The 57671-nt window shown below is 66.5% G+C and carries 19 protein-coding genes (1 of these 19 running past the window's edge); all 19 read left to right on the top strand.

Annotated features, from left to right (window positions below; genetic code table 11):
- Positions 1-3, top strand: the final stretch of a protein-coding gene (locus tag ACFWB0_RS15670; protein WP_378491381.1) for a CocE/NonD family hydrolase. 2046 nt of this gene lie to the left of the window's left edge; the window shows 3 of its 2049 coding nt (coding positions 2047-2049); its start codon lies off the left edge, out of view; the stop codon is at positions 1-3.
- 98 nt (positions 4-101) lie between these two features.
- Complete coding sequence (gene mftE / locus ACFWB0_RS15665; RefSeq protein ID WP_378491380.1) at positions 102-788, top strand: mycofactocin biosynthesis peptidyl-dipeptidase MftE; 687 nt, start codon at positions 102-104, stop codon at positions 786-788.
- Positions 785-2203: a mycofactocin biosynthesis glycosyltransferase MftF gene (mftF, locus tag ACFWB0_RS15660; protein ID WP_378491379.1), complete on the top strand. Its 1419-nt coding sequence runs from the start codon at positions 785-787 to the stop codon at positions 2201-2203. Before mftE ends, mftF begins: the two co-directional genes overlap by 4 nt.
- Before the next feature lies 1 nt (position 2204).
- Positions 2205-3704, top strand: coding sequence for a mycofactocin system GMC family oxidoreductase MftG (gene mftG / locus ACFWB0_RS15655; RefSeq protein WP_378491378.1), 1500 nt, complete (start codon positions 2205-2207; stop codon positions 3702-3704).
- Between the two features lie 36 nt (positions 3705-3740).
- Positions 3741-5039 carry a transcriptional regulator gene (locus ACFWB0_RS15650; protein ID WP_378491377.1) on the top strand — a complete coding sequence of 433 codons (1299 nt, stop codon included), beginning with the start codon at positions 3741-3743 and terminating at the stop codon, positions 5037-5039.
- A gap of 71 nt (positions 5040-5110) precedes the next feature.
- Complete coding sequence (adh, locus tag ACFWB0_RS15645) at positions 5111-6634, top strand: aldehyde dehydrogenase (RefSeq protein WP_378491376.1); 1524 nt, start codon at positions 5111-5113, stop codon at positions 6632-6634.
- Between the two features lie 104 nt (positions 6635-6738).
- A complete protein-coding gene (locus ACFWB0_RS15640; protein ID WP_378491375.1) occupies positions 6739-7272 on the top strand; it encodes a DUF779 domain-containing protein in 534 nt (177 codons plus the stop codon).
- 94 nt (positions 7273-7366) lie between these two features.
- Positions 7367-8782: an ethanolamine ammonia-lyase subunit EutB gene (locus ACFWB0_RS15635; RefSeq protein ID WP_378491374.1), complete on the top strand. Its 1416-nt coding sequence runs from the start codon at positions 7367-7369 to the stop codon at positions 8780-8782.
- Positions 8779-9564 carry an ethanolamine ammonia-lyase subunit EutC gene (gene eutC / locus ACFWB0_RS15630; protein ID WP_378491373.1) on the top strand — a complete coding sequence of 262 codons (786 nt, stop codon included), beginning with the start codon at positions 8779-8781 and terminating at the stop codon, positions 9562-9564. The genes ACFWB0_RS15635 and eutC overlap by 4 nt, the downstream gene beginning before the upstream one ends.
- An 88-nt stretch (positions 9565-9652) precedes the next feature.
- Positions 9653-10201 (top strand): hypothetical protein, encoded by a 549-nt coding sequence (locus ACFWB0_RS15625; protein WP_378491372.1) that lies wholly within the window; start codon positions 9653-9655, stop codon positions 10199-10201.
- A gap of 153 nt (positions 10202-10354) precedes the next feature.
- A complete protein-coding gene (locus tag ACFWB0_RS15620) occupies positions 10355-11737 on the top strand; it encodes an MFS transporter (RefSeq protein WP_378491371.1) in 1383 nt (460 codons plus the stop codon).
- A gap of 141 nt (positions 11738-11878) precedes the next feature.
- Positions 11879-13537, top strand: coding sequence for an AMP-binding protein (locus ACFWB0_RS15615; RefSeq protein ID WP_378491370.1), 1659 nt, complete (start codon positions 11879-11881; stop codon positions 13535-13537).
- Between the two features lie 51 nt (positions 13538-13588).
- A complete protein-coding gene (locus tag ACFWB0_RS15610; RefSeq protein ID WP_378491369.1) occupies positions 13589-14701 on the top strand; it encodes an NDMA-dependent alcohol dehydrogenase in 1113 nt (370 codons plus the stop codon).
- Positions 14702-14823: 122 nt separating this feature from the next.
- Positions 14824-15096 (top strand): GlsB/YeaQ/YmgE family stress response membrane protein, encoded by a 273-nt coding sequence (locus tag ACFWB0_RS15605; RefSeq protein ID WP_378491368.1) that lies wholly within the window; start codon positions 14824-14826, stop codon positions 15094-15096.
- A 174-nt stretch (positions 15097-15270) separates the two neighbouring features.
- The gene (locus ACFWB0_RS15600; RefSeq protein ID WP_378491367.1) at positions 15271-16131 is read left to right on the top strand and encodes an HpcH/HpaI aldolase/citrate lyase family protein; all 861 of its coding nucleotides are present in this window, start codon (positions 15271-15273) and stop codon (positions 16129-16131) included.
- A gap of 5 nt (positions 16132-16136) precedes the next feature.
- Positions 16137-18083 (top strand): acetoacetate--CoA ligase, encoded by a 1947-nt coding sequence (locus tag ACFWB0_RS15595; RefSeq protein ID WP_378491366.1) that lies wholly within the window; start codon positions 16137-16139, stop codon positions 18081-18083.
- A gap of 65 nt (positions 18084-18148) precedes the next feature.
- Positions 18149-18496 carry a hypothetical protein gene (locus ACFWB0_RS15590; RefSeq protein ID WP_378491365.1) on the top strand — a complete coding sequence of 116 codons (348 nt, stop codon included), beginning with the start codon at positions 18149-18151 and terminating at the stop codon, positions 18494-18496.
- Positions 18497-18805: 309 nt separating this feature from the next.
- Positions 18806-39691 carry a non-ribosomal peptide synthase/polyketide synthase gene (locus ACFWB0_RS15585; protein ID WP_378491364.1) on the top strand — a complete coding sequence of 6962 codons (20886 nt, stop codon included), beginning with the start codon at positions 18806-18808 and terminating at the stop codon, positions 39689-39691.
- Between the two features lie 137 nt (positions 39692-39828).
- Positions 39829-57671: non-ribosomal peptide synthase/polyketide synthase (locus ACFWB0_RS15580; RefSeq protein WP_378491363.1), on the top strand; the 17843-nt coding region annotated here is incomplete at its 3' end.

Raw genomic sequence — 57671 nt, 5'->3', positions numbered from 1 at the left:
TGACGACCGCCGCGCCGACCCGGCGACTGCCGCACGGTCTCATCGCTGCGGTAGTCGACCGGGTGACGGCGGCGCTCCCGCCACCCCCTAGCATCGGAGCGGTGACACGGGAGCTTGCCAACGACTACTGGCCGGACGTCGAATCCGGAGTAGTGACGGTCGCCGTTCCCGTAGGTGCGTTCGAGCAGCACGGCCCCCACCTGCCTCTCGACACGGACACACGAATCGCCACGGCCGTCGCCGAGGCGCTGCCCGACGTCGCGATCATGCCTGCCGTCGCCTACGGGGCGAGCGGGGAACACGAAGCGTTCGCGGGCACCGTGTCCATCGGCGCCGAGGCGCTGAAGACACTCATCGTCGAATACGGCCGATCGGTGTGCCGATGGGCGCATCGGGTGGTGTTCGTCAACGGGCACGGTGGCAACGCATATCCGCTGGCGGAGGCGGTGACCCTGCTGCGATACGAAGGTCGCGACGCCGCGTGGCTCGCCTGCGCGATCCCGGGTGCCGACGCACACGCCGGTGAAACCGAGACCAGCCTCATGCTGCATCTCGCTCCGCACACGGTGGACATGAACCGTGCAGCTGCCGGCGCGACTGATCCGATCAGCACTTTGATGCCACGACTGCGTGAAGCCGGTATCGTTTCGGTGTCCGCGAACGGGGTCCTCGGAGACCCGACATCCGCTTCCGCGGACCGGGGCGCGGTCCTGTTCGCGGCGCTCATGGACAGGGCGACTGCACAGGTCGCCGAGTGGCAGCCAGGTAAGGAGGGGAGACTGCGGTGAGTCGGTCGACGTCACCACGCGTAGCGCAGACCCGACTGGCCAGGCTTCCCGACGGCTTCGGGGTGCGTATCGATCCGCGCGTGCGCAAGTTCGCTGCGGGCCGTGTCCTGATCGGTGGTTCACCCACCCGCATGCTCAAGCTGGCTCCCGTTGCCGCAGCCATGATCGACGGAGATTTCCTCGAAGTCGTCGATTCGCAAACCGCGGTCGTCGCGAGGCGACTGCTCGACTCCGGGGTCGGAAACCCTCGTCCCACCGTGTTGCCGTCGACGTCCACCGTCACCGTGGTGATCCCCACCAAGAACAACGACGCGGGCCTGCGACGGCTGTTGCAGGCGTTGCAGGGGCACGAGGTCATCGTCGTCGACGACGGCTCCGACATTCCCATCAAGACGCCCGAGAAGGGCAAGGTTCGTGTGCTTCGGCACGATGTGTCGCGGGGGCCTGCCGCTGCACGGAACACCGGATTACGCGACGCATCAACGGAGTTCGTGGCGTTCCTCGACTCCGACGTCGTACCCCGGCTCGGGTGGCTCGAAGCGAGCCTCGGGCACTTCAGCGACCCGGCCGTCGCTCTCGTGGCCCCGCGCATCGTCGCGCTCGATCCGGACAACAGTGTGCTCGCCCGGTACGAGCACTCGAGGTCGTCGCTGGACCTGGGGCGGCGCGAGTCCGCGGTGGTAGCGGGCGGCCCCGTCTCCTATGTGCCGAGTGCGGCTCTGCTCGTGCGCCGTCATGCACTGGAGGCGTGCGGGGGATTCGACGAGTCGATGCAGGTGGCGGAGGATGTCGACCTGTGCTGGCGACTGCAGACCGAGGGTTGGCGGCTACGGTACGAACCCATCGCCCGTGTCGCACACGATCATCGGACCAAGTTCCGGAACTGGATCACCCGCAAAGCATTTTACGGAACGGGCGCTGCCCCGCTGGCCGCTCGCCACCCGGGATCGGTGCCGCCGATGGTGATGTCGATCTGGACTCTCCTCGCGTGTCTCGCGCTTGCGACCTTCACCCGGGTCGGTGCGGTGGGCGCACTGCTCACCCAAGTGGTGACGCTCGTGCGGCTGCGTCGGATGTTCGCCGAACTCGACCAGCCGACCCGGATCGCAGCCGTACTCACCGCCCAAGGGTTCGCCGGAGGTCTGTGGCAGGTCGCGTCGGCGGTGTGCCGACATTATTGGCCGGTGACCGTGGTCGCGTCGCTGTTCTCCTCGAAGGTTCGGCGCGCTGTTCTGGCTTTCGCTGTGGCCGAGGGGATCTGGGATTGGGCCGGCCACCGCGAGGAGGGCGGTGTCGATCCGATCAGGTACGTGCTCTACAAACGACTCGACGACCTCGCGTACGGCGCAGGCCTGTGGAAAGGCGCGATCGACGCCCGCGATCCGTCGGCACTGATCCCTGACATCCGGAACTGACATGCTCCCGCAGCATGCCGACATTGTGGTGATCGGCGGGGGCAGTTGTGGCAGCGTGGTCGCCGCGAGACTCAGCGACGATCCGGACCGTTCGGTGTTGCTGCTCGAAGCGGGCCGAGGATACGACGCGGGACCCACCCTTCCGCCGGAGCTGCGTGACGCTGCGCTACTCCCGGTCGGGCCCGAGAGTGGTTGGATCGCAGCCTATTCCGCTCACCTGGCGGAAGGACGCGACGCGACCGTCGTGCGCGGCCGCGGACTCGGTGGTTCCGGCGCGGTCAACGGTGCGTACTTCATCCGTGCGCGCCCGGATGATCTCGGGCATTGGCCACGATCCTGGTCGTACGACGAGGTGCTTCCGTACTTCCGGGCCATCGAATCGGATGCCGACTTCGCCGATTCGGTGCACGGCGGCGACGGCCCGATTCCGGTGATGCGTACACCGCCCGACCGTCTCCATCCCGTCTCCGCCGCGTTCCATTCCGCTGCGGTGGCGGCAGGGCACCGCTCGGTCGATGATCTCAACGCGCCAGGGCCGGTGGGAGTCGGCCGTGTGCCTATGAACGTCCGCGACGGCGTGCGACACGGTCCCGGCCTCGCCTATCTCCTGCCCGCGATGGGCCGACCCAATCTGTCGGTGCATGCCGACACCCAGGTCGTCCGGATCGTCGTGTCGGAGGGGCGCGCGACCGGGGTCGAGATCGCCGACGGGACGAACATCCGCCGGATCGAGGCCGGGCACGTCGTCGTGTGTGCCGGTGCGGTGTGCTCACCGCAGTTGCTGATGCTGTCCGGAATCGGGCCGGCGTCGCAACTGCGCGGTCTGGGACTCGGGGTCGTCCACCACCTCGCCGCGGTAGGCGACGGCTTCAGTGATCATCCGGAAATTGCTGTGCCGTACCGATATCGAGACAATGTTCCCCTGCGCGCGCCGCTCCTCGAATCCGTGCTGCACACCGATGCCCTCGAATTCCGTCCGTACACGGTGCCGTTCGGTGCGGCGATACCCGGGAGCGGTGTCGCCGACCCGATCCTCGGTGTCGTGCTCACGCGCCCCCGCAGTCGCGGAAGCGTGATGTTGAATCCGAACGATCCGTCGGCGCCGCCCGTCCTCGACTACCGCTATCTCCTCCATCACGACGACCGCGACACGTTGCGTGAGGGTGTCCGCGCGGCAGCCGATCTTCTCGCAGACATGCGCGATGTCGTCGCGCCCGGCAGTGCGGACGTCGGATCCGGGCGGCGCGGACCGAGCGACGCGTGGCTCACATCCCACCTCGGGACGTCGCTGCACTTGTCCGGTACGTGTCGCATGGGGGACGGCGAGAACTCCGTGGTCGACGAGAACTGCCGAGTCCACGGCATCGACGGGCTGAGCGTCGTCGACACCTCCGTCTTTCCCGAGGTGCCGAGCCGAGGCCCCCATGCGACCGCGGTGATGCTCGCTCACCGCTTCGCCGCCGGATCGAGCCGAGTCACCGGCAGCACACACCTGTTGTGATCCGGACTACAGTGTCGGCAAGGAGGGCGCCGGCAGATGACTGATCGTGGGACCGCGACGACCAACCCTTGGGTGGCGCTGCGCCCGGGTGAAGACGCAGTTGCGCATGCGCGAGCGGTGCTCCGTGCGCACGGCACGGTCGTCGGCGCATCGGGGCGAGAGCGACCCGACGGTGTGCGTTCGATCGTGCACGACTCCTGGCTCCGGAGCCTGCAGCGGGGCATCGACTCCGACCTGGTCGAGCAACCCGCACTCCTCGCAGGCCACGATCTCGAGCAGCACCGAGCCGATCATCCGATGGCCCTGATCCGGCCGGTCGTGCGCAAGCTCCTCGTCGAGGATGCTGCCGACAGCGGTCTCCTCGTCGCCATCAGTGACGAACAGGGCCGGCTGTTGTGGGTGGAGGGTGATCACAGCGCGCGCGACCGCGCGCAAACCATGAGCTTCGTCGAAGGAGCAGACTGGAGCGAAGACCGCGTGGGCACCAATGCCCCGGGAACCGCTCTGGCACTCGATCATTCGGTGCAGATCTTCGCGGCCGAGCACTTCAACCGGACGGTACACGACTGGAGTTGTTCGGCAGCGCCCGTGCACGACCCGACCAGCGGGCGGATTCTCGGGGCCATCGACATCACCGGCGGGTCGCGGGTGGCGGTGCCGGAGGTCCTGCAGCTCGTCCGCGCGACCGTGGCCGCAGCCGAAGCCGAGCTTCGGCTCCACATGTTGACCTCGCCGCACCTGTTCGGTTCGCCCCTGCCTCGTCTCGGGACGTTCGGATCGGGTCGGCCTACGCTCCACCGCGGGGGTACCCGGGTGTCGCTGTCGCAGCGGCACGCCGAGATCCTGCTGATTCTCGCCGATCATCCCGAGGGACTGAGCTCCGACCGGCTGGCCGTGCTGCTCGACGAGAGTGAACTCGATTCCGTCACCATCAGGGCCGAGATGTCGCGTCTGCGGAAAGTGCTCGGACCGGAGCATCTCGGATCGCGTCCGTATCGGCTGCTCACCGAGCTCGATACGGACGTTGCGGATGTACGCCGCGCGCTCGATCGCGGTGACGCCGCATCGGCCGTCCGCCTCTACAGTGGCCCGGTGCTGCCGGGCTCCGATGCGCCCGGGGTCGAGGAGATCAGGGACGACCTGCGCATCCGGGTGCAGGCGGCATTGCTGCGCGGCGGTGACGGAGATCTGCTCGCGCGGTGGACGGCCTCGGTCCACGGGCGCGACGATCTGGCCGCGTGGTCGGCGTATCTGACCACCCTCGCCCCGACCTCGCCGCAGTACGTGCAGGTGAAGGCGAAGATCGACCGGTTGGACAGGCAGCTCGCAACGTAGTTGCAACCTTCGCGTTCGTAGTGTTCCGAATCACACAAGCTTCGAACCTTCGATGCAACAGGAGACGCACCATGACCGTGTACGCCCGTCCCGGTTCACCCGACGCCCTCATGTCCTTCCAGTCCCGGTACGACAACTGGATCGGTGGCCAGTGGGTCGCGCCGGTGAAGGGGGAGTACTTCGAGAACGTCACCCCCGTGACCGGCCAGGCGTTCACCGAGGTCGCCCGCGGCACCGAAGAGGACATCGAACTCGCACTCGACGCCGCCCATGACGCCGCACCGGCGTGGGGCAAGACCTCACCCGCCGAACGTGCCGTGATCCTCAACAAGATCGCCGACCGCATCGAGCAGAATCTCGAATCCATCGCGCTCGCCGAGTCGTGGGACAACGGCAAGCCGATCCGCGAAACGCTCAACGCCGACATTCCGCTTGCGATCGACCACTTCCGCTACTTCGCGGGTGCCATTCGCGCGCAGGAAGGTTCGATCTCGGAAATCAACTCCGACACGGTCGCCTACCACTTCCATGAACCGCTCGGCGTCGTCGGCCAGATCATTCCCTGGAACTTCCCGATCCTCATGGCCGTATGGAAGCTCGCTCCGGCGCTGGCCGCGGGTAACGCGATCGTCCTCAAGCCTGCCGAGCAGACCCCTGCGTCGATCCTCCACCTGATCTCGATCATCGGCGATCTGCTGCCTCCGGGCGTGCTCAACATCGTCAACGGGTTCGGTGTCGAGGCAGGCAAGCCGCTCGCGTCGAGCCCCCGGATCCGCAAGATCGCGTTCACCGGCGAAACCACCACCGGACGCCTCATCATGCAGTACGCGTCGCAGAACCTGATCCCCGTCACCCTCGAACTCGGTGGCAAGAGCCCCAACATCTTCTTCTCCGACGTCCTGTCCGCGAACGACGACTACCAGGACAAGGCGCTCGAAGGCTTCACAATGTTCGCGCTCAATCAGGGTGAGGTGTGCACGTGCCCGTCGCGTGCCCTCATTCAGCAGGACATCTTCGACGACTTCCTGTCTCTCGCCGCGGTCCGCACGAAGGCAGTCAAGCAGGGCAATCCGCTCGACACCGACACGATGATCGGTGCGCAGGCGTCCAACGATCAGCTCGAGAAGATCCTGTCGTACATCGAGATCGGCAAGAGTGAGGGCGCCAAGGTGATCACCGGTGGTGAGCGCGCCGACCTCGGTGGCGATCTGTCGGGCGGATACTACGTGCAGCCCACGATCTTCCAGGGCGACAACTCGATGCGCATCTTCCAGGAGGAGATCTTCGGACCGGTCGTGTCGGTCACGTCGTTCGGTGACTTCGACGACGCGATCAAGATTGCCAACGACACGCTCTACGGCCTCGGCGCCGGTGTGTGGTCGCGTGACGGCGGCGTCGCCTACCGTGCCGGTCGCGAGATCCAGGCCGGACGGGTGTGGACGAACACCTATCACCAGTATCCGGCGCACGCCGCGTTCGGTGGCTACAAGCAGTCGGGCATCGGCCGCGAGAACCACCACATGATGCTCGACCACTACCAGCAGACGAAGAACCTCTTGGTGTCCTACGCCCCCAAGGCCCAGGGATTCTTCTGATCTCGTTCGAATAACCGCCGGCCGAGTCCGAGCGAATGTATCCTTCGTCTCGATCAATCGAGCCAGGGGTACATTCGCTCGGTGACGGGAAGGTCCACCACCTCATGTCCTCACCGCTTCGTGTCGTTGCGACCGAAGGTGCCGTCGACCTGCTCCGGCGCCTGTCGGACCGGCACGGCCCGCTCATGATGCATCAGTCCGGTGGCTGCTGCGACGGCTCTGCTCCGATGTGTTATCCCGACGGGGATTTCATCGTCGGCGACCGCGATGTGCTGCTCGGGCTTCTCGACCTGCGCCTCGCGGTGGGGGAGACCGCACCGGATCTTCCGTCGGGGAAAAGTTCAGTGCCCGTGTGGATCTCGGGATCGCAGTTCGAGGTGTGGAAGCACACGCAGCTGGTCCTCGATGTGGTTCCGGGCCGCGGTTCCGGATTCAGCCTCGAAACACCGGAAGGGTTGCGGTTCCTGAGCCGAGGTCGCGCCTTCACACCCGAGGAACACGCGTCGTTCGACGACGAGCAACCCCTGCTCGGCAAGAATTGGGATGCAGGCTCGCGTCCCGGACCGGCAGTCGAACCACTCGTCGTGGCGACCGCTTCGGATGCGTGTCCGGTGCCGGGGGTAGTGCCGCCCGCGTAGCGCGTACGTATCGGACACCACACCGTTGCTCCTGCCGCCGACGAAGAAATGCGCGACGATGTGGGTCCGTAGTGCAGACGAGCGGGAGGTGTCGATGACGACGTACCGGCAACAGCTCACCGGGACCACGTACGAGTTCCACGGCATCGTCGACCTGCTGGCGAAGGCAACCCCGCGCAGATCCGGGGACGAACTCGCCGGGTGCGCCGCCGGGACGGAAGCCGAACGGGTCGCCGCGCAATGGGCGCTCGCCGAGGTTCCCCTCGATACGTTCCTCACCGAGACCGTCGTGCCGTACGACAGCGACGAGGTCACCCGGTTGATCCTCGACCGGCACGACGCCGACGCGTACCGACCGGTTGCGCACCTCACCGTCGGCGGCCTCCGCGACTGGCTGCTCGACACCGTCTCCCGCCCCAGCGCCGCCGCCACTCTCGCGTCGCTGTCGTCAGGGCTGACTCCCGAAATGGTCGCGGCCGTAAGTAAACTCATGTCGATTCAGGATCTCGTCGCCATCTCCCGCGCGGTCGAGGTCACGTCGTCGTTCCGCACCACTGTCGGGTTGCCCGGTCGTCTCGCGACCCGCCTGCAACCCAACCATCCCACCGACGACCCCCGGGGAATCGCCGCGGCAGTTCTCGACGGACTGCTCCTGGGATGTGGCGACGCGGTCATCGGCATAAACCCCGCCACCGACTCACCCCACGCGACGTCGGAGCTGCTGCACCTGCTCGACGACATCCGGACGCGGTTCGACATCCCGGTGCAGTCGTGTGTGCTCTCGCACGTCACCACCACGCTCGGCCTGATCGAGGCGGGTGCCCCCGTCGACCTGGTGTTCCAGTCGATCGCTGGCACCCAGGGCGCAAACGAGGGCTTCGGGGTGAACTTGGGGCTGCTGGGGGAAGCGAACGACGCGGGTAGGTCGCTTTCGCGCGGGACCGTCGGCGACAACGTCATGTATTTCGAAACCGGACAGGGCTCGGCGCTGTCGGCGGGTGCGCACCTCGGCACCGACGGCCGTCCCGTCGACCAGCAAACCCTCGAAGCCCGCGCGTATGCGGTGGCACGCGAGTTCGATCCGCTGCTCGTCAACACCGTGGTCGGCTTCATCGGCCCGGAGTATCTCTACGACGGCAAACAGATCATCCGAGCCGGATTGGAAGATCACTTCTGCGGGAAGCTGCTGGGCCTGCCCATGGGTGTCGACGTCTGTTACACGAACCACGCCGAGGCAGATCAGGACGACATGGATACTCTCCTCACGCTGCTCGGCGTCGCCGGAGTGTCGTTCGTGATCACGGTGCCCGGTGCGGACGACGTGATGCTCGGATACCAGTCCCTGTCGTTCCACGACGCGCTGTATGCGCGGCGCGCCCTCGGGCTCCGCGCGGCGCCGGAGTTCGAATCGTGGCTGCAGAGCCTCGGCATGGCCGACGATGTCGGTCGCATCCTTCCCGTCGACGTCGAGTCGTCACCGCTGCGTGCACTTACCGGGGAGGGGGCGTGAACGCGCTCGATCACGGCAGTAGCGAAGGTGACCTCTGGACGACCCTGCGCACCTCGACGCGGGCACGCATCGGACTCGGACGTGCAGGCGACGCGCTCCCCACCTCAAGGCTCCTCGAATTCCGTGCCGCGCACGCCGCGGCTCGCGACGCGGTGCACCGCGAACTCGACGTCGCCGCGCTCACACAGCAGATGGAGCACGCGAACCTGGGCTCCCCCCTGATCGTGCAGAGTCGAGCGTGCGACCGCGGCGAGTATCTTCGCCGACCCGATCTCGGGCGGTTCCCCACCGGTCTCGCGCATCTGCTCGCCTCCGCATCGGACATCGGAATCGTTCTCGCCGATGGTCTTTCGGCGCATGCGCTCGAAGAGCACGGTGTACCCGCCGCGAGGGCGATCGTGGATGCGCTGCCGCGTCACCTGTCGGTCGCACAGCCGGTCATCGCGACCTCGGCGCGCGTCGCGCTCGGCGACCACATCGGTGCGGCGCTCGACGTGCAGACCGTGGTCGTGCTCATCGGAGAGCGGCCGGGACTGTCGTTCGCCGACAGCCTCGGGCTCTACGTGACGCACCATCCGAGGCCCGGCCGCTCCGATTCCGAGCGCAACTGCGTCTCGAACGTGCACCCACCGGACGGCCTCGGGTACGCGCAGGCGGCGCGGGTGGTGACGAGTCTGGTCGACGGCGCGCGACGGTTGGGGCGCTCGGGAGTCGAGCTCAAGGACACCAGCGAGAGGGTCGCAGTGGAGGGCGCCGACACCGGCCGTGGGTCCGGTGGGTGAGAATCGAGGCCGAACCGATCCCGGTTCGTACGTGATGCGGGCTCGACCCGCCCGGCCAGAGCCCCGATGGGGTGACGAGGAGTGAGAAATGGCCTTCGCGGGCAACGTGGACGAGTTGGCACTGCTGCAGACGGTGCGGTTGAAGAAGCAGGTCACGGCGGAGGTGCTGGCGGCTCACCTGGGGGTGTCGGTCTCGTCCGGGCAGGCCGCGCTCGCGGTGCTCGTCGAACAGGGTAAGGCTGCGTCGTCGGACGGCGGTGTCGCGCTGACCGACAAGGGGTTTGCGGAACTGTCCGACCAGCTCGACGCAGAGCGTGTATCCATCGACGAGGACTCCATTGCGGATCTGTTCGAGCAGTTCGGCCCGCTCGACGAGTCGCTCTCGACGCTCCTCGAAGACCCGGATGCGGACGGGTTTCTCGACGCACTGATCGATGTCGATCGGAAGGCTCAGAACCTGTTCGACGACGTGTCCGCGTTCGTTCCGCGACTGTCGCGGTACCAGGATCTGTTCGCGGAGGCACTCGAGAAGATCAAGGGCGGCTCGCTCGCATGGGCGACGGCCGGGAGCATCGACTCGTACGCGACGGTGTGGCGGGAGATGCGCGCGGAGCTCGCAGGCGCGTCCGGAAACTGACACCGTCAAAGTAGTTCGTTCGGCGCACTATGTGACCCCCCTCACTGACACCCCCTTTCGGGGGTGGTGAGGGGGTGAGTCGGATCACTAGTTTTCATCCAACCCGCGGCGACGTTTCCCGGCCGCGGTACGGACGGACAACGGAGGACCGACGTGACCACTGTGTCGACACCCGGGGCGGGTAAGCCGCCGACAGGGCAGGCGGCGGCCGGGGATTCCGGCCCCGCCGCCGGGACAGGACCCGGACAGACCGGAGGCCCCGGTATACGACGTGTCGCGATTGCGAGCTGCATCGGCACGACGATCGAGTTCTACGACTTCTTCATCTACGGCACGGCTGCGGCACTCGTGTTTCCCACGGTGTTCTTCCCGGCGCTCGGTGCTACCGCGGGCACGGTCGCGTCGTTTGCTACGTTCGCTGTCGCGTTCATCGCCCGCCCCGTCGGGGCCATGCTCTTCGGCCACTTCGGCGACCGCATCGGCCGCAAGAAGACCCTCGTCTCGACCCTTCTCCTCATGGGCATCTCGACCCTGCTCATCGGTCTGTTACCCGGGGCAGGCACTATCGGAATCGCAGCCCCGATCATCCTGGTGTTACTACGGTTCGCGCAGGGCTTCGCGGTCGGCGGTGAATGGGCCGGTGCCACACTGCTCACGGCCGAATACGCCCCGCCGGGCAAACGGGGGCTCTATGCGATGTTCCCGCAGCTCGGCCCGGCCATCGCATTCGCGCTCTCGAGCGCAACGTTCCTGTTCACAGGGCTCGCGCTCGGCGATACCAACGAGGCATTCCTCACCTACGGCTGGCGAATCCCGTTCCTGTTCAGCATCGTTCTCGTCGGCATCGGCCTCTACATGCGCCTGGCGATCGAGGAGACACCGGTCTTCCGTGCCGAATCTGCATCCCGCGCAGCAGAACCCGAGGAGAAGCGTTCCCTGCCGTTCCTCGACGCTCTGCGGTATCAGTCCAAGGAGATCTTCCTCGCGGCCGGCGCGCTGTCGATCATGTTCGCGTTCTTCTACCTGGGTACTGCATATCTCACGAGCTATGCGACGACGACCCTCGGCTTCGACCGGCCGTTCGTGCTGATGGTGGGTATCGCGTCGTCGCTGGTCTTCGGCGCGGCGATCGTGCTGTCCGCCCTCTACTCCGACCGGTTCGGCCGTCGACGCGTGATCATGGTGTCGTGCGTGTTCTCCGTCGTCTGGGCGCTGGCACTGTTCCCCTTGCTCGACACGGGTTCCCCCGCCGCGTTCATCGTCGGCATGATGGTCACCCTCGCGATCTTCGGTATCGCGTACGGACCGTGCGGGGCGCTGCTGCCCGAGATGTTCCACACCCGGTACCGCTACACCGGCGCCGGACTCGGCTACAACCTTGCCGGTGTGCTCGGCGGGGCCATCCCGCCGATGCTCGCCGCGCCTCTCGCTGCGGCGTACGGCGGTATCGCGATCGGCATCATGCTCGTCGTGATCGGCCTCGTGAGCCTCGTCTGCACCGCGGCCCTCGTCGAAACCCGCGATCGCGCACTGTAGGAACGGGCGCCTTCCCCGACATCCGGGGGAGGCGCCTTTCTACCGTCGGCAGCTGTCCAGAATCCGCACACCTGCGGCCTCGAAAAGACGAGGATGGTGGGAGAGCCCCCGTCCTGTCCGGCCGCCACCTCAGGAGTCGAGATGACCGGTATCACCGCCCCCGCACTTCCCAGTTACGACTCGGGCGCGTGGAATGTTCCGCTGTTGGGCGACACCATCGGCGACAACCTCGACCGCACCGTCGCACGCCACGGCGCTCGCGACGCACTCGTCGAGCGCGCCACCGGACGACGCTGGACGTACACCGAACTCGCCGCCGAGATCGACGCACTCGCACTGGGCCTGCTGAACGCGGGTATCCGCAAGGGCGACCGCGTGGGAATCTGGGCACCCAACTGCGCGGAATGGACGTTCGTGCAGTACGCCACCGCCAAGATCGGCGCGATTCTCGTCAACATCAACCCCGCGTACCGCTCCCACGAACTGCAGTACGTGCTCGCGCAGGCGGGCATCCGGATGCTGATCTCCGCACCGGAATTCAAGACCTCCGACTACGCCGCAATGATCGGTGAGGTCCGCGGCGAGTGCCCCGAGCTCGAACAGGTGGTCCTGATCGGCCGCCCCGAGTGGGACGAGCTCGTGGCCTCGGGACGCTCGGCGCTCGGCACCGGGCGGGGCGCACTCGATGCTGCCGCGCGCGACCTGTCGCCGGACGACGCCATCAACATCCAGTACACCTCGGGAACCACCGGATTCCCCAAGGGCGCCACCCTGAGTCACCACAACATCCTCAACAACGGGTTCTTCGTCGGCGAACTGTGCCATTACACCGAGCAGGACAAGGTGTGCATCCCGGTTCCCTTCTATCACTGCTTCGGCATGGTCATGGGCAATCTCGCATGCACGAGTCACGGTGCCACCATGGTCATCCCCGCGCCGGCCTTCGAAGCTGCCGCCACCCTCGCAGCTGTCGCCGAGGAGCGCTGCACCTCCCTGTACGGAGTCCCGACGATGTTCATCGCCGAGCTCGCCGACCCGTCCTTCGACACCGTCGATCTGTCCTCCCTGCGCACCGGCATCATGGCGGGCTCCCCGTGTCCGGTGGAGGTGATGAAGCAGGTCATCGAGCGTATGGGCATGAGCGAGGTGTCCATCTGCTACGGGATGACCGAGACCTCCCCGGTGTCGCTGCAGACCCGCAGCGACGACACCATCGAGCAGCGGGTGTCGACCGTCGGGAGGGTCGGGCCTCACATCGAGGTCAAGATCGTCGATCCGAGCACCGGACTCACCGTGCCGCGAGGTGAGACGGGGGAGCTGTGCACTCGTGGCTATTCGGTGATGCTCGGCTACTGGAACGACCACGAAAAGACGGCCGACGCGATCGATGCGGCCCGGTGGATGCACACCGGCGATATCGGCGTGATGGACGCCGAGGGATACGTCTCGGTCACGGGCCGGATCAAGGACATGGTCATCCGCGGCGGTGAGAACATCTATCCGCGTGAGATCGAGGAATTCCTCTACACCCACCCCGACATCGTCGACGCCCAGGTCGTAGGTGTTCCGGATGCGAAATACGGCGAGGAGTTGATGGTGTGGGTGCGCCTGCGTGCGGACGCCGACGAACTCGACGCACAGTCACTGCGCGCATTCTGCACCGGCAAGCTCGCGCACTACAAGATCCCGCGCTATGTCCATGTCGTCGACGAGTTCCCCATGACGGTCACCGGCAAGATCCGCAAGGTCGAGATGCGTGAAGCGTCGGTGCTTCTTCTCCAGGAGGTCGATCAGTCCTGATCCACACGTAGCGGTACCCGTACGAAACGACAGTCGGACACGGAGGACGAGATGAAAACCAAAGCCGCAGTTCTGCTCGAAGCCGGCAAACCGTTCGAACTCATGGAACTCGAACTCGACGGACCCGGCCCGGGAGAGGTGCTGATCAAGTACACCGCTGCCGGTCTGTGTCATTCGGATCTGCACCTGACCGACGGCGATCTGCCGCCCCGCTATCCGATCGTCGGCGGCCACGAAGGCTCCGGGATCATCGAGGAGATCGGGCCCGGCGTCACCAAGGTCAAGCCCGGAGATCACGTCGTGTGCAGCTTCATCCCCAACTGCGGGACGTGCCGGTACTGCTCGACCGGCCGGCAGAACCTGTGCGACATGGGGGCAACGATCCTCGAAGGGTCGATGCCCGACGGTTCCTTCCGCTTCCATTCGGGCAGCACTGATTTCGGTGCCATGTGCATGTTGGGAACCTTCTCCGAGCGAGCCACGATCTCTCAGCATTCGGTGGTCAAGGTCGACGACTGGCTGCCCCTCGAGACGGCGGTGCTCGTCGGTTGCGGTGTGCCGTCCGGGTGGGGAACGGCGGTGTACTCCGGTGATGTGCGCGCGGGCGACATCGTGGTGATCTACGGCATCGGCGGTCTCGGCATCAATGCCGTTCAAGGTGCCGTCCATGCCGGCGCGAAGTACGTGGTGACGGTCGATCCGGTCGAGATGAAGCGCGATGCTGCCCTGAAGTTCGGGGCCACCCACGCCTTCGCGACCGCAGCCGAGGCCGCGGAGAAGGTCAACGAACTGAGCTGGGGCCAGGGCGCCGATGCTGCGTTGATTCTGGTGGGCACGGTCGACGAGGAGGTCGTCTCTGCGGCAACCGCGGTCATCGGAAAGGGTGGCACCGTGGTGATCACCGGACTGGCCAACCCCGAAAAACTGACGGTTCACGTGTCGGGCACCGACCTGACGCTGTTCCAGAAGACCATCAAGGGCTCGCTGTTCGGATCGGCCAACCCGCAGTACGACATCGTGCGTCTCCTGCGCCTCTACGACGCCGGGCAGCTGAAGCTCGACGAGTTGGTCACCACCCGCTACACCTTGGACGAGGTCAACCAGGGTTATCAGGATCTCCGGGACGGTAAGAATCTCCGCGGAGTGATCGTTCACACATCGTGAACGGGTTGCCACAACGCAACGTTCGGTGATCGATCTTCGGAATTTGCCCCGCAGACAGCACAGGGACGTACACACTGGAGTGCAGTTCGTCGCGGCAAGATCGTCTACGAGAGGAGCTCGGGATGTTCTGGGAAATCGTCGGCACAATCATCTTCGGTGCGGTCATCGGTGTCTTGGCCCGGCTCGTGATCCCGGGGAAGCAGTCGATGGGCATGCTCATCACGGTGATCATCGGCATCGTCGGTGCTCTCATCGGTTACTGGGTCTGGGGCGCGATCTCGTCGGAAGGAAACGCGGATACCGGTGGCATCGACTGGATCCGGTGGATCATCAGTATCGCGGCCGCAGTGATCCTGACGTTGCTCTACACATCGATGACCAGAGAGAAGCGTTGATGTACGACGCTCCCTGAAGACAACGAGCAGCCGATGGCCTCGCCCGGATCAACCGGGCGAGGCCATCGTCGTCTGCGATCACAGGTGTGTCGCAGGTTGTGACCGGACGTGTGCGGAACGGCATCATCGACATGTGCGCTACCGGCACAATGGACGGACAGGAAGGTCGACGACATGAGTGTGATCCCGGGGCCGGCATGGCTGTTCTGCCCGGCCGATCGACCCGAGCGCTACGGCAAGGCCGCCGCTACCGCCGATGTCGTCGTGCTCGATCTCGACGATAGTGTCGCGCCGGCCGACAAGGAGTACGCCCGCCGCTCTCTTCTGGACCGGTCTCTCGACCCGGCGCGCACGGTGGTCCGGATCAATCCGGCAGGCACCGAAGACCACTACCTGGACCTGCGGGCTCTGGCGAACTCGCCGTACACCCGGCTGATGCTCGCACGATGCGAATCTCCGGAGCAGGTGACGGCTCTCGCCCCACGCGAGGTCATTGCGCTCGTCGAGTCACCGCGTGGAGCGCTCGCGGTCGCCGACATCGCGCTGGCCATGGGCACGATCGGTGTCATGTGGGGCGCGGAGGGCCTCGCCGTGGGGCTCGGCGGACAGAGCATCCGGCACGCGGACGGCACCTACCGCGACGTCGCGAAACACGTCAGGTCGTCGGTGCTGCTCGCCGCGAAGGCGTACGGCCGCTGGGCTCTCGACGCCGCCTGTCTCGACATCGGCGACCACGCCGGATTGCGCAGCGAGGCACTCGACGCGGTCGCGGTCGGGTTCGATGTGAAGGTGGCGATCCACCCCGATCAAGTGGGGGTCATCCGTGAGGCCTACACGCCGAGCGAGGAATCGGTCGAATGGGCTCGCAGGGTCCTTGCGGCAGTGCCCGAGTCACGGGGCGCGTTCCGGTTCGAGGGACAGATGGTGGATGCGCCGGTGCTGCGACACGCCGAACAGATCCTGCACCGATCGGTGGAAGCGCGCGCCAACGGGTTCCGATCGGGGCGCGTGGAGGTCGAGCCGGAACGGAGGTGACGATAATGGTGCGTCCACAGTGGGTTCCCAGCGAAGTGGACCTCGCCGAAGCGAGGGTGACGGCGTTCGGCCGTTTCGTCGAGCAACGCCACGCCGTGGAACTACCGCAGTACGAGGCACTCTGGCAGTGGTCGATCGAGCATCCCTCGGAATTCTGGCAGGCAGTGTGGGATTGGTTCGAAATCCGCGGCGGCACCGATCCCGGGCCCGCACTCGCCCACTCCGCCATGCCCGGGGCCGTGTGGTTCCCCGGTGCCCGGCTGAACTACGCGTCGCACGTCTTCCGGAACGCTCGTGCCGATCGCCCGGCGATCATCCACGTCGACGAGGACGGACAGCGCCGAGAGACATCGTGGACGCAACTGCACGGCCGGGCCGCGGCCCTCGCGGCCACGCTCCGCGAGTACGGGGTGAAACCGGGCGACCGGGTCGTCGGGTATCTGCCCAACATTCCCGAAGCGATCGTCGCGCTGCTCGCCACCGCCGGCGTCGGAGCGGTGTGGTCGGCGTGCGGGCAGGATTACGCAGCCCCCGCCGCGCTCGACCGCCTCGGACAGCTGGATCCCAAAATTCTCGTCACCGCGGACGGCTACCGGTACAACGGGTGCCGGCACGACAGACTTGCCGAGGTCGCCTGGTTGCGCGAGCGGATGCCGGGGCTCGAAGCCACGGTGCTCGTGACCGGCGGTGCTGCCTCCGGCGACACCCTGCTCGACCCCGGCCTGCTCACATGGGAGGAGGCCACTGCCGGTGAGCACGAGTTCGAGCCCGTCCCGGTGCCGTTCGACCACCCGCTGTGGACGGTGTTCTCATCCGGCACCACCGGCCTACCCAAGGGCATCGTGCACGGACATGGTGGAGTGCTGCTCGAGCATCTCAAGGCGCTGTCGCTGCACCTCGACATCGGCCCCCGCGACACATACTTCTGGTATACGAGCCCGAGCTGGATGATGTGGAATTTTCTCGCTGCCGGGCTGCTCGTCGGCGCCACGATCGTCAGTTACGACGGTGCTCCCTCGTACCCGGACGTCGACCGGCTGTGGCGGATCGCGGCCGACGAACACGTCACTGTGTTCGGGACGAGTCCCGGATATGTCCTCGCGTGTATCAAAGCCGAGGTCGTTCCGCGCCGCGACCACGACCTGTCCGCTCTCCGTGGTGTCGGGGTCACCGGCTCGGCGCTGCCGCCCACGTCGTCGTTGTGGCTCGGAGAGAATGTGGGCGAGCGGGTCCAGGTCATGTCGATCACCGGCGGCACCGACGTGGTGTCGGCGTTCATCGGGTCGGTCAGGACCATGCCGGTGTGGCCGGGGGAGTTGTCGGTGCCGTGTCTCGGCGTCGCAGTCGATGCATTCGATGCCGCGGGCCGTCCGGTGCGCGGCGAGGTGGGCGAGCTCGTGGTTACCGCGCCGATGCCGTCGATGCCGGTGCGCTTCTGGAACGACCCCGACGGCACCCGCCTCCACGACGCCTACTTCTCCGCCTATCCAGGGGTGTGGCGGCACGGTGACCGGATCTCCATCACCGAGCGTGGCTCCGTCCAGATGCACGGGCGTTCCGACGCGACGCTGAACCGTCACGGGGTCCGGATGGGCACGGCCGACATCTACCAGGTGGTCGAAGATCTGCCGGAGGTGGTCGAGGCGCTCGCGCTCGGTATCGAGCGACCCGACGGCCGGTATTGGATGCCGCTGTTCGTCGTGCTCGCCGACGGTGTGACCCTCGACGAGGCACTCCGTGAGCGGATCCGCACAGAACTTCGGACGCGGATCTCGCCTCGGCACGTGCCCGACGACATCATCGCCGCGCCCGGGATCCCGCACACCCGTACCGGCAAGAAACTCGAGGTCCCGATCAAACGGATCCTGCAGGGAGCCGAGGCCGCGGTGACCGTCGAGCGAACGGCCCTCGACGTTCCGGAACTCATCGAGTGGTACCGCGAGCAGTCGTGATGACCGTCACTTGCTGAGTGCTGCCTTACTGGACAGAGCGCGCCCGGAATGTTCGGATTGCGGACATGGACGTTGCCATCAAGATTTTTCTGATCCTCCACTTCATCGGCCTCGCCGGAATCATCGGCTCGTGGCTCGCGGTCATCAAGGACCCGCGTGTCGTGATGGGCATGCTGCACGGCGCAATCCTTCAGGTGGTGACCGGAGTCGCGCTCGTGGGGCTCAACGAGGCGAACGATGCAGACGTCAACCACATGAAGATCGGTATCAAGCTGGTGATCGCGTTGATCATCCTCGCCGTCGCGATCGTCGGTCTGAAGAAGGAGAAGCAGAACCCCGGTACCACCGCTGCGCTCGCTCACACTGCAGGCGGACTCGCCATCGTCAACGTGATCATCGCAGTGATGTGGTGATCCTCCTCTCATCATCGGGACGGTGACGCCTTGTCCTGTCCACGACCATTCGAGCGCTGGTCCGCACCCTGTAGATTGGGCCGGTGTGTATGCGAAGGGCACCTGACATGACCGGCGAGTAACCTGTCTCGAACGGTTGTTGCCGGTCGGTAGGGTTTGTGGCTGCGTCGTCAGGTCAGTGGGATCCCGCTGCCGGGCTCGCCGTAACGATCCTCACCTGATCTGCAGATATACGCGGGGTACGGTGATGTGCTCCGCAGGTCGGTGCGCAGGTCGGTCGTCGTCCGACGGTGAGAGGAAGGTTGGGGTTTGGACTCGCTGGGTATCGGCGGCTTGGAAACGAAGAAGACGAGTGCGGCAGCGGTGCCGCCCGGTGCGTTTCCCCTCTCGCCGGCACAGCTGGGCATGTGGTTCGCCCAGCACGTCGACCCGACGGTGCCAGCCAACATCGCCCAGTACGTCGAACTCGATGGCGATGTCGATCTCGACGTACTTCGCGAATCCAGTGCACGCGCGGCCCTCGAGACAGGGTCCGGGTTCCTCCGCTTCATCGAAGTGGACGCGCATCCCTATCAGCTCGTCGACCCGACCCTCGAGGCTCCGCTCGGATATGTGGATCTGCGCGACGAACAGGACCCCCGCCAGGCCGCGCTCGAGTGGATGAGCGAGGACCGCAGCCGGCCCGTGGACGTGCTCCGCGACCGGCTCATCGCCGCGACGGTGCTTCGCATCGGTGAGAGCCGCTACTTCTGGTACAACCGCGTCCACCACCTCGCACTCGACGGGTTCGCTGCCGCGACCTTCATGACCCGGATCGCGGAGCTGTACACCGCAGCCGTGGAAGGGGTCGAGGCCAGCCCGAACCGCGCGTCGGACCTGCGCAAGGTCTACGACGTCGAGATGGACTACCGCGATTCGAAACGGTTCGCCGACGATCGCGAGTACTGGGCGGGGCAGATCGAGGGCATCGAGGAACCGTCGAGCCTGGCCGACCGCACGGCAGCGCCTGCGCCCGTCAGCCGCATCGACAGTGCCGCGCTCACCGACGACATCGAGCATCACGTCGACGCGCTCGCCGAGCGCGAAGGTGCAAGTCTCGCGACGGCCGTCGTGGCGGCCTTCGCCGCGTATGTCGCGCAGATGACCGGCCGCACCGACGTCGTACTGAGCCTGCCTGTCGCCGCGCGGACGACCGCGGTGTTGCGCCGCTCCGGCAGCATGGTGTCGAACGTCGTGCCGCTGCGCCTGGACGTCACCGACGACACCACCGTGCACGACCTGATCGCCGCATCGGGCGCCGCCGTGTCCGGGGCACTGAGACACCAGCGCTACCGGCACGAGGACATCGTCCGCGACCGCGACACGTCGGCCGGGGCGCAGTCCACGTTCTTCGGACCGTGGGTCAACATCATGCTGTTCGAGAACGAGATTCGTCTCGGCGACATGGTCGGACACATCAACATCCTGTCGACCGGTCTCATCGAGGATCTCGGTGTCAACGTCTACAAGAGCGGTGGCACCCGCGTCCACATCGACTTCGAGTCCAACCCCAACCTCTACCCGGCCGAACAGGCACGTGCCAACCACGTACGGTTCGTCGAGTTCTTCGACCGGTTCGTCGCGTCCGACGCCGACCGGCTCGTCTGGGACATCCCACTCGCTGCGAACGTCGAACTCGACCGCGCCGTGGTCGACTGGAACCGCACCGAGCACCCGGTGGAGCAACGCGCACTGCTCGCCGACTTCCGGGCGCAGGCCGCCGCGACACCCGATGCGACGGCACTGGTCTACGAGGGGGAGTCGCTCACCTACGGTGAGTTCGCTACGCGCGTCAACTCCCTCGCCCGGGAACTCGTCGACCGCGGGGTCGGTCCCGAGTCTCTCGTCGGCCTGTGTGTCCGCCGCTCCTGCGAGCTCCTCGTCGGCATGTACGCGATCCTCGAGGCCGGCGGTGCATGGGTGCCGATCGACCCGGACCACCCTGCCGACCGCACCGGATACATCCTGGACACCGCGAAACCGGTCGTGGTGCTCACCACCTCGCGCGACCGCGCCGAACTCCCCGACGTAGCGCCGGTCGTCGAGATCGACACATTCGACCACTCGTCACGCGATGGTGGGCCGCTCACCGACGCGGAGCGACTCGGGCCGGTGCGGCCCGACACCACCGCGTACGTGATCTTCACGTCCGGATCCACGGGCCGACCCAAGGGCGTCGCGGTGGGTCACGCTGCGATCGACAACCAGATCCAGTGGATGAACGACCAGTACGACGTGGCATCCACCGACGTCTATCTGCAGAAGACCGCCACCACGTTCGACGTGTCGCTGTGGGGCTTCTTCATGCCGTTGCGGGTGGGTGCGACGCTCGTCATCGCGACACCGGACGGGCACCGCGACCCGGTCTACGTCGCGAACAAGATCGCCGAGCACCGGGTGACGCTCACCGACTTCGTGCCGTCGATGCTCACCGTGTTCGTGGCCAATGCACCCGAGGGGAGCTGCGACACACTGCGTCACGTCTTCGTCATCGGCGAAGCGTTGCCCTCCGAGACGGCCGCAGACTTCGCGCAGCTGTGCTCCGCCGGTCTGCACAACCTCTACGGGCCCACCGAGGCCGCGGTGTCGATCACCTATCACCGCGCCGGACCGGGCGACGTCCACAGCGTTCCGATCGGCATCCCGCAGTGGAACAGCCGCGCGTACGTGCTCGACCGTCGTCTCCGCCCCGTTCCGGTGGGGCGCCCGGGAGAGCTCTACCTCACCGGCGTCCAGCTTGCTCGCGGGTACCTCGACCGGCCCGACCTGACCTCCGACCGGTTCCTCGCCGACCCGTTCGGCGCTCCGGGCGACCGGATGTACCGCACCGGCGACCTCGTCCGCTGGGTGTCGCCCGACGGTGAACACGGCATCCTCGACTACATCGGTCGCACCGACTTCCAGGTGAAGTTCCGCGGTCAGCGCATCGAACTCGGTGAGATCGAAGCGGTCCTGCTCTCGCACCACACCGTCTCGCAGGCCGTCGTGCTCGTGGTGCAGACCTCCACCGGCGACCAGCTGGTGGGCTTCGTCGTGCCCACTCCGACCGCGACGATCGACGTCGCGGACCTGACGGATCACGCCGAGCGTGCGTTGCCGTCGTACATGGTCCCGGCGTCGCTCATGGTGCTCGAGGAACTCCCGCTGAACACCAGTGGCAAGCTCGACCGCAAGGCGCTTCCGCAGCCGATCTTCAGCAGTACCCGCACCTTCCGCGAACCCCGTACCCCAGCGGAACGGGCGGTGTCCACCGCGTTCGGTGAGGTTCTCGGAGTCGAGCGGGTGGGTCTCGACGACGACTTCTTCGAACTGGGTGGCAACTCTCTGGTCGCCACCCAGGTCGTCTCCCGCATCGGTGCCGCGCTCGACACCCAGATTCCGGTGCGTGCGCTGTTCGAGGCATCCACCGTGGTGGGTCTCGCGACGCGAGTGGCGAAGCAGATCGGATCGGGTGCCCGGCGCGCCCTGGTGGCGAGGCCGCGACCCGACGTGCTGCCCTTGTCGACCGCGCAGCAGCGCATCTGGTTCATCAACCGGTTCGATACGGCGACCGCGGCATACAACCTGCCGTTCACGGTCCGTCTCACCGGCGACGTCGACCCCCGGGCACTGTCCGACGGCTTCGCCGATGTGGTGCACCGGCACGAAACACTCCGGACCGTCTATCCCGAGGTCGACGGTGAACCTCGCCAGGTCATCCTGCCGACCGGGCAGGTCACCTCGGTCCTCGAACCGGTGGACGTCGACGAGGCAGGACTGCAGGCCGCCGTCGTCGAGCTGGCCGGTCGCGGATTCGACGTCACGACGGACGTTCCGTTCCGAGTGGCACTCTACAGGCTCGCTCCCGACGCCTACGTCCTCGCAATGGTGTTGCACCACATCGCATCCGACGGTTCGTCGTTCGGCCCGTTCGCCCGTGACGTCGTCACCGCCTACTCGGCACGAGCCGAAGGTCACGAGCCACATTGGGCGCCGCTGCCGATCCAGTACGCCGATTACGCGGTGTGGCAACGCGAAGCCCTCGGTCTCGAATCCGACCCGGGATCCGCCGCTGCGCAGCAGATCGCCTACTGGACCGAGGAACTCGACGGGCTTCCCGACCAGCTCGACCTGCCGTCCGATCGGCCGCGACCCGCGGTCGCGAGCTACGGCGGCTCCAAACACCGGTTCGACATCGACGCCGAAACCCACAGGCGCTTGGTCGATCTCGCCCGTACGCATCACGCATCGCTGTTCATGGTCGTGCACGCTGCCTATGCGGTGCTGCTGTCTCGGCTGAGCGGGTCCAGCGACATCGCCATCGGTACCGCTGTCGCGGGTCGAGGCGAGAAGGAACTCGACGACCTGATCGGCATGTTCGTCAACACCCTCGTGTTGCGCAGCAGAATCGACCCGGGCTCCTCGTTCGCGGAATTCCTCGGCGACGTCCGCGGCACTGACCTGACCGCGTTCTCGAATGCCGACGTGCCGTTCGAGAGGCTCGTCGAGGTGCTCAACCCCACTCGCTCCACCGCGCGGCACCCGCTGTTCCAGGCGGCGCTGTCGCTCGAACCGGCGCACGCACGCGACGTGTCGTTCGCGGGTGTTCATGCGGTGGGCATCGAGCTCGACATGCCGATCTCGAAGTTCGACATCCAGCTCTGGGCCACCGAGCGGCTCGACGAGGACGGTCGCCCGGCCGGGCTCGGCGTGGTCTTCGAGTTCGCCACCGATTTGTTCGACGAAGCCACCGTCGCGGCGTTCGGTGAACGATTCGTGCGCATTCTCGACGGAGCCGTCGCCGATCCCACAACTCCCGTCGGAGACCTCGAGATCCTGTCTCCCGGTGAGATAGATCGTCTCGTCGCGACCCACGGTGCCGTCGTCACCGACCACGTCACCCTGGTCGACCTCCTCGTCGAAGGAGGCCGACGCCACCCCGACCGCATCGCGGTACGCGACGGCGAGACGACGATCACCTACCGTGAGCTCGACGAGATGTCGAACCGCATCGCCCGCTACCTCACCGGCCGCGGTGCCGGACCGGAACAGATTGTGGCGCTCGCGTTCCCGAGATCCTGGGAGATGGTTCTCGGTGTCTGGTCGGTGGCCAAGACCGGCGCGGCGTACCTGCCCGTCGATCCCGAGCATCCGGCCGAGCGCATCTCCCACATGCTCGACGATTCGGGTGCACTGGTCGGCCTGACCACAGCCGAACGATCCGGCTCGCTCCCGGCGGTCGTCGACTGGATCGACCTCGGCGACGATGAGTTCGTCGCGGAATGCGCAAAGCACTCCAGCGCCCCGATCGGTGATGCCGACCGGATTCGCCCGCTCCGCGTGGACCACACCGCCTACGTCATCTACACCTCGGGTTCGACCGGTCGACCGAAGGGCGTCGCGGTCACCCACGTCGGACTGTCCGGACTCGTCCGCGAGTCCGTCGAACTCTACGAGGTCACCGAGAACTCGCGGATTCTGCACATCTGTTCGCCGAGCTTCGACCCGTCGGTGCTCGACTGGACGCTCGCGGGGTCGACGGGTGCCGAGCTCGTCATCACTCCGCCCTCGGTCTACGGCGGGGCCGAGCTCCGCGCACACATCGCGGCCACGAAGGTCACCCACGCCGTCATCACCCCCGCGGTGCTCGGATCGGTCGATCCCACCGGCCTGGATTCTCTGCGAGTACTCAACGTCGGTGGCGACGCCTCCACCGCCGATCTCGTTGCGCGCTGGGCGCCGGGGCGCCGGTTCTTCAACGCGTACGGGCCCACCGAGACGACGATCGTGTCGACCCGCGCCGAACTGTCGGTCGACGGACGGATCACCGTGGGCACTCCGGTGGCCGGAGTGGTTGCGCTCGTGCTCGATCGACGTCTGCGACCGGTCCCGGCCGGGGTGTCCGGCGAGCTGTACCTCGCAGGCGATGCCCTCGCCCGGGGCTATCATCGCCGCGGGTCGCTCACTGCGGATCGGTTCGTCGCGAACCCGTTCGGCGGTTCCGGCGACCGCATGTACCGGACCGGCGACATCGTTCGCTGGAACGACGACGATCAACTGGTCTTCACCGGGCGATCCGACTTCCAGGTCAAGGTCCGTGGCTACCGCATCGAACTCGGTGAGATCGACGCGACGCTGCTGACCCACGATCTGGTGGACTTCGCTGCCACGATCGGCCACGAAATGCCCTCGGGGCAGACGGCACTCGTGTCGTATGTGCATGCCGCTCCCGGTGTCGACACTGCGGATCTCGCCGACCATGTGGGTCGGTCACTGCCCTCGTACATGGTTCCGTCCCAGATCATCGTTCTCGACGAGGTGCCCCTCACTCCGATCGGGAAGCTCGACCGGCGCGCATTGCCGGAACCCGAACTCGTCATCAGCTACCGCGAATTCCGTGGGCCGACAACGCCGATCGAAGAGACCGTCGCAACGGTGTTCGCCGACGTCCTCGGCCTGCAGGTCGTCGGACTCGACGACGACTTCTTCGAGCTCGGCGGCAACTCCCTGCTCGCCACGCAGGTCGTCTCCCGACTCGGTGTCGCGCTCGATGCCCAGGTGCCGGTGCGGGCGTTGTTCGAGTCCACCACCGTCGCTGCGCTCGCCGTGCGGGTGGAGCAGGAAGCCGGCCGCGGCGCGCGCATCGCCCTGTCGAAGATGCCTCGGCCCGAACGTGTCCCGCTCTCGCTCGCGCAGCAGCGCATGTGGTTCCTCAACCGCTTCGACACCCAGTCGGCGACCTACAACCTGCCGATGGCACTGCGGCTTCGCGGCGATCTCGATATCGCGGCCCTGCAGGTGTCGATCATGGACGTCATCGATCGTCACGAATCGCTGCGGACCGTCTTCCCGGACTCACCCGAGGGCCCGCACCAGGTCGTGCGTGCCGCCGCCGAGGTCGTTCCTGATCTGACTCCGACCGTGATCGCAGCAGACGAACTACCCGAAGCCGTCCGTCGACTCGCCTCCACGGGCCTCGACGTGACCTCCGACGTCCCGATCCGCGCCGAGCTGTTCGAGCTCGGTGGCTCGGAACATGTGCTCGTCGTGGTGGTGCACCACATCTCGGCCGACGGCTGGTCGATCGGCCCGATGGCGCGCGACATCATGGTCGCGTACACCGCGCGGACCGACTGGGAAGAGCCGTCGTGGGCGCCGCTGCCCGTCCAGTACACGGACTACACGCTGTGGCAACGGCAGATCCTGGGCTCCGAGGACGATGACCGGTCGCTCATCTCACGTCAGCTCGACTACTGGCGCCGCACCCTTGCGGGCATCCCCGACCAGCTCGATCTGCCGGCCGACCGGCCGCGGCCGAGTCAGCAGTCGTATGCAGGTGCGACCGTCGAGTTCCGAATCGATCCCGAATTGCACCGCGGATTGGTCGATCTCGCGCGCAGCCGTAATGCGTCGCTGTTCATGGTCGTGCACGCGGCGCTGTCCGTGATGCTGTCGCGTCTGTCCGGACAGGACGACATTGCGATCGGTACCCCGGTGGCAGGCCGCGGTGAGCAGGCACTCGACGATCTGATCGGCATGTTCGTCAACACGCTCGTGTTGCGCACCGAGGTCGACGCGGCCGACGAATTCACCCGGCACCTCGCCCGGGCCCGGGACGCCGCCCTCGGTGCGTTCGGGCATGCGGATGTGCCGTTCGAGCGTCTCGTGGAGGTACTCAATCCGGAGCGGTCGACGGCGCGGCATCCGCTGTTCCAGGTGATGCTCTCGTTCGAGAACCTCCGTGCCTCACGCATCGACCTTCGCGGCCTGACCCTCGACGTCGTCGACATCGATTCGGCCGTCGCCAAGTTCGACCTCCAGCTGACTCTGACCGAGGCATTCGACGGCGATGGTGCGCCCAACGGTCTCGGCGCTGCCTTCATCTACGCGACCGATCTGTTCGATGCCGGAACCGCGCACGGATTCGCCGATCGTTTCGTGCGGGTGCTCGAGACGGTTGTGGCGGATCCTGCGGTGCGGGTCGGTGATATCGATCTGCTCGATGCCGATGAGCGGTCTCTGGTGCTCGAGCGGTGGAACGATACTGCGCACGAGGTCGAGTCGTCGTTGACGTTGGTCGATCTGTTCGAGGCACAGGTGCGTCGGACGCCGGATGCGGTGGCGCTCGAGTTCGAGGGGCAGTCGCTGACGTATGCGGAGTTCGATTCTCGTGTGAATCGGGTTGCGCGTCATTTGATTTCGGTGGGTGTGGGGCCGGAGTCGACGGTGGGTCTGGCGGTGCGTCGTTCGTTGGATCTGTTGGTCGGGATGTATGCGATCGTCAAGGCCGGTGGTGCGTATGTGCCGTTGGATCCGGATCAGCCTGCGGATCGTAATGGGTACATTCTCGAGGTTGCTGCTCCGGTGGTGGTGTTGACGACTGCGCGTGATGGGTTTGTTGCGCAGGGTGTGCCTTCGGTCGAGCTCGATGTGCTCGATGTGTCGGGATTCTCCGATGCGTCGGTGGCGGATGTGGATCGTGTGTCGCCGTTGCGGTCGTCGAATGCGGCGTATGTGTTGTTCACGTCGGGGTCTACGGGTCGGCCGAAGGGCGTCGCGATCTCGCACAACTCGATCGTGAACCGCCTCGTGTGGATGCAGGACCAGTATCGACTCGCCGCCGACGACGTCGTCCTGCAGAAGACGCCGTTCACGTTCGACGTGTCGGTGTGGGAGTTCTTCTGGCCGCTGCAGGTGGGTGCCCGGCTCGTCGTCGCCATCCCCGACGGTCACCGCGACCCGGACTACCTGGTGCGGACGATGATCGAGAACTCGGTGTCGGTGGCCCACTTCGTGCCGTCGATGCTCGCGGTGTTCGTCGCAGCATCCGGCGTCGAGGACGTCTCGACGCTGCGTGCCGTGTTCGCTTCGGGTGAGGCACTGTCGGCTGCTGCCGCGGACCGCCTGCGTACGGCACTGCCCCAGGTGCGCCTGCACAATTTGTACGGACCCACCGAGGCTGCGGTCGACGTGACCTACCACGAGGTCACCCGCGCCGACTCGACGTCGGTTCCGATCGGTGTGCCGGTGTGGAATACCGGTGTCTACGTGCTCGACGGCCGGCTCCGGCCTGTCCCGGTGGGGGTTGCGGGCGAGCTGTATCTGTCGGGCGTGCAGTTGGCGCGGGGGTACGTGACCCGGCCGGACCTGACCGCTGAGCGGTTCATCGCTTCTCCGTTCGCAGTGGGGGAACGGCTCTACAGAACCGGCGACCTCGTCAAGTGGGGTCGGCGCTCCGGTGAGCTGGAGTACATCGGCCGTACCGACTTCCAGGTCAAGTTGCGAGGACTGCGGATCGAGCTGGGGGAGATCGAAGCCGCGATCCTCGAGCCCGGGGGCGTCGCCCATGCCGTTGTGCTGGTGCGCGCGGATCCGCGTTCGGGTGAGCAGCTGGTCGCGTATCTCGTCGGACAGCCCGGGGCCGCACTCGATACAGGTGCGATCTCGAGAGTCCTGTCGACCCGCCTGCCCGGTTACATGGTGCCGACGGCGTACGTCGTACTCGATCAGCTGCCGCTGAGCCTGTCGGGCAAGCTCGACCGCAAGGCTCTGCCGGAGCCGGTGTTCGAGGTCAAGGAGTTCCGGGCACCGACCACACCCGTCGAGCAGATCGTGGCGTCGGTCATCGCCGACGTCCTCGGGCTCGACCGGGTCGGGCTCGACGACGACTTCTTCGCCCTCGGCGGCAACTCGCTGATCGCGACGCAGGTGGTGTCGCGGATCAGCGAGGCCGTCGGGCACCGCCTGCCGCTGCGCATGATCTTCGAGGCGTCGACCGTCGAATCGCTTGCCGTGGCAGCCGAGTCCAGTTCGGTCGAGACGAACCGGATCCCGCTGGTCGCCCAAGATCGGCCGGCACGGGTTCCGCTGTCGCTCGCTCAGCAGCGGATGTGGTTCCTCAACCGCTTCGATCCCGACTCGGCGGTCAACAACATTCCGGTTGCGGTGCGGTTGTCCGGCAAGCTCGACGTCGCAGCCCTCGAAGAGGCGCTGCGGGACGTCGTCGCGCGACACGAATCGCTCCGCACCATCTACCCGGACGTCGACGGCTACGGATACCAGAAGATCCTCGCTCCCTCCGACGTCGCGATCGCGCTCGAGAGCATCCCCACGTCCGAAACCGACGTTCCGGACGCGCTGCGCGAGCTCGCAGGCACCGCGTTCGACGTGGCGCGCGAAGTTCCGCTCGCCGTCTGCTTGCTCGAGCTCGCACCCGACGAGCACCTGCTGGTAGCGGTCCTGCACCATATTGCCGCGGACGGGTTCTCGATGGTCCCGCTCACCCGCGACATCATGATCGCCTATGCGGCACGCTCGACCGGCGATGATCCCGCCTGGGAACCGCTCGAGGTGCAGTACGCCGACTACACGCTGTGGCAGCGCGACGTCCTGGGGTCCGAAGACGATCCCGATTCGATGGTCTCCCAACAGATCCGGTATTGGATCGAAGCGCTGGACGGAGTGCCCGCGAGCCTCGAACTGCCCACCGACCGGCCTCGTCCGGCGGTGGCCACGAACGCCGGAGCCGTACACCGATTCGAGATCGGTGCCGACCTGCGTGCCGCGATCGACAGGCTGGCGCACGATCAGCGCACCACAGAATTCATGGTGGTCCACGCTGCCCTCGCGGTGCTGCTCGCACGGCTCGGAGCGGCCGACGACATCACGATCGGCACTCCCGTCGCCGGTCGTGGTGAGCGCACCCTCGACGGCCTGATCGGAATGTTCGTCAACACCCTCGTGTTGCGCACGCACGTCGATTTCGCGCAGACGTTCGGCGAACTGCTTGCGCACGTGCGTGAATCCGACCTCGGTGCCTTCGCGCACGCGGAGATCCCGTTCGAACGCCTCGTCGACGTGCTCGCACCTGTCCGCAGCCAGGCGCACAACCCGTTGTTCCAGGTGATGCTCGCATTCCAGAACGTCGGCCAGGTGTCGCTCGAACTGCCGGGCATGACCGTGTCCAACATTCCGCTCGACAGCGGTATGTCGAAGTTCGATCTCGTGGTGACTGTTCTCGACGTGCCGCTCGACGGTGCTGCCGACGGCGGGTACTCGATCGAATTCTCTTACGCCACCGATCTTTTCGATGCATCGACCATCGTCGGCATGGGCGAGCGCTTCGTATCGTTGCTCGAGGCGATCACAAGCACACCCGCACTGCCGGTCGGCGACCTTCCGCTGCTCACCGGTGCCGAACTCGTCGCGGTCGAATCGGCGTCCCGCGGACTCGTGCACCCCCTCGACCCCGCAGTCACGGTGCCCGTCCTGCTGGACCTGCAGGTCGCACGTACCCCGGACGCTCCCGCACTCATCCCGGGCACCGACGCCCTCGGCGCCCCACGGACGTACCGGGAGTTCGGACGCGACGTCAACCGGCTCGCCCGGTACCTCGTCGGACGCGGCGTCGGACCCGACACCCGCGTGGGTGTTGCACTGAGCCGTTCCACCGACATGGTCGTCGCGATCCACGCAGTGATCGCCGCGGGAGGCGCATACGTGCCGGTCGATCCCGACCAACCCGCCGAACGCATCGAGTTCATCCTCGAATCCTCGGCGCCGTCGCTGCTCCTCACTGCAGGGACGACCGCATCGGCGCGCGGTGCCACCTCGGTCACCACATGCGACATCGATGCACTCGACCTCTCCGGCTTCGACGACGGGCCGCTCACCGACGCAGACCGCACCGCACCCCTGCGCGCCGAGCACCTCGCGTACGTGTTGTACACGTCGGGTTCGACCGGCCGACCCAAGGGCGTCGGCGTGACCCACGGCTCCGTGGTCAACCAGATGTTGTGGATGCAGGATCGATTCGCGTTCACGGAGTCGGACGCAGTCCTGCTCAAGACCCCAGTGACGTTCGACGCGTCCGTATGGGAGATCTTCCTGCCGTTGCAGACCGGTGCGTCCGTCGTCGTGGGGTCCCCGGATCTCCACCGCGATCCCGCTCGCATGGCAGCGGAGATCGGACACACCGTCACCACCGTGGTGCAGTTCGTCCCGACGGTGTTCGACGCGGTCCTCGAGCACCTCGACACGGGTGCGGCGGCGTCGCTCACCCACGTGTTCTGCGGTGGCGAGGCGCTCTCGGCAAGCAGCTCTGCCCGGTTCGCGGCGCTCGGCGATGCGCCCGTGCACAACGTGTACGGGCCGACCGAAGCGACGGTGCAGACCGTGTACCGGACCGCAGCGGCGGACGACGATCGGGTGGTGCCGATCGGCCGCCCGGTGTGGAATACCGATGTGCTCGTGCTCGATCCGCGGCTGCGCCCGGTTCCTGTCGGCGTGTCCGGAGAGCTCTATCTCACGGGCGCCCAGCTGGCCCGCGGCTACCACGGCCGAGCGGATCTGACTGCGGAGCGATTCGTCGCGGATCCGCGCTCGACGACCGGTGCGCGCATGTACCGGACCGGCGACCTCGTCAAATGGACCCGTGCAACATCCGGCCGGTCCAGCACGGCACACATCGATACGCTCGAGCTCGAATACCTCGGCCGTACCGACCACCAGGTCAAGCTGCGTGGCCTCCGGATCGAACTCGGCGAAGTCGAGTCGGCACTCGGCGAGGTGAGCGGGGTGCGTCAGTCCGTTGCGATCGTCCGCGACGACCCGGGCACGGGACCACAACTGGTGGCGTACGTGGTGGCCACACCCGGGGCCACCCTCGACCCGCTCGATATGAAGGCCGAACTCGCGCAGGCGCTGCCGTCGTACATGGTTCCGTCGGCGATCGTGGTCCTCGACCGGTTCCCGCTCAACACCAGCGGCAAGATCGATCGGAACTCGTTGCCTGCTCCGACCTTCGAGGTCGGCGAATTCATGCCGCCGCGCACTCCGGTGGAGGAGATCGTCGCGGGAGTCTTCGCGCAGGTCCTCGGGGTGCCACGGGTCGGACGGGACGACGACTTCTTCGCGCTCGGAGGCAACTCCCTCGTCGCAACCCAGGTCGTCGCCCGCCTCGGTGAGGCCCTCGGGACCCGGATTCCCGTGCGAGCACTCTTCGACGCCCCGACCGTCGAAGCGCTCGCGGTGCGTGCCGAGCAGGACTCCGGTGCAGGAATCCGACCGCAGCTCGCGCGTCGCCCCCGCCCGGAACGAGTACCGTTGTCGCCTGCTCAGCAGCGCATGTGGTTCCTCAACCGGTTCGACGCCGACTCTGCGGTGAACAACATCCCGGTCGGTGTCCGCTTGACGGGCGCCCTCGACGTGGAGGCACTCACCGCCGCGCTCGGCGACGTCGTCGAACGGCACGAATCGCTCAGAACGATCTACCCCGACGTCGACGGTGTGGGATACCAGTCCGTACTCGCCTCGCACCCGGTGGAACTGATCACCGAGAGCGTCGACGAGGCGTCACTCATCGTGCGAGCCGAACAGCTCACCGCGATGGGATTCGACATCACCACCGAGGTTCCGATGCGGGTGGTGCTGTTCGAGCTCAGCGCGCGCGAACACGTGCTGTTCCTCGTGGTGCACCACATCGCATCCGACGGATTCTCGCTGCGTCCGCTCGCGCGCGACATCATGGTCGCGTACGCGTCGCAGACACGCGGCGAGTCGCCGGCCTGGTCTCCGCTCGCGGTGCACTACGCCGACTACGCGCTGTGGCAGCGTGAGGTGCTCGGATCCGAGGACGATCCCGAATCGGTGCTCTCGGAGCAGATCGGATATTGGGCCTCGCAGCTCGCGGGACTCCCGGATCAGCTCGACCTCCCGTCCGACCGGTCGCGCCCCGAGACGGCCTCCGGTGAAGGCCGGACCAGCAGTTTCCGAATGGAACCCACGCTGCACGCGCGTCTGGAAACGCTGGCGCGAGAGCACAACACGTCGTTGTTCATGGTGATTCACGCTGCTCTCAGCGTGCTGCTGTCGAGGCTGTCGGACACCGACGACATCGCGATCGGCACACCGATCGCCGGTCGCGGCGAGGCAGCCCTCGACGATCTGGTCGGCATGTTCGTCAACACGCTGGTACTGCGCACCACGTTCGACAACGATGCGCCGTTCGAGGAACTGCTCGCCAAGGTCCGGGAGACCGACCTCGACGCCTTCGCACATGCCGACGTTCCGTTCGAGCGGCTCGTCGAGATCATCGATCCCGAACGCTCTCAGGCGCGGCATCCGTTGTTCCAGGTGGCCCTGACGTTCCAGAACACGGGCGCAGTGGATTTCGAACTCGACGGGATCACCGCGAGGGCGCTCGAATACGAAGCTCCCACAGCAAAGTTCGACCTGCAGTTCACCTTCGCCGACAGCATCGGCGCGGGATCGATCGGTGCCGACAACGGCGCGGGTGGCATGGATTTCGCGATCACCTACGCCACCGACCTGTTCGACGACCTGCGTGTCGCGGCGTTTGCGGAGCAGTTGCTGCGGATTCTGCGTGCGGTGGTGGATGATCCGGCGGTCGTGGTCGGTGATATCGGGATCCTCGATGATTTCGAGCGTGAGCTCGTGGTGTCGCGGTGGAATTCGCTGGGTGATGATGTGGCGCCGGCGGATGTGACGCTGGTGGAGATGTTCGAGGCGCAGGTCGCTGTGCGTGGTGATGCGGTGGCGGTACGGTTCGGTGACGAGTCGGTGTCGTATAGCGAGTTGGGTTCGCGGGCGCGGCGTCTTGCGCGGCATCTGATCGATGTCGGTGTGGGGCCCGAGTCGTTGGTGGCGGTGGCGTTGCCGCGGTCGGTGGATCTGGTCGTGGCGTTGTTGGCGGTGCTCGAGGCCGGTGGTGGATATCTGCCGGTGGATCCGAACTCTCCGGCCGATCGCATCGAGTTCCTGGTGTCGGATGCCGCGCCGGTTGCGGTCGTGACGCGCTCCGATGAGGAAGTGTCGTTCCCGGACGGTGTTCCGGTGGTCGAGCTCGATCGGGTGGATCTGTCGGGTGTGGACGATGCGCCGATCGTCGATGGGGAGCGTCGGGCGCCGCTCGCGTCGACGAACCTCGCGTATGTGATCTACACGTCGGGTTCGACGGGCCGTCCGAAGGGCGTGTTGATTCCGCATCGCAACGTGGTGCGGTTGATGGTGAACACCGAGTCGGTGTACGGGTTCGGTGCGTCGGATGTGTGGACGATGTTCCACAGCTATGCGTTCGATTTCTCGGTGTGGGAGTTGTGGGGCCCGTTGTTGTACGGCGGGACCCTGGTGGTTGTCGACTACTTCACGTCGAGGTCGCCGGAGGCGTTCCGGGAGTTGCTGGTTCGTGAGCAGGTGACGGTGTTGAACCAGACTCCGTCGGCGTTCTATCAGCTTGCGGAGGCCGATCGTGTGGCGTCCGATGGTGCGCGGTTGGCGTTGCGTTATGTGATTTTCGGTGGTGAGGCGCTCGAGCCACGCCGTTTGGCGGGGTGGTTCGAGCGGCACGAGGACACCTCTCCGCGGTTGGTGAACATGTACGGGATCACCGAGACGACGGTGCATGTGTCGTACCGGGAGATCGGTGCCGAGCTCGCCGAGGCGGGATCGGCGAGTGTGGTCGGTGTGCCGATCGCCGGTTTGCGGGTGTATGTGCTGGACCGGCGGCTGCAGCCGGTGCCGGTGGGTGTTGCGGGGGAGATGTACGTCGGTGGCGGTCAGCTCGCGCGCGGATATCTGCGTCGTCCGGAGTTGTCGTCGGCGCGGTTCGTGGCCGATCCGTTCTCGGCGGATGGTGCCTTGCTCTACCGGACGGGTGATGTTGCGCGGTGGGTGGTCTCGGGTGATCTCGAGTATCTGGGTCGTGCCGATGATCAGGTGAAGATCCGTGGTTTCCGGATCGAGCTCGGTGAGGTCGAGGCGGCGGTGCTGGCGCAGGATTCGGTGGCGCAGGCTGCGGTGATCGTGCGTGAGGATGCGCCGGGTGCGGCGCGGATCGTTGCGTATGTGGTTCCTGCCGAGGGCGTTTCGGTCGATGTCGACTCGCTGCGTGATGGTGTGGGTGCGGTGGTGCCCGAATACATGGTGCCGTCGGCGTTCGTGGTGATCGAGTCGATCCCGTTGACGGTCAACGGCAAGTTGGATCGTCGGGCGCTGCCGGAGCCGGTGTTCGAGACACGGGTGTTCCGGGCGCCGTCGACTCCGATCGAGGAGATCGTGGCGGGGGTGTTCGCCGATGTGCTCGGTGTCGAGCGGGTGGGTGCGGATGATGATTTCTTCGTGCTCGGTGGTAACTCGCTGATTGCGACGCAGGTGGTGTCGCGGCTCGGTGTTGCGTTGGATGCGCAGGTTCCGGTGCGGGCGTTGTTCGAGGCGTCGACGGTGTCGGCGTTGGCTGCGCAGGTGGAGCAGGAGTCGGGTCGTGGTGGCCGGGTTCCGCTCGAGGCGCGGTCGCGTCCGGCGCGGGTGCCGTTGTCGCCTGCGCAGCAGCGGATGTGGTTCTTGAATCGGTTCGATCCGGAATCGACGGCGTACAACATTCCGTTTGCGTTGCGGTTGACCGGCGAACTCGACGCCGCAGCGCTGCAGTCCGCAGTCGCCGACCTGGTGGCGCGGCATGAAACGTTGCGCACCGCGTATCCCGAGACCGGCGACGGTCCCGTGCAGAAGATCCTCCCCGCTTCCCGGATGTCCGTCGATCTCACTCCGAGGGACATCACCGCGGGCGACCTCGAGACGCGCCTTCGGGCGATCGCCGCGACGACCTTCGACGTGACTGCCGAAGTGCCGATGCTCATGCAGCTGCTGCGAGTGGCCGACGACGAGCACGTGCTCGTGGTCGTGGTGCACCACATCAGCGCAGACGGCTCGTCGATGGTTCCGCTCGTGCGCGACCTCGTCACCGCCTACGCGGCGCACACCTCCGGTACCGATCCGGTGTGGGCACCCCTGCAGGTGCAGTACGCCGACTACGCGCTGTGGCAGCGTGAGGTGCTCGGCTCCGAGGACGACACGGAATCGATTGCGGCACAGCAACTCGGATACTGGCGCGAGGCGCTCGCCGATCTGCCCGACCAGCTGGATCTGCCGCTCGACCGTCCGCGGCCGGCGCAACAGACCTTCCGCGGTGATCGCGTCGAGTTCGTCATCGGCTCCGATGTCCACGCCGGGCTCCGAGACCTCGCCCGCAGCCACAATGCAACCGTGTTCATGGCGGTGCACGCGGCCTTCGCGGCGCTGCTCGCGCGACTGTCCGGAACCTCGGACATCGTGGTGGGCACCCCGATCGCGGGCCGAAACGAGCAGGCCGTCGAAGACATCATCGGCATGTTCGTCAACACCCTCGTGCTCCGGCTCGACGTACCCGCAGAGGCATCGTTCACCGATCTGCTCGCCGCGGCCCGCGAGACGGATCTGCATGCGTTCGCTCACGCCGACGTGCCGTTCGAACGACTCGTCGAGGTGCTCAATCCGGCGCGTTCGACGGCCCGTCATCCGCTGTTCCAGGTCGGTTTCTCGTTCCAGAACCAGGCCGGAACCGAGCTGCAACTGCCCGGACTCGAGGTGGCTCCGCTCGATCTCGAAGGTGGAACCGCCCAGTTCGACCTGCACCTGATCGTCGCCGACCGCTATGACGACGAGGGTGCACCCGCCGGTATCGACGCGATCCTCACGTACGCCACCGATCTGTTCGACGACGACACCGCCCGCGGTGTCACTGCGAGGTTCGAACAGCTTCTCGGTGCCGTCCTGCAGGCGCCCACCGTGCCGGTCGGTGATCACGCGGTGCTGCTCCCCGGCGAGCGCGACGACGTGCTCACCACGTGGAACGACACCGATCACGACGTCGACGGGACGCGCACACTCATCGACCTGTTCGACGAGCAGGTCGAACGCGACGGCGACGCGGTGGCGCTCGTGTACGAGGGCGCACAGTGGACGTACGCGGAATTCGATACGGCCGTCAACCGCCTCGCCCGGCACTTGATCGGGCTCGGCGTCGGGCCGGAGAACCGCGTCGCACTCGCCGTTCGCCGCTCACCCGAGTTGCTGATCGGCATGTATGCGATCGCCAAGGCCGGCGCCGCTTACGTGCCCGTCGACCCGGACCAGCCGTTCGAGCGCAACGAGTACATCCTCGGTACCGCTGCACCCGCGGCGGTGATCACCACGGCCGCCGACAGGATCGGGCATCCCGGTGTGGCCGAGGTCGTGCTCGACGATCTCGACCTGTCGAATCTGTCCGACGCGCCGATCACCGACTGCGACCGCACGGCCCCGCTGCGCGCACACAACACCGCCTACGTGATCTTCACGTCCGGGTCGACCGGTCGGCCGAAGGGCGTCGCGGTACCGCATGCTGCGATCGTCAACCAGCTCGAGTGGAAACGCGCTGCGTTCGACCTCGGACCGGACGACGCGGTGCTGCTCAAGACCATCGCCACGTTCGACCTGTCGGTGTGGGAGTTCTGGTCTGCCCTGACCTCGGGGGCGCGTCTTGTCGTCGCGACCGCCGACGGTCACCGCGACCCCGACCGCCTACTGACCCTGCTGCGTGAGCAGCACGTGACGACCCTGCACACCGTGCCATCGATGCTGTCGATGCTCATGACCGTCGCGAACGGCGAAGTGTCGCAGTCGTTGCGGCGGGTGCTCGCCATCGGCGAGGCGCTGCCGGCGCCGGTCGCACAGCAGTTCCGCGCGTCGAACAGTGCGGCCCTGTTCAACCTGTACGGCCCGACCGAAGCCGCCGTGTCCGTCACCGTCCACGAGGTGGGCGACGACGACACCGCCGCCGTCCCGATCGGTGTGCCCGAGTGGAACACCGCTGTGTACGTGCTCGACGGTCGCCTGCGGCCGGTCCCGCCAGGCGTGGCAGGCGAGCTGTACCTTGCGGGCACCCAGCTCGCCCGCGGCTACCACGACCGCGCCGACCTCACCGCGGACCGATTCGTCGCCGACCCGTTCGGCCGCGCGCGGATGTACCGCACCGGCGACATCGTGCGCTGGAACCGTGAAGGCCACCTCGAATACCTCGAGCGCGCCGACTTCCAGGTCAAGGTTCGCGGTTACCGCATCGAACTCGGCGAGATCGAAGCGGTCCTGCGCGAGCGCGACACGGTGCGCGACGTCGCGGTACTCGTCCGCAGCGACGCCCACGTCGGTGACCGCCTCGTGGCGTACGTCGTATCGTCGGGCGAGGATGTCGACATCGACGCGCTCAGAGTGCAGCTGGGCGAACGGTTGCCGTCGTACATGGTGCCGTCGGCGTTCGTCGTCCTCGACGCCCTGCCGCTCACCACCAACGGCAAGCTCGATCGGGCGGCACTGCCCGAACCGGAACTCGACGCGGGCACCTTCCGGGCACCCACCACTCCGGTCGAGGAGATCGTCGCGGCGACCGTGGCGGAACTGCTCGGCATCGAACGGGTCGGTCTCGACGACGACTTCTTCGAACTGGGCGGCAACTCGTTGCTTGCGACGCAGCTGTCGGCCCGACTCGGTGCGGCACTCGACACCCGTGTCGCGGTGCGCACCGTGTTCGAGGCGTCGACGATCGTGGCACTCGCGGCGCACATCCAGCCGTCCGTCGGACGCGGTGCCCGTGCTGCGCTCGTGGCGGGTCCCCGGCCCGATCGGATTCCGCTGTCGCTGGCACAGCAGCGCATGTGGACCCTCAACCAGGTCGATCCGGAGTCGGGTGTCTACAACATCCCGGTGGCGGTGCGGCTCACCGGTGCCCTCGACACGGACGCGCTCCGTGCTGCGGTCGCCGACGTCGTCGCCCGGCACGAGGTGCTGCGCACGGTGTACCCCGACACCGAGGACGGTCCGATCCAGGTCGTGCTGCCCGTTGCGGAGGCAACGTCCGATCTCGAACCGATCGAGGTGTCCGCCGCCGACCTCGTCGGACAGCTGACCGAGGTGCTCGGCACCGGGTTCGACGTCACCGCACAGATCCCGCCGGTGCGGGTCGCACTGTTCCGGGTCGCCGACACCGAGCATGTGATTGCCGACACCGACGAGCACGTGCTCGCAGTCGTCGCCCACCACATCAGCGCCGACGGCTATTCGATGCGGCCACTGATCCGCGACGTGATGGTCGCGTACCTGGCGCGTGTCGAAGGTACGACGCCGCACTGGGCCCCGCTGGACGTCCAGTACGCCGACTACACGCTGTGGCAGTCGTCGGTGCTCGGTGACGCCACCGATCCGGACAGCGAACTGGCACGCCAGCTCGCCTACTGGACCGACGAGCTCGCCGGAGTACCCGAAATGCTCGCGCTGCCCACCGATCGGCCGCGCCCGGCGCGACAGTCGACCGACGGTGAATCCGTCGTGTTCGGGCTCGGTGAGTCGCTCGCCCAGCGGGTCGAGAAGACCGCGCGTGATCAGGGCGTCACCGTATTCATGGTGATGCACGCCGCGTTCGCGGTGCTGTTGTCGCGACTGTCCGGATCCGAGGACATCACGGTGGGCACCCCGACCGCCGGCCGCGGGGAAGAGGCACTCGACGACCTCGTGGGCATGTTCGTCAACACCCTCGTGCTGCGCACCCGGGTCGCGGGAGGCTCGACGTTCTCCGACCTGCTCGGGCAGGCGAAGGAGAAGGACCTGGCGGCATTCGGCAACGCCGATGTCCCGTTCGAGCGACTCGTGGATTCGCTGGGAGTGCGCCGGACCAGCGCGCACACCCCGCTGTTCCAGGTGATGCTCACCTTCCAGAACATCGACACCGGCACCCTCGAACTTCCCGGGCTGGCGGTCCAGCCACTCGAGACCGGTGCGGACCAGGCGAAGTTCGACCTGCAGTGCACCGTCGTCGAACGGTTCTCCGCCGCCGGCCTCCTCGACGAGATGGACGTGACCTTCACCTACGCGACCGCGCTGTTCGATCGCAGCACGATCGAAGTGTTCATCGAACGGTTCCTCCGCGTCCTCGACGCCGTGACCGACGATCCGCAGGTCGTGCTGCGCTCCATCGATCTGCGAAGCGAGGACGAACGCGCGCGAGCAGCTCGACCACGGAAGGCCCGCACCGTCGCGGACCTGCCGGACCTCGCCGCTCGTGCGGCCGCGGTCGCCCCCGACGCCGTCGCGTTCGATCACGGCGACCGCGACGTCACATTCGGAGAGTTCGCGCAGCGTCTGGAGACGATGGCGTCGACGACGGGCGGCGCCCTCACCGCGGAGGCATTGGTGTCGGTCGTGCTCAACGGGCTCGTCCCGGGAATGCTGCCCCAACTGGGTGCCGATGGCTTCGCTCAACTGATCCGCAACGTGATCGCCGCCGCCGAAGCCGTCGCGGACGGGGATTAGTCCGCTGCGGGTCGGTTCGGGATAATGGAGGATCGACTGTCGTTCGAACACCGGGGGCCGTACCGTCGCCGGTGGTATCGGGCTGCGGCGCGTGCGGGGATACGCCGGACGTAAGCAATTTCAGGAGGATGACGTAGATGACGGGTGGTATGGCGGGCAAGCCGGCACTGACGATCGAGGACCTTCCTCGGTTGCTCGCCGCAGTTGTGGACATCGAGCCCGACCGCATCGCTCTCTCCGACGGTGACACGCACCTCACATACGCCCGGTTGCAGGAGGAGATCACCACTCTCGACGCCGCGATGGGTGGTGTGCTCGGCTTCGACGCACTCCTTCCCGTCGTCCTGTCCAACGTCGCACCCGGCCTGCTCGGCGGCGATGGCCTCCCCGCGGTCGTCGACACCCTGCTCACCGACTCGTCCGAGGTGCTCGGAGACGAGGCTCTCGTCCCCGCGACCGCGGACCCGAATACCCTCGTCGCCCGCTTCGACGCGCAGGTCGCCGCTACCCCCGACAGCACCGCACTCGAATTCGAGGGGGAGACCCTCACCTACCGCGAGTTCGACGCACGCGTCAACCGCCTCGCACGCCACCTCATCGAGCTCGGCGTCGGACCGGACGCGCGAGTCGGCCTCTCGATCCGCCGTTCCTTCGACCTGCTCATCGGCATGTACGCCATCGTCAAGGCCGGCGGCGCGTACGTCCCCCTGGATCCGGATCATCCCGCCGACCGCAGCGAGTACGTGCTCGACACGGCCGAACCGGTCGCGGTGGTCACCACCGAGCGTGATGCCGTCGATCTGCCCGGAACCGTCCCGGTCGTGGCGATCGACACCCTCGATGTGTCGGGATACGCCGACGACCCGATCGGCGAGGACGAGCGCACCGGTCCACTGACCGCCGATCACCTCGCCTACGTCATCTTCACCTCGGGTTCGACCGGCCGCCCGAAGGGCGTCGCAGTGGAGCACCGAGCAATCACCGCGAATATCGCATGGCGTCAGTCCGAATATGCGATGCGCGCCGACGACGTCGTGCTGCAGAAGACGCCGTTCACGTTCGACGTGTCGGTGTGGGAGTTCTTCTGGCCCCTGCAGGTGGGTGCGAACCTGACCATTGCGGTCCCCGACGGGCACCGCGACCCCGCCTACCTCGCCCGGACGATGATCGACCGGGGAGTGACCATCGCGCACTTCGTGCCGTCGATGCTCGCGGTCTACCTCGCCGAACCCACCGCCGCGTCGGTGAACACGCTGCGCTACGTCTTCGCGTCCGGTGAGGCACTGCCTCCGCAGACGGTTGCCCGCTTCTACGAGATCAGCTCCGCGGGCCTGCACAACCTCTACGGCCCGACCGAGGCGGCCGTCGACGTCACCTACTTCGCGACCGCCGCAGGCAACACCGTCGTCCCCATCGGTGAGGCGGTGGCCGATACCGGACTGTACGTGCTCGACGAAGGATTGAGGCCCGTCCCCGCCGGTGTCGAGGGAGAGCTGTATCTCGCCGGTATCCAGCTCGCGCGCGGCTACCTGCGGCGTCCGGATCTCACGTCCGACCGGTTCGTCGCCGACCCCTTCGGTGAACCCGGCGACCGGATGTACCGCACCGGCGACCTCGTCGAACTCGACGACGCCGGCCGCCTCGTGTACATCGGCCGCACCGACTTCCAGGTCAAACTGCGCGGACTGCGCATCGAACTCGGCGAGATCGAATCCGCCCTGCTCGACCATCCGGGTGTGCGGCAGTCCGTCGTGGTCGTGCATTCCGATCCCGGACTCGGCGATCATCTCGTGGCCTATCTCGTCACCGACGGCAGGCAGATCGAGCGGACCGAGCTCGCCGACGTCGTGCGTCACCGGCTGCCCGACTACATGGTGCCGTCGCTGTTTGTCGAGATGGACGAGTTCCCGCTCGGCGCAAGCGGCAAGCTCGACCGCAGGGCACTACCCGAGCCCGACTTCAGTTCTCTCGCACGCGAATACCGGGCGCCGAGCACGCCCACGGAACACGCCGTTGTCGCGGCGTTCGAGCAGGTGCTCGGGGTCGAGCAGTTCGGTGTGGACGACGATTTCTTCGAGCTCGGCGGTAACTCGCTGAGTGCGACCCGCGTGGTCGCACGCATCAACGCCGACCACAAGGTCCGCATCGACGTCCGCGAATTCTTCGACGCGCCCACCGCGGCCGAACTGTCGTCCCTCATCGACACGGCGATCGCCGCCGGGGGTGACGGGCGTGCGCCGCTGGTGGCTCAGGTTCGTCCGGAGCGGGTGCCGTTGTCGTTGGCGCAGCAGCGGATGTGGTTCCTCAACAGGTTCGAGCCGGATTCCGCGGTGAACAACATTCCGGTGGCGATCCGGTTGTCGGGGTCGTTGGATGTGGCGGCGTTGCAGGCTGCGGTGTCGGATGTGCTGGGTCGGCACGAGTCGTTGCGTACGGTGTATCCGGATGTCGATGGTGTCGGCTATCAGCGGGTGTTGCCGGTGTCCGAGGTCGCTCCCGATCTGTTGCCCGTCGAGGTCGACCGGTCGGATGTCGTCGAGGAGATCACCGCGCTCGTATCGGCGGGATTCGACGTCACCTCTTCGGTGCCGGTCCGAGTGCAGTTGCTCGAGCTGTCCGACACCGAACACGTCCTCGTCCTGGTGTTGCATCACATTGCGGCCGACGGCTTCTCGATGGGTCCGTTGACGCGCGACGTCGTCACGGCCTACGCATCCCGTGCTGCGGGCAGTGTGCCTGCGTGGGAGCCGTTGCCGGTGCAGTACGCGGATTATTCGCTGTGGCAGCGGGAGGTGCTGGGTTCGGAGGACGATCCGGACTCGGTGATCTCGTCGCAGGTGGCGTTCTGGCGCGATGCGCTGGCGGGGATCCCGGAGCAGCTGGATCTACCATCCGACCGTCCTCGACCGTCGGTGGAGTCGTACCGCGGTGCGGCACAGCAGTTCACGATCGGATCCGACCTCCGTGCACACGTCGCCGACCTGGCGCGTCGCACCGGAACCACCGACTTCATGGTCGTGCATGCGGCGTTGTCGGTGTTGCTGGCACGGTTGGCGGGTACCGACGACGTGGCGATCGGTACTCCGGTTGCGGGTCGTGGTGAGGCTGCGCTCGACGATGTGATCGGCATGTTCGTCAACACGTTGGTGTTGCGGACCCGTGTCGACGGCGGTGAGTCGTTCGATGAGGTGCTGTCTCGGGTTCGTGGCGGTGATCTGGATGCGTTCGGGCATGCGGATGTGCCGTTCGAGCGTCTTGTGGAGGTGCTGAATCCGGAGCGTTCGACGGCGCGTCATCCGTTGTTCCAGGTGATGCTCGCGTTCCAGAACCTCGACTCCGACTCGCTCGAACTCCCGGAGCTCACCGTGTCGGCGCTCGGGACCGACGCCGCGGTAGCCAAATTCGACCTGCAGGTCACCGTGTCGGACAACGCCGCCGAGGGCTACCTCGTCGACCTGACCTATGCGACCGACCTGTTCGATGCATCGACCATGACGACCTTCGCCGATCGTTTCGTGCGGGTGCTCGAGACGGTAGTCGCGGACCGGCAGGTGCGAGTCGGTGATATCGACCTGCTCGATGCCGATGAGCGGTCTCTGGTGCTCGAGCGGTGGAACGATACTGCGCACGAGGTCGAGTCGTCGTTGACGTTGGTCGATCTGTTCGAGGCGCAGGTGCGTCGGACGCCGGATGCGGTGGCGCTCGAGTTCGAGGGGCAGTCGCTGACGTATGCGGAGTTCGATTCTCGTGTGAATCGGGTTGCGCGTCATTTGATTTCGGTGGGTGTGGGGCCGGAGTCGACGGTGGGTCTGGCGGTGCGTCGTTCGTTGGATCTGTTGGTCGGGATGTATGCGATCGTCAAGGCCGGTGGTGCGTATGTGCCGTTGGATCCGGATCAGCCTGCGGATCGTAATGGGTACATTCTCGAGGTTGCTGCTCCGGTGGTGGTGGTGACGACTGCGCGTGATGGGTTTGTCGCGCAGGGTGTGCCTTCGGTCGAGCTCGATGTGCTCGATGTGTCGGGATTCTCCGATACGTCGGTGACGGATGTGGATCGTGTGTCGCCGTTGCGGTCGTCGAATGCGGCGTATGTGTTGTTCACGTCGGGGTCGACGGGTCGGCCGAAGGGCGTCGCGGTCTCGCATGCCTCCGCGGTCAACCAGGTGCTGTGGCTGACCTCCGAATACGACCTCGGCCCGGCCGACGTCGTCCTGCAGAAGACGCCGTTCACGTTCGACGTGTCGGTGTGGGAACTGTTCGGTGCGCCGGCCGTCGGCGCCCGCCTCGTGATCGCCACCCCTGACGGCCACCGCGACCCCGCCTACCTCGGATCCGTGATCCGTGATCGGGCAGTGACGGCGACTTCGTTCGTGCCGTCGATGCTCGCGGTGTTCGCCGGTGCCGTCTCCGCCGAGGAATGTGTCTCCCTCCGCCTCGTCCTCGTGGCAGGTGAAGCCTTCCCCGTGTCGATCGCCGAGCAGTTCGCGCGCGTCAGCGATGCGGAACTGCACAACCTGTACGGACCCACAGAGGCGACCGTGCACGCCACCGCGAGGCCCGTGGGAGCCCTCACCGCAGGATCCGTGCCGATGGGCTCGCCGGTGTGGAACACCGGCGCCTACGTCCTCGACGAGCGCCTCGCACCCGTCCCCACAGGTGTAGTGGGTGAGCTGTATCTGTCGGGCATCCAGGTTGCTCGCGGTTACTTCGGACGGCCGGAGCTGACGGCCGAGCGCTTCGTGGCCTCGCCGTTCGAGACGGGCGCGCGCGTCTACCGGACCGGTGACCTCGTCCGGTGGACACCCGCCGGTGAACTCGAATATTTGGGCCGCAGCGACTTCCAGGTCAAACTCCGCGGTCTGCGCGTCGAACTCGGCGAGGTCGAGTCGGCGCTCCTCGAACACGCGCACGTGACCCACGCAGCAGTCGAGGTGCGGCACGAGCAACTCGTCGCGTATGTCGTTCCCGCTCAGGGAGACACGTTCGACAGGTCGGCCGTACACGAGGCCCTGTCCTCGGCGTTGCCCGCATACATGGTCCCGACGACCTTCGTGGTGCTCGATGCCATGCCGTTCGGTAGTTCCGGCAAGATCGACCGCAAGGCACTCCCCGAGCCCGCATTCGAAAGCCGCAGGTTCCGCGCTCCCACGACCCCGATCGAAGAGATCGTCGCGGGGGTGTTCGCGGCCGTGCTCGATATCGACCGCGTGGGCCTCGACGACGACTTCTTCGCACTCGGTGGTAATTCACTGATCGCCACCCAGGTGGTGGCCCGCCTCGGCGCGGCACTGGGAACCACCGTGCCGGTTCGCGCATTGTTCGAAGCGTCCGGTGTCGAAGACCTGGCGGCCCGCGTCGAGCAGGCCGGGGGTGACAGGCGTGCGCCGCTGGTGGCTCAGGTTCGTCCGGAGCGGGTGCCGTTGTCGTTGGCGCAGCAGCGGATGTGGTTCCTCAACAGGTTCGAGCCGGATTCCGCGGTGAACAACATTCCGGTGGCGATCCGGTTGTCGGGGTCGTTGGATGTGGCGGCGTTGCAGGCTGCGGTGTCGGATGTGCTGGGTCGGCACGAGTCGCTGCGGACGGTGTATCCGGATGTCGATGGTGTCGGCTATCAGCGGGTGTTGCCGGTGTCCGAGGTCGCTCCCGATCTGTCGCCGGTGACGATCGCGGAGTCCGACCTGGTGACGCAGGTGCCCTTGTTGATCTCGGCGGGCTTCGACGTGTCGGAGACAGCACCGTTCAGGGCCCGACTGTTCGAGCTCTCTCCGTCCGAGCACGTACTGGTCCTGGTAGTGCATCACATTGCGGCCGACGGCTTTTCGATGGGGCCGTTGACGCGCGACGTCGTCACGTCCTACGCATCGCGGGCTGCGGGCGAGTCGCCCGCGTGGGAGCCGCTGCCGGTGCAGTACGCGGATTACGCGCTGTGGCAGCGGGAGGTGCTGGGTTCGGAGGACGATCCGGACTCGGTGATCTCGGCGCAGGTGGCGTTCTGGCGCGACGCGCTGGCGGGGATCCCGGAGCAGTTGGATCTGCCGGCGGACCGCCCGCGTCCCGGTGTTGCCACCAACGGTGGTGCCCAGTACGAGTTCACCGTCGACACACGCATCCACGACGGAATCCTGCGGCTCGCCCGTGAGCGCGCCGCGACACCGTTCATGGTGGTGCATGCTGCGTTGTCGGTGTTGCTTTCTCGGTTGGCGGGTACCGACGATGTGGCGATCGGTACTCCGGTTGCGGGTCGTGGTGAGGCTGCGCTCGACGATGTGGTGGGCATGTTCGTCAACACGTTGGTGTTGCGGACCCGTGTCGACGGCGGTGAGTCGTTCGACGAGGTGCTGTCTCGGGTTCGCGGCGGTGATCTGGATGCGTTCGGGCATGCGGATGTGCCGTTCGAGCGTCTTGTGGAGGTGCTGAATCCGGAGCGTTCGACGGCGCGTCATCCGTTGTTCCAGGTGATGCTCTCGTTCCAGAACCTCGCGGCCGACAGCGTCGAACTCCCGGCGCTCGCAGTGTCGGGTGTCGACATCGACACCACCACAGCCAAATTCGATCTTCAGTTCGTCGTCACCGAGACCGCCGAATCTGAGCGCACAGCCTACCGTGTGGGCCTGACCTACGCGACCGACCTGTTCGACGAATCGACCATCACCGGTTTCGCCGACCGGTTCGTGCGGGTCCTCGACGCCGTGGTCACCGATTCATCTGTTGCGGTCGGCGACGTCGACCTGCTCGACGCCGACGAGCGCACGCGGATGGTCGAGGAGTGGAACGACACCGACCGGGCGTCGGACACCTCGTCGACCCTGGTTGATCTGTTCGAGGCCCAGGTGCTCCGCGCGCCGGACGCGGTCGCACTCGAGTTCGAGGGCGACGCGCTGACCTACGCGCAGTTCGCCGACCGCGTCCATCGTCTCGCGCGCCATCTGATCGGGCTCGGTGTGGGTCCGGAAACCCATGTGGGGCTGGCAATTCGGCGCTCGATCGACCTGCTGGTCGGCATGTACGCGATCGTCGAGGCCGGTGGCGCCTATGTGCCGCTCGACCCCGATCAGCCTGCCGACCGCAACGCCTACATCCTCGAGACCGCAGCGCCCGTCGTGGTGCTGACCACCGAGCGGGACGGCTTCGAGGTCCCGAGGGAGGCGAATTCCGTCTCCGTCGTGTCGATCGATGCGGTCGATCTCTCGGCGACGGCGTCCAGTCCGCTCGTGGATTCGGAACGTACCGCGTCGTTGCGGGCATCCGATACCGCCTACGTGATCTTCACGTCGGGGTCGACCGGCCGCCCGAAGGGTGTGGCCGTCACCCACGGGGCCATTGTGAACCGCCTGCGCTGGATGCAGGGCGAATACGACCTCACACCCGCCGATGTGGTGTTCCAGAAGACTCCGTTCACATTCGATGTGTCGGTGTGGGAGTTCTTCTGGCCCTTGCAGATCGGCGCACGTCTGCTCATCGCAGTACCCGACGGCCATCGCGATCCGCGATACCTGGTGACGACGATGCGTGAGAAGTCGGTGTCGGTGGCGCACTTCGTGCCGTCGATGCTCGCGGTGTTCGCGGCCGAACCGGCGGTATCGGAACTGTCGGAGCTGCGGTACCTCTTCGCATCCGGTGAGGCGCTTCCGGCCGCGCTCGCCGCCCGGGTCCGGGCGACACTGCCCACCGTGGGGATCCACAACCTGTACGGCCCCACCGAGGCCGCCGTCGACGTGACGTACCACGAGGTGACCGACGCGGACACCGTGGCGGTACCGATCGGTGCCCCCGTGTGGAACACGAAGGTGTTCGTTCTCGACGACCGACTGCGGCCTGCTCCGCTGGGCGTCGCAGGTGAGCTGTATCTGTCGGGCGTCCAATTGGCCCGCGGCTACGTCCGCCGCGCCGACCTCACTTCCGAGCGGTTCGTCGCTTCGCCGTTCGGGCCGGGGCAACGGCTGTACCGCACGGGCGACCTCGTCAGGTGGCAGGTCGACGGCGAACTCGAGTACATCGGCCGCACCGATTTCCAGGTCAAGCTGCGCGGTCTGCGCATCGAACTCGGTGAGATCGAGTCCGCGCTGCTCGAACGGAACGACGTCGACCAGGCGGTCGTGCTGGTCCGTCAGGATCAGCTCGTCGCGTATGTCGTGCCCGCCCCGGGGCACACCTTCGACGATGGCGCGGTCGGCCGGGAACTGTCGTCGCTCCTACCCGCATACATGGTGCCCGCGACGTACATCGTGCTCGATGCTCTGCCGCTCGGTGCGTCCGGCAAGCTGGACCGCAAGGCCCTTCCGGACCCGGTGTTCGAGGTCAAGAAGTTCAGGGCGCCCACGACGGCGATCGAAGAGATCGTCGCAAGCGTGTTCGCCGAGGTGCTCGGTCTCGATCGCGTCGGCCTCGATGACGACTTCTTCGGTCTCGGCGGCAACTCGCTCATCGCGACGCAAGTCGTGTCGCGGATCGGTGCGGCACTCGACTCGACGGTGCCGCTGCGTCTGCTGTTCGAGGCATCCTCGGTGGACTCTTTCGCAGCTCGATTGGAGCACGGCGCGGCTGCCGGCCCCCGACGCCCGCTGGTGGCGGACGAGCGCCCCGCACAGATCCCGTTGTCGCCGGCGCAGCGGCGCTACTGGTTCCTCAACCAGTTCGATCCCGCATCGTCCGCGGTCGACAACATTCCGATCGCGGTGCGCCTCGTCGGCGACCTCGACGTCGCGGCGCTCCAGGCCGCTGCGCGCGATGTGATCGCCCGGCACGAATCGCTGCGTACGGTATATCCGGACTCGGCGGACGGTCCGCATCAGGTTGTGCTCCCGTTGGATCAGGTAGAGCCGGATCTCGCGATCCAGGACGTGAGCGACGAGGAGATCGAGCCCGCGATCATCTCGTTCATGTCCACCACATTCGATGTGACGCAACAAGTGCCGCTTGCCGTCCGTATTTTCCGGGTGCGCGAGGACGAACACATCCTGGCGCTCGTGGTTCACCACGTGTCGGCCGACGGAGCGTCGGTCGGTCCGCTGACTCGCGATCTCATGCGCGCATACGCAGCCCGCTCACAGGGGGAGGCTCCCGGGTGGGAGCCGCTGCCGGTGCAGTACGCGGACTACGCGCTGTGGCAGCGTGAGATTCTCGGTTCGGAAGGCGACCTCGAGTCGCTCGCAGCGAAGCAGGTCGACCACTGGAAGGGCGCGCTGGACGGCTTGCCCGACCAGCTCGATCTGCCCTCGGACCGGCCGCGTCCGCCGAGCCAGAGTTTCCGCGGTGAATCCCTGCAGTTCACTATCGATCCCGAACTTCACGGCCGTCTGCAGAACCTTGCGCGATCCAAGAATGCCACCCTGTTCATGGTGGTCAACGCTGCCTTCGCGACCCTGCTGGCGCGCTTGTCCGGAACGGACGACATCGCGATCGGTACGCCGATCGCCGGCCGCGGCGAGCGCGAACTCGACGATCTGATCGGCATGTTCGTCAACACGCTGGTGTTCCGCACCCGGGTGGACGGCAGTACGAGCTTCGCCGGACTCCTCGACCAGACCCGTGAGAGCAACCTCGGTGCATTCGCGAACGCTGATGTCCCGTTCGAGCGTCTCGTCGAGGTTCTCAATCCGGTCCGTTCCACGGCGCGTAACCCGCTGTTCCAGGTGGGGCTGTCCTTCCAGAACCTGGCTCGTACCGAACTCGAACTGCCCGGACTCACAGTCAGCTCGACCGACTTCGAACTCCAGCTCGCCAAGACCGATCTGCAGCTCACCGTCTTCGATCACTACGACGACGACGGCGCTCCGGGCCGGATCGACGCCACCTTCACGTACGCGACGGATTTGTTCGACGAGTCCACGGTCGCGGGCTTCGCCCACCGCTTCGTGCGAGTCCTCGAGGGGATCGTCGAGGATCCGGCCCTTCCCGTCGGCGACATCGAACTGCTGGATCCGGCCGAGAAGACGCGGGTACTCGAGGCGTGGAACGATACCGCGCACGAGGTCCCCTCCTCCTCGACGCTGGTGGACCTGTTCGACGAACAGGTTCGGAGCAATCCGGACGCTACTGCGCTGGCGTTCGAGGACGGGACCCTGACCTACGGAGAGTTCGACGCGCGCGTCAACCGTCTGGCCCGGTATCTCATCGGTCTGGGTGTGAGGCCGGAGTCGACGGTCGTGCTGACGATGCGTCGGTCGGTAGAACTGCTGGTGGGCATGTATGCCGTGGCGAAGGCCGGTGGCGCCTATGTGCCGGTGGATCCGACTCAGCCGGACGAGCGCAACGCCCACATTCTCGACACGGCCGCTCCGGTCGCGGTACTCACGACCACCCGCGACGGGTTTGTGGCGACGGGGGACAGCTCTGTCTCCACCATCGAAATCGATGTCCTCGATCTATCCGGGTTCTCCGCAGAGCCGGTGGTCGACGGGGATCGTGGTGCGCCGCTGCATTCGTCGAACACGGCGTACGTGATCTTCACTTCGGGTTCGACGGGCAAGCCGAAGGGCGTGGCCGTGCCGCACTCCGCGGCAGTGAACCAGATGTTGTGGAAGCGCGAGTACTTCGGACTCGGCGCCGACGATGCGTTGCTGCTCAAGACTGCAGCGACGTTCGACCTGTCGGTGTGGGAGTTCTGGTCGGCGCTCGTCTCCGGTGGTCGTGTGGTGATCGCATCTGCCGATGGGCATCGTGATCCGGCGTATCTGAATGCGCTGATCGCGGAGCAGGGCGTGACGACGTTGCATGTGGTGCCGTCGATGCTCGAGGCGTTGCTCGTCGAATCGTCGGGCGTGTTGTCGTCGTCGTTGCGTCGGGTGTTGGCTATCGGTGAGGCGTTGCCGCCGTCGACGGCGCAGCGGTTCGTGGCGTCGAACGAGTCGCGGTTGGTGAACTTGTACGGTCCGACCGAGGCTGCGGTGTCGGTGACTGCGGGTGAGGTGGTCGAGCCGTCGGGTGCGTCGGTGTCGATCGGTGTGCCCGAGTGGAATACCCGGGTCTATGTTCTCGACGAGCGTTTGCATCCGGTGCCTGCAGGTGTCGCGGGTGAGTTGTATCTGGCGGGTGTGCAGTTGGCGAGGGGCTATCACGGTCGGGTGGATCTGACCGCGGAGCGTTTCGTCGCGTCGCCCTTCGCGGCGGGGGAGCGGCTGTACCGCACCGGTGACCTCGTCAGGTTCACCGCCGACGGCGAATTGGATTACTTGGGGCGCACGGACTTCCAGGTGAAGGTGCGTGGATTCCGGATCGAGCTCGGTGAGATCGAGTCGGCGCTGCGTGGCGTGGACGGTGTCCGCGACGTGGTGGTTGTTGCTCGGGAGGACGAGCGGACCGGTGCGCAGTTGGTGGCGTACGTGGTTGCGGCGCCCGGTGTCGACATCGATGTGGCGTCGGTGAAGTCGGGGTTGGCGGCAGGGTTGCCCTCGTACATGGTGCCGTCGGCGTTCGTGGTGCTCGAGGCGTTGCCGTTGAATGTGAACGGCAAACTTGATCGCAACGCTTTGCCGGATCCGGTATTCGAAGCTCGCGAGTTCCGTGCGCCGGTATCGCCGGTGGAGGAGTCGGTGGCGGCGGTGTTCGCCGAGGTTCTCGGGGCCGACCGGGTGGGTCTGGATGACGACTTCTTCGAACTCGGCGGCAACTCTCTACTCGCAACCCAAGTGGCGTCGCGGTTGAGCTTCGCGCTCGGCACGAAGGTCCCTGTGCGTGCGTTGTTCGAAACACCGACGGTCGAGGCGCTCGCTACGACGGTCGAGTCGCAGGACACCGAGACCCGTGTGCCGCTCGAGGCCGGTCACCGGCCCGACCAGGTGCCACTCTCGCCTGCACAGCAACGCATGTGGTTCCTCAACCGCTTCGACACCGACACTGCTGCCTACAACGTGCCGATGGCTATCCGGTTGAGCGGCGATCTCGATGTCGATGCACTGCAGGCCGCGGTCGCGGACGTCGTCACGCGCCACGAATCTCTGCGCACCTACTACCCGGAGACCGCAGACGGTCCTGTTCAGGTGATAGTCCCGGCCACCGATGTCATACCGGACCTGACCCCGGTCCGCGTCGCCGAGCACGACATCATCGATGCCGTGATCGCAGTGGGAGCCACCACGTTCGACGTCACTGATGAGGTGCCGCTCGCCGCGAAGCTCTTCCACGTCGGCGATTCGGATTACGTGTTGGCGTTCGTCGTGCACCACATCTCCGCGGACGGCTCGTCGATGGGACCGCTCACCCGCGACCTCATGCAGGCGTATGTGGCACGTTCCGAAGGCGGCGTCCCCACGTGGGAGGCACTTCCGGTGCAGTACGCGGACTACGCCGTGTGGCAGCGGACGGTGCTCGGCTCGGAGGATGATCCCGACTCGATCGCGTCCAAGCAGGTCGGCTACTGGAAGCAGGCTCTCGCAGGACTTCCGGACCAGCTGGATCTTCCGACCGATCGCCCGCGCCCCGCAATGCAGTCGTTCCACGGCGCACGGGTCGACTTCACGGTCGACGCCGACCTGCATCAGCGACTGACCGATCTCGGACGGCAGACCAACACGACGCTGTTCATGGTGCTGCACACCGCGTTCGCGGTGTTCCTCGCGCGTATGTCGGCGAGCGACGACATCGCGATCGGAACACCGATCGCCGGCCGTGCCGAGCGCGAGCTCGACGACCTGATCGGCATGTTCGCCAACACTCTGGTGTTCCGTACTCGCGTCGACAGGGGTGCGGGCTTCGCCGAGCTCCTCGAGCAGACACGCGAGACGGATCTCGGTGCGTTCGCGAACGCGGACGTCCCGTTCGAGCGCCTGGTCGAGGTGCTCAACCCGGCTCGGTCGACCGCGCGCCACCCGCTGTTCCAGGTGGGCCTGTCGTTCCAGAACCTCGCGCAGTCGGCGCTCGAACTGCCCGGGCTGACGATCTCGGGAATCGACGCCGATATGGCGATCTCGCAGTTCGATCTGCACCTGATCGTCACCGATCGATACGACGCCGACGGGCGCGCAGCCGGTATCACCGGTTTCTTCACCTACGCGACCGATCTGTTCGACGAGTCGACGGTGGCAGGCTTCACCGAGAGGCTCGTCCGGGTTCTCGCCACTGTGGTCACCGACGCGGCTCTGCCTGTCGGCGACATGCCGCTGCTCGACCCCGTCGAGAAGACCCGAGTTCTCGAAGCGTGGAACGACACCGCGCACGAGGTCGACGGTGCGGCCACGCTCGTCGATCTGTTCGACGAGCAGGTGCGACGCAACCCGGATGCCGTCGCGTTGGTATCCGAAGACGGATCGCTGACATACGGCGAGTTCGATTCCCGAGTCAACCGTCTTGCCCGGAAGCTTGTCTCGATGGGCGTCGGACCCGAGGCGACCGTGGTCCTGGCCATGCGTCGTTCGGTCGAACTGCTCGTGGGTATGTATGCCGTGGCGAAGGCCGGTGGCATCTACGTGCCGGTTGATCCGGATCAGCCGGACGAACGCAACGCGTACATCTTCGAGTCGGCTGCGCCTGCAGTGGTGCTGACGACCGAACGCGACGAGTTCGTCATGCCGGGGACCGGGGCCGGGGCGAGCGAAGCGACGGGGGATGGGGCCGGGGCGAGCGAAGCGACGGGGGATCACTCTGTTCCCACCGTCCTGGTGGATGTTGCGGATCTGTCCGGATTCGCCGACGGACCCGTGACGGACGCTGATCGACGTGCGCCGTTGCGTTCGTCGCACACCGCGTATGTGATCTTCACGTCGGGTTCGACCGGTCGACCCAAGGGTGTGGCCGTGCCGCACGCGGCGATTGTCAACCAGATGCTGTGGAAGCGCGACTATTTCGCACTCGATGCCGACGACGCGGTGCTGCTCAAGACCGTCGCGACGTTCGACCTGTCGGTGTGGGAATTCTGGTCGGCGCTGGTGTCCGGTGGTCGTGTGGTGATCGCCTCGCGGGATGGTCACCGTGATCCCGCGTATCTGAACCGTCTGATGGACGAGCACGGTGTGACCACGTTGCATGTCGTGCCATCGATGCTCGAAGCGTTGATGATCGACGGTAGCGGCCTCTTGCCGACGTCGTTGCGCCGTATTCTCGCCATCGGTGAGGCGTTGCCGGTGTCGACTGCGGAACGCGTCGCGGAGCACAACACTGCCCGGCTTGTGAACCTGTACGGGCCGACCGAAGCTGCGGTGTCGGTGACCGCGGGTGAGGTGGTCGAACCATCCGGCGCATCGGTTCCGATCGGCGGACCCGAATGGAACACCCGGGTCTATGTCCTCGACGAACGCTTGAATCCCGTCCCGACGGGTGTCCCGGGTGAGTTGTATCTGGCGGGCGTCCAGTTGGCCCGGGGCTACTACGGGCGCGTCGATCTGACCGCGGAGCGTTTCGTTGCCTCGCCGTTCGGGTCGGGGGAGCGACTGTACCGCACCGGCGATCTTGTGAAGTGGACGGCGCAGGGAGAGTTGGATTACCTGTCGCGTACCGACTTCCAGGTGAAGGTGCGTGGTTTCCGGATCGAGCTCGGTGAGATAGAGACGGCTCTGCGGGAGCAGCGCGAGGTGCGTGAGGCCGCGGTCATCGCACGTGAGGACGAGCGTACGGGCGCGCAGTTGGTCGCGTACGTTGTCCCGGAGTCGGGCGTCCGACTGGACATGACCGACGTCAGGACAGTGCTCGGCGAACGTGTTCCGTCGTACATGGTGCCGTCGGCGTTCGTGGTGCTCGAGGCGTTGCCGTTGAATGTGAACGGCAAGTTGGATCGTAAGGCGTTGCCGGAGCCGGTGTTCGAGGCCCGCGAATTCCGGGCACCGCGCACTCCGGTCGAGGAAATCGTCGCCGGTGTCTTTGCCGATGTCCTGGGTGTGGCCCGAATCGGTGTCGACGACGACTTCTTCGAACTCGGTGGCAACTCCCTGCTCGCGACGCAGGTGGTCTCTCGAATCGGTGCAGCACTCGGCACACGGGTGCCGGTCCGGATCGTGTTCGAGTCTCCGAATGTCGCTGCACTCGCGGTTGCCGCCGAGCAGCACGTGGACACCGGTGTGAGAGCACCGCTCGTACCGCAACAGCGCCCCGATCGGGTGCCGCTGTCGCTCGCGCAGCAGCGCATGTGGTTCCTCAACCGTTTCGACTCGGGCTCGGCGGTCGACAACATTCCCGTCGCCGTGCGTCTGACGGGTGAACTCGATGTGGCCGCACTGCAGACCGCGGTACAGGACGTGCTGGCACGCCACGAGGTGCTGCGCACGACCTACCCCGAGGTCGACGGTCAGCCGTACCAGCTGGTCGTCCCCGCGGCCGACGCTGCACCCGAAGTCGTCGCCGAAGTCGTTGCGGAGGCCGAGCTGCCCGCGCGAGTCCGCGAGGTGGTGTCGGAGGGGTTCGACGTCACCTCCGAGATTCCGTTGCGTGTTGCGCTGTTCGCGCTGTCGGGCCACGGAGGGGAAAGTGTTGCCGACCACGTGCTCGTGTTCGTGGCGCACCACATCAGTGCTGACGGCTGGTCGATGGCGCCGCTCACGCGTGATGTGATGACCGCCTACATGTCCCGCGTGGCCGATACGGCTCCGGGCTGGGCGCCGCTGCCCGTGCAGTACGCGGACTTCGCGCTGTGGCAGCGCGAGGTGCTCGGCTCGGAAGACGATCCGGCGAGTGTGCTCTCGGCCCAGGCGGAATTCTGGAAGCGCACCCTCGCGGGCGTTCCGGACGAGCTGAACCTACCGATGGACCGCCCGCGCCCGTCGGTGCAGTCGTTCGCAGGCAGCAAGGTCGGGTTCGCACTCGATGCACAGACCCACCGCGGCCTTGCGGCGCTGGCCCGCCGGACCGGCACGACCATGTTCATGGTCCTGCACACCGCGTTGGCGGTGTTCCTTGCGCGGATGTCCGACTCCGAGGACATCACGATCGGTACGCCGATTGCGGGTCGCGGCGAGTCGGAACTCGACGACCTGATCGGCATGTTCGTCAACACCCTGGTCTTGCGCAGTCACGTCGATGCCGGGGACGGGTTCGAGGATCTGCTGTCGCGCGTGCGGGAGTCCGATCTCGAGGCGTTCGCACACGCCGACATCCCGTTCGAGCGTCTCGTGGAAGTGCTGAAGCCCGAGCGATCCACCGCGAGGCATCCGCTGTTCCAGGTGGTGCTCTCGTTCGAGAACATGCCGGAAACAGCCCTCGAACTGCCCGGACTGAGTGTGTCCAGCGTGCCGTTCGACCTCGACATCGCGAAGTTCGACCTCGGGCTGACTCTGCGAGAACATGTCGATGCTTCCGGAGATCCGGGCGGAGTGTCCGCGGAATTCTCTTACGCGAGTGCACTGTTCGATCACAGGACGGTCGAGCGGTTCGCGGAGCGATTCACGCGACTCGTGGACGGTATCCTCGCCGGAACCACGACACCGGTCGGGGACCTGCCCCTGCTCGGCGACGAGGAATTCGCGCAGCTCACCCGCATGCGCGGGCACGAGGTGATCACTGAACCGAAGACCCTCGCGGACTTCCTCACCATCGGTGTGACGATGGATCCCGATGCCGTAGCAGTCCGCTACGAAGGGCGCTCGATCACCTACCGCGAAATCGACGAGGCGTCGTCGAAACTCGCCCGGTTGCTCATCGGCCGTGGAATCGGAGCGGAGGACTTCGTCGCCGTCTCGTTCCCGCGTTCGTACGACATGGCGGTCACCGTCATGGCCGTCGCGAAGACCGGCGCCGCGCACATTCCGGTGGACCCGACCTATCCCGCCGAACGCGTGCGGTACATGCTGTCCGATTCCGGTGCAGCGCTGGGGATCACGTCGACGCAGTACGTCGCTGGTTTGCCCGATGACGCGGAATGGCTGCTCGTGGACGAGCCGGACTTCGTCGCGGAGGTCGACGCTCGCGCGTCCACACCCCTCAGTGACGCGGACCGCGTGCGACCCACCCACGTGCAGCAGCCCGCCTACCTGATCTACACGTCGGGTTCGACAGGGCAGCCCAAGGGCGTCGTCGTCACCCACTCGGGCCTGGCCGGCCTGAAGGACATGGTCACCGATCTGTACGGGGTGACCTCCGAATCGCGGTTCCTGCAGATCTGCTCGCCGAGCTTCGACCCGTCGGTGCTCGAGTGGATGGCAGCATTCTCGTTCGGTGCCACATTGGTCATCGTGCCGTCCACCATCATCGGTGGCCCGGACCTCGCGGAGCTGCTGCGCACCGAGCGGGTGACACATACGATCATCACGCCTGCGGTGCTCGGGACGATGGAGTCCGACGGCATCGACAGTTTCGAGGTCCTGTCGGTCGGTGGCGACGTCACCACCCCGGAACTGCTTGCGGAGTGGTCGAAGCGCACGACCTATGTCAATGCATACGGGCCGACCGAGGCCACGATCGTGTCGACGTTCGGGCAGATGGTACCGGAGCGCCCGATCACCATCGGCGAGCCCATCGTCGGGATGACCACCCTCGTGCTGGATTCACGCCTGCGGCCGGTCGCGGCAGGCATGGCAGGTGAGCTCTATGTGGCGGGTCGGGCGCTTGCCCGCGGTTACCACCGCCGTAACACCCTCACCGCTGAGCGATTCGTGCCCAACCCCTACGGCGAGCCCGGCGACCGCATGTACCGCACGGGCGACGTGGTGCGGTGGCGGGCGGTCGAGGATCGCCTCGAGCTCGAGTTCGTGGGGCGCAGCGACTTCCAGGTGAAGGTGCGCGGTTTCCGTATCGAACTCGGCGAGATCGACGCCGTGCTCTCGGCACACGGCACCGTCAACTGGGCAACCACTCTCGGTCGTTCGACTGCGTCGGGTGCGACTGTGTTGGTGTCGTATGTGTTGCCGGTCAAGGGCCGGACTGTGGATGTGGCGGGGTTGACGGAGTTCGTGGCTCGGTCGTTGCCGCCGCATATGGTGCCGTCGGCGATTGTGGTGCTCGATGAGGTGCCGTTGACGCCGGTAGGCAAGTTGGATCGTGATGCGTTGCCGGAGCCGGTGCTCGCCGAGCGTGAGTATCGCGGCGCTGCCGGTGAGGTCGAGGAGATCATTGCGGAGGT

This window comes from Rhodococcus sp. NPDC060086, from assembly GCF_042730275.1.
Classification (GTDB): Bacteria; Actinomycetota; Actinomycetes; order Mycobacteriales; family Mycobacteriaceae; genus Rhodococcus.
This window is presented reverse-complemented; position numbering and strand designations above follow the sequence as displayed.

Bases quoted from the DNA above. Each gene is read 5' to 3' on its own strand.
- ACFWB0_RS15650 (WP_378491377.1), top strand. From the start codon at position 3,741: ATGACTGATCGTGGGACCGCGACGACCAACCCTTGGGTGGCGCTGCGC.
- adh (WP_378491376.1), top strand. From the start codon at position 5,111: ATGACCGTGTACGCCCGTCCCGGTTCACCCGACGCCCTCATGTCCTTC.
- ACFWB0_RS15590 (WP_378491365.1), top strand. From the start codon at position 18,149: ATGGACGTTGCCATCAAGATTTTTCTGATCCTCCACTTCATCGGCCTC.
- ACFWB0_RS15600 (WP_378491367.1), top strand. From the start codon at position 15,271: ATGAGTGTGATCCCGGGGCCGGCATGGCTGTTCTGCCCGGCCGATCGA.
- ACFWB0_RS15640 (WP_378491375.1), top strand. From the start codon at position 6,739: ATGTCCTCACCGCTTCGTGTCGTTGCGACCGAAGGTGCCGTCGACCTG.
- ACFWB0_RS15610 (WP_378491369.1), top strand. From the start codon at position 13,589: ATGAAAACCAAAGCCGCAGTTCTGCTCGAAGCCGGCAAACCGTTCGAA.
- ACFWB0_RS15595 (WP_378491366.1), top strand. From the start codon at position 16,137: ATGGTGCGTCCACAGTGGGTTCCCAGCGAAGTGGACCTCGCCGAAGCG.
- ACFWB0_RS15615 (WP_378491370.1), top strand. From the start codon at position 11,879: ATGACCGGTATCACCGCCCCCGCACTTCCCAGTTACGACTCGGGCGCG.
- ACFWB0_RS15635 (WP_378491374.1), top strand. From the start codon at position 7,367: ATGACGACGTACCGGCAACAGCTCACCGGGACCACGTACGAGTTCCAC.
- ACFWB0_RS15605 (WP_378491368.1), top strand. From the start codon at position 14,824: ATGTTCTGGGAAATCGTCGGCACAATCATCTTCGGTGCGGTCATCGGT.
- ACFWB0_RS15625 (WP_378491372.1), top strand. From the start codon at position 9,653: ATGGCCTTCGCGGGCAACGTGGACGAGTTGGCACTGCTGCAGACGGTG.
- mftG (WP_378491378.1), top strand. From the start codon at position 2,205: ATGCTCCCGCAGCATGCCGACATTGTGGTGATCGGCGGGGGCAGTTGT.